Source organism: uncultured Gilvimarinus sp. (genome assembly GCF_963972205.1).
Classification (GTDB): Bacteria; Pseudomonadota; Gammaproteobacteria; order Pseudomonadales; family Cellvibrionaceae; genus Gilvimarinus; species Gilvimarinus japonicus.
In genome coordinates this window covers 1-57,671 of sequence record NZ_CAXAUC010000011.1, presented here as the reverse complement: position 1 = coordinate 57,671, position 57,671 = coordinate 1, and the positions used below count along the sequence as shown (strand labels likewise).

45 protein-coding genes (1 of these 45 running past the window's edge) are annotated in these 57,671 nt (G+C 51.6%); 35 read left to right on the top strand and 10 right to left on the bottom strand.

Features of this window, described 5'->3' with window-relative positions; all coding sequences use genetic code 11:
* The 13 genes from AACY82_RS14575 to AACY82_RS14515 form a co-directional block, all read left to right on the top strand.
* Positions 1-91 carry the 3' portion of an AAA family ATPase gene (locus AACY82_RS14575; RefSeq protein ID WP_339617578.1) on the top strand. The gene continues 818 nt to the left of window position 1, outside the view, so 91 of the gene's 909 nt are visible here — the last part of the coding sequence; its start codon lies off the left edge, out of view; it ends in the stop codon at positions 89-91.
* Positions 91-1,467 carry a tetratricopeptide repeat protein gene (locus AACY82_RS14570; RefSeq protein WP_339617577.1) on the top strand — a complete coding sequence of 459 codons (1,377 nt, stop codon included), beginning with the start codon at positions 91-93 and terminating at the stop codon, positions 1,465-1,467. The genes AACY82_RS14575 and AACY82_RS14570 overlap by 1 nt, the downstream gene beginning before the upstream one ends.
* 8 nt (positions 1,468-1,475) lie before the next feature.
* A complete protein-coding gene (locus tag AACY82_RS14565; protein WP_339617576.1) occupies positions 1,476-3,263 on the top strand; it encodes a GspE/PulE family protein in 1,788 nt (595 codons plus the stop codon).
* Positions 3,250-4,470: a type II secretion system F family protein gene (locus AACY82_RS14560; RefSeq protein WP_339617575.1), complete on the top strand. Its 1,221-nt coding sequence runs from the start codon at positions 3,250-3,252 to the stop codon at positions 4,468-4,470. Before AACY82_RS14565 ends, AACY82_RS14560 begins: the two co-directional genes overlap by 14 nt.
* Entirely contained in the window at positions 4,467-4,985 is a 519-nt protein-coding gene (locus AACY82_RS14555; protein WP_339617574.1) for a hypothetical protein, read from the top strand. Before AACY82_RS14560 ends, AACY82_RS14555 begins: the two co-directional genes overlap by 4 nt.
* A gap of 233 nt (positions 4,986-5,218) precedes the next feature.
* Positions 5,219-5,656, top strand: a complete 438-nt coding sequence (locus tag AACY82_RS14550) for a type II secretion system protein (RefSeq protein WP_339617573.1) — start codon at positions 5,219-5,221, stop codon at positions 5,654-5,656.
* Between the two features lie 5 nt (positions 5,657-5,661).
* Entirely contained in the window at positions 5,662-6,087 is a 426-nt protein-coding gene (locus AACY82_RS14545; protein ID WP_339617572.1) for a prepilin-type N-terminal cleavage/methylation domain-containing protein, read from the top strand.
* Positions 6,077-6,565 (top strand): prepilin-type N-terminal cleavage/methylation domain-containing protein, encoded by a 489-nt coding sequence (locus tag AACY82_RS14540; RefSeq protein ID WP_339617571.1) that lies wholly within the window; start codon positions 6,077-6,079, stop codon positions 6,563-6,565. The genes AACY82_RS14545 and AACY82_RS14540 overlap by 11 nt, the downstream gene beginning before the upstream one ends.
* Positions 6,565-7,353, top strand: a complete 789-nt coding sequence (locus AACY82_RS14535) for a prepilin-type N-terminal cleavage/methylation domain-containing protein (protein WP_339617570.1) — start codon at positions 6,565-6,567, stop codon at positions 7,351-7,353. Before AACY82_RS14540 ends, AACY82_RS14535 begins: the two co-directional genes overlap by 1 nt.
* Positions 7,354-7,797: 444 nt before the next feature.
* The gene (locus tag AACY82_RS14530) at positions 7,798-11,922 is read left to right on the top strand and encodes a DUF6701 domain-containing protein (protein ID WP_339617569.1); all 4,125 of its coding nucleotides are present in this window, start codon (positions 7,798-7,800) and stop codon (positions 11,920-11,922) included.
* Positions 11,923-12,201: 279 nt separating this feature from the next.
* Positions 12,202-13,470, top strand: a complete 1,269-nt coding sequence (locus AACY82_RS14525; protein ID WP_339617568.1) for an FAD-dependent oxidoreductase — start codon at positions 12,202-12,204, stop codon at positions 13,468-13,470.
* Positions 13,471-13,475: 5 nt separating this feature from the next.
* On the top strand, positions 13,476-16,160 hold the full coding sequence (locus AACY82_RS14520) for a nitrate reductase (protein ID WP_339617567.1): 2,685 nt from the start codon (positions 13,476-13,478) through the stop codon (positions 16,158-16,160).
* A gap of 40 nt (positions 16,161-16,200) precedes the next feature.
* Entirely contained in the window at positions 16,201-16,971 is a 771-nt protein-coding gene (locus tag AACY82_RS14515) for a VIT1/CCC1 transporter family protein (RefSeq protein ID WP_339617566.1), read from the top strand.
* Positions 16,972-17,007: 36 nt separating this feature from the next.
* Here AACY82_RS14515 and AACY82_RS14510 read toward each other — a convergent pair whose 3' ends face one another.
* Positions 17,008-17,547 carry an ACT domain-containing protein gene (locus AACY82_RS14510; RefSeq protein ID WP_339617565.1) on the bottom strand — a complete coding sequence of 180 codons (540 nt, stop codon included), beginning with the start codon at positions 17,545-17,547 and terminating at the stop codon, positions 17,008-17,010.
* Positions 17,548-17,647: 100 nt separating this feature from the next.
* On the opposite strand from AACY82_RS14510, the gene AACY82_RS14505 reads away from it, so the two are divergent.
* From AACY82_RS14505 to rlmM, 3 genes are read left to right on the top strand one after another with little or no spacing between them, the layout of a single operon-like run.
* Positions 17,648-17,872, top strand: coding sequence for a YheU family protein (locus tag AACY82_RS14505; RefSeq protein WP_339617564.1), 225 nt, complete (start codon positions 17,648-17,650; stop codon positions 17,870-17,872).
* 3 nt (positions 17,873-17,875) lie between these two features.
* Positions 17,876-18,514, top strand: coding sequence for an alpha/beta family hydrolase (locus AACY82_RS14500; protein WP_339617563.1), 639 nt, complete (start codon positions 17,876-17,878; stop codon positions 18,512-18,514).
* The gene (rlmM, locus tag AACY82_RS14495; RefSeq protein ID WP_339617562.1) at positions 18,511-19,569 is read left to right on the top strand and encodes a 23S rRNA (cytidine(2498)-2'-O)-methyltransferase RlmM; all 1,059 of its coding nucleotides are present in this window, start codon (positions 18,511-18,513) and stop codon (positions 19,567-19,569) included. The genes AACY82_RS14500 and rlmM overlap by 4 nt, the downstream gene beginning before the upstream one ends.
* Here rlmM and AACY82_RS14490 read toward each other — a convergent pair.
* On the bottom strand, positions 19,566-19,847 hold the full coding sequence (locus tag AACY82_RS14490; RefSeq protein WP_339617561.1) for an antibiotic biosynthesis monooxygenase: 282 nt from the start codon (positions 19,845-19,847) through the stop codon (positions 19,566-19,568). The two genes, rlmM and AACY82_RS14490, sit on opposite strands and share 4 nt — an antisense overlap.
* Positions 19,848-19,926: 79 nt before the next feature.
* Positions 19,927-20,358 carry a hypothetical protein gene (locus tag AACY82_RS14485; RefSeq protein ID WP_339617560.1) on the bottom strand — a complete coding sequence of 144 codons (432 nt, stop codon included), beginning with the start codon at positions 20,356-20,358 and terminating at the stop codon, positions 19,927-19,929.
* A gap of 187 nt (positions 20,359-20,545) precedes the next feature.
* On the opposite strand from AACY82_RS14485, the gene tusA reads away from it, so the two are divergent.
* The gene (gene tusA / locus AACY82_RS14480) at positions 20,546-20,785 is read left to right on the top strand and encodes a sulfurtransferase TusA (RefSeq protein WP_339617559.1); all 240 of its coding nucleotides are present in this window, start codon (positions 20,546-20,548) and stop codon (positions 20,783-20,785) included.
* 16 nt (positions 20,786-20,801) lie between these two features.
* Here the strand turns inward: tusA and AACY82_RS14475 are convergent, their stop codons facing one another.
* Positions 20,802-21,503, bottom strand: a complete 702-nt coding sequence (locus AACY82_RS14475; protein ID WP_339617558.1) for a hypothetical protein — start codon at positions 21,501-21,503, stop codon at positions 20,802-20,804.
* 444 nt (positions 21,504-21,947) lie between these two features.
* Here AACY82_RS14475 and AACY82_RS14470 point away from each other — a divergent pair, with 444 nt between their 5' ends.
* Both AACY82_RS14470 and AACY82_RS14465 read left to right on the top strand, forming a co-directional pair.
* A complete protein-coding gene (locus AACY82_RS14470; RefSeq protein WP_339617557.1) occupies positions 21,948-22,448 on the top strand; it encodes an elongation factor P hydroxylase in 501 nt (166 codons plus the stop codon).
* A 976-nt stretch (positions 22,449-23,424) separates the two neighbouring features.
* Positions 23,425-24,336: an NAD(P)-dependent oxidoreductase gene (locus AACY82_RS14465; RefSeq protein WP_339617556.1), complete on the top strand. Its 912-nt coding sequence runs from the start codon at positions 23,425-23,427 to the stop codon at positions 24,334-24,336.
* 459 nt (positions 24,337-24,795) lie between these two features.
* Here the strand turns inward: AACY82_RS14465 and AACY82_RS14460 are convergent, their stop codons facing one another.
* Complete coding sequence (locus tag AACY82_RS14460) at positions 24,796-26,106, bottom strand: MFS transporter (protein ID WP_339617555.1); 1,311 nt, start codon at positions 26,104-26,106, stop codon at positions 24,796-24,798.
* 60 nt (positions 26,107-26,166) lie between these two features.
* A complete protein-coding gene (locus AACY82_RS14455) occupies positions 26,167-26,946 on the bottom strand; it encodes a FadR/GntR family transcriptional regulator (RefSeq protein ID WP_339617554.1) in 780 nt (259 codons plus the stop codon).
* A 604-nt stretch (positions 26,947-27,550) separates the two neighbouring features.
* Here AACY82_RS14455 and AACY82_RS14450 point away from each other — a divergent pair.
* From AACY82_RS14450 to AACY82_RS14400, 11 genes are all read left to right on the top strand, one after another.
* A complete protein-coding gene (locus AACY82_RS14450; RefSeq protein ID WP_339617553.1) occupies positions 27,551-29,761 on the top strand; it encodes a polysaccharide lyase 6 family protein in 2,211 nt (736 codons plus the stop codon).
* A gap of 6 nt (positions 29,762-29,767) precedes the next feature.
* On the top strand, positions 29,768-31,924 hold the full coding sequence (locus AACY82_RS14445; protein WP_339617552.1) for an alginate lyase family protein: 2,157 nt from the start codon (positions 29,768-29,770) through the stop codon (positions 31,922-31,924).
* A gap of 72 nt (positions 31,925-31,996) precedes the next feature.
* The gene (locus AACY82_RS14440) at positions 31,997-32,344 is read left to right on the top strand and encodes a cupin domain-containing protein (RefSeq protein ID WP_253966361.1); all 348 of its coding nucleotides are present in this window, start codon (positions 31,997-31,999) and stop codon (positions 32,342-32,344) included.
* 142 nt (positions 32,345-32,486) lie between these two features.
* A complete protein-coding gene (locus AACY82_RS14435; protein WP_339617551.1) occupies positions 32,487-33,239 on the top strand; it encodes a 3-oxoacyl-ACP reductase family protein in 753 nt (250 codons plus the stop codon).
* Between the two features lie 57 nt (positions 33,240-33,296).
* Positions 33,297-34,232, top strand: a complete 936-nt coding sequence (locus AACY82_RS14430; RefSeq protein ID WP_339617550.1) for a sugar kinase — start codon at positions 33,297-33,299, stop codon at positions 34,230-34,232.
* Positions 34,233-34,266: 34 nt separating this feature from the next.
* The gene (fbaA, locus tag AACY82_RS14425; protein ID WP_339617549.1) at positions 34,267-35,340 is read left to right on the top strand and encodes a class II fructose-bisphosphate aldolase; all 1,074 of its coding nucleotides are present in this window, start codon (positions 34,267-34,269) and stop codon (positions 35,338-35,340) included.
* A 36-nt stretch (positions 35,341-35,376) separates the two neighbouring features.
* Positions 35,377-37,032, top strand: a complete 1,656-nt coding sequence (locus tag AACY82_RS14420) for a fructose-bisphosphatase class III (RefSeq protein ID WP_339617548.1) — start codon at positions 35,377-35,379, stop codon at positions 37,030-37,032.
* Between the two features lie 38 nt (positions 37,033-37,070).
* The gene (locus tag AACY82_RS14415; protein ID WP_339617547.1) at positions 37,071-38,162 is read left to right on the top strand and encodes a polysaccharide lyase family 7 protein; all 1,092 of its coding nucleotides are present in this window, start codon (positions 37,071-37,073) and stop codon (positions 38,160-38,162) included.
* Positions 38,163-38,954: 792 nt separating this feature from the next.
* The gene (locus AACY82_RS14410) at positions 38,955-40,763 is read left to right on the top strand and encodes a VCBS domain-containing protein (RefSeq protein ID WP_339617546.1); all 1,809 of its coding nucleotides are present in this window, start codon (positions 38,955-38,957) and stop codon (positions 40,761-40,763) included.
* Between the two features lie 480 nt (positions 40,764-41,243).
* Entirely contained in the window at positions 41,244-44,171 is a 2,928-nt protein-coding gene (locus AACY82_RS14405; protein ID WP_339617545.1) for a TonB-dependent receptor, read from the top strand.
* A gap of 202 nt (positions 44,172-44,373) precedes the next feature.
* Positions 44,374-45,801 (top strand): polysaccharide lyase family 7 protein, encoded by a 1,428-nt coding sequence (locus AACY82_RS14400; RefSeq protein ID WP_339617544.1) that lies wholly within the window; start codon positions 44,374-44,376, stop codon positions 45,799-45,801.
* Positions 45,802-46,310: 509 nt separating this feature from the next.
* Here the strand turns inward: AACY82_RS14400 and AACY82_RS14395 are convergent.
* The gene (locus tag AACY82_RS14395) at positions 46,311-49,358 is read right to left on the bottom strand and encodes a TonB-dependent receptor (protein WP_339617543.1); all 3,048 of its coding nucleotides are present in this window, start codon (positions 49,356-49,358) and stop codon (positions 46,311-46,313) included.
* A gap of 697 nt (positions 49,359-50,055) precedes the next feature.
* Here AACY82_RS14395 and AACY82_RS14390 point away from each other — a divergent pair.
* From AACY82_RS14390 to AACY82_RS14375, 4 genes are all read left to right on the top strand, one after another.
* A complete protein-coding gene (locus tag AACY82_RS14390; protein WP_339617542.1) occupies positions 50,056-50,949 on the top strand; it encodes a 5'-3' exonuclease H3TH domain-containing protein in 894 nt (297 codons plus the stop codon).
* Between the two features lie 17 nt (positions 50,950-50,966).
* On the top strand, positions 50,967-52,103 hold the full coding sequence (locus AACY82_RS14385) for a 4-phosphoerythronate dehydrogenase (RefSeq protein WP_339617541.1): 1,137 nt from the start codon (positions 50,967-50,969) through the stop codon (positions 52,101-52,103).
* 104 nt (positions 52,104-52,207) lie between these two features.
* Positions 52,208-53,353: an NAD(+)/NADH kinase gene (locus AACY82_RS14380; RefSeq protein ID WP_339617540.1), complete on the top strand. Its 1,146-nt coding sequence runs from the start codon at positions 52,208-52,210 to the stop codon at positions 53,351-53,353.
* Positions 53,350-54,312 (top strand): class I SAM-dependent methyltransferase, encoded by a 963-nt coding sequence (locus tag AACY82_RS14375; RefSeq protein WP_339617539.1) that lies wholly within the window; start codon positions 53,350-53,352, stop codon positions 54,310-54,312. Before AACY82_RS14380 ends, AACY82_RS14375 begins: the two co-directional genes overlap by 4 nt.
* Before the next feature lie 8 nt (positions 54,313-54,320).
* On the opposite strand, the gene AACY82_RS14370 is transcribed toward AACY82_RS14375, so the two are convergent.
* Both AACY82_RS14370 and AACY82_RS14365 read right to left on the bottom strand, forming a co-directional pair.
* Entirely contained in the window at positions 54,321-54,785 is a 465-nt protein-coding gene (locus tag AACY82_RS14370) for a hypothetical protein (protein ID WP_339617538.1), read from the bottom strand.
* Positions 54,786-54,798: 13 nt separating this feature from the next.
* Positions 54,799-56,013 carry a pyridoxal phosphate-dependent aminotransferase gene (locus AACY82_RS14365; RefSeq protein ID WP_339617537.1) on the bottom strand — a complete coding sequence of 405 codons (1,215 nt, stop codon included), beginning with the start codon at positions 56,011-56,013 and terminating at the stop codon, positions 54,799-54,801.
* A 154-nt stretch (positions 56,014-56,167) separates the two neighbouring features.
* Between AACY82_RS14365 and msrB the strand changes: the two genes are divergently transcribed.
* Entirely contained in the window at positions 56,168-56,560 is a 393-nt protein-coding gene (gene msrB / locus AACY82_RS14360; RefSeq protein WP_339617536.1) for a peptide-methionine (R)-S-oxide reductase MsrB, read from the top strand.
* Positions 56,561-56,619: 59 nt separating this feature from the next.
* Here msrB and AACY82_RS14355 read toward each other — a convergent pair whose 3' ends face one another.
* Positions 56,620-57,381, bottom strand: a complete 762-nt coding sequence (locus AACY82_RS14355; protein WP_339617535.1) for a hypothetical protein — start codon at positions 57,379-57,381, stop codon at positions 56,620-56,622.
* Positions 57,382-57,671: the final 290 nt, after the last annotated feature.

Genomic DNA, 57,671 nt, shown 5'->3' with positions numbered 1-57,671 from the left:
CCGCGCCGCACGCCGTGTATGGTTGTGGCTAACGGTGGGCGCGGGAGCCGCCTTATTGCTGACTGGCGTTGTTTACTGGGGTTTGCAGTAGTGAGCTTGGTTAACGATATGCTGCGCGATTTGGATGCGCGACAGCCTCAACCGTCGCACAACAGCGATCATTTGCCCAGTGGGCTAAACCGCCGGCCGTCGCGAGGGGCGTGGCGACTTGTGTTACTCGGGTTTTTTGCTGTGTCGCTACTGGCGGTTTTGGGCTATTGGTATTTGTCCGCCAAGTCGTTATTGGCCGAGCGCGCGCCCGAAAAAACGGTCTTAGCCGCGCAGCCTGAGCCAGCCCTTGATACGAGCCTTGTCGCTACGCCCTCGCTGGGCCGCGAGGAGCACGCGGCAACAGCGCGAACAGCGCCGTCGAGTGTGGCCTCGGAGCAGCTTACAGAGCTGAGCCAAAGCTTGCGTTTGGCACAAGCTGCATTGGTGGCAGGACAACTCACGACACCAATTGACGCCAGTGCTTATTGGTACTATCAAAAAGCACTACAGCTCGATCCCGATAACCGCAAAGCGCGCGCGGGCATCGAACAAATTGCCGCGCGTTACTTAGAGCGTGCCCGGCGCGCGCAGAACCGTGGCGATTACGCCCAGGCACTCGAGCTGTTGGATCGAGCGCTGGCGGTAAGTCCCGATAATGCGACAGCACAGGCACTGCTTGGCGAGCTCCAAGTCGCAGGCGCCGCAAGTGCCCCTGTGGTTGCTAACAATGCGCCCGCCAAGCCGGCGAAGTCAGTTGCCCCGCCAGTGCGGCCGGCCAGTGAAAATAACCCAGTGCATGATAGCGTTGCCGCTGAGTCTACCGATACAGAAATGGCGGGGCAGGACACCGGGGTGAGCACGAGCTGGGCGACCCGCGACCGACAAACTCAGCGCGATGCTGAGCGGTTAGTGAGTCGCTCGCAGCCGGGACGCGCGCAGCAATTACTTAACGCGTTTATCGCCGAGGCGAGCACAGAGAGCTTTAGTGCACCGCAATCACGGCGCTATTTACAGTCTTTGCTGTTGCGCGCTTCAGAATTTACCGCCGCTGAAAATTTAATAGTGCCCACGCTTAGCGCGCGCGATAAGCATTACCTGCAAGCGCGCTTGTACGAGCACCGTGGTGAGTTAACAAAAGCACTGCAAATACTCGAGCAAGGTTACGCCAGCGCTGAGAGCGATGAAGCGTACCGTGCGCTTACCGCGTCACTGTATCAAAATACCGGCAACTATAGTGCGGCCGAAAGTCATTACCGTCGCTTGCTAGAGGTGTTTGGCCCGCGGGCGCGCTATTGGTTGGGATTGGCGTTAGCACTCGATCAGCAGCAGCGTTACCAACCCGCCAGTGTCGCTTATCGTCGCGCCCGGGAGGCGAGCGACGCCACCGCCGTGATCGTTAAGTTTGCCGATCAACGCCTGATTCAAATTGCTATGTGAGAGCTGTTATGAGCCCAACTGCCCCTAAAAAAATTCGCTTAGGTGATCTGCTGGTCAGTCAACAAATGATCAGCCAAGCCCAGCTTGAGCATGCGCTACAAGAGCAAAAATTAACAGGCCGAAAATTGGGCCACACACTTATTGAGCTAGGCTTTGTCGATGAGACCGAGCTGCTAACGCTGCTCTCCGATCAGCTGGAAATTCCGTTTATCGATTTAAAGCAGTTTCGATTTGATCCCGAGTTGGTTCGGCGTCTGCCCGAAATGACGGCGCGGCGCTACCGGGTAATGTTGCTGCGCGAAGACGCCGACGGCCTGCTACTGGGGATGGCTGACCCAACCGATATATTTGGTTTAGACGATATTCAGGCGCAAGTCGACAAGCCGTTAAAACCCGCGGTGCTGCGCGAGGCTGATTTACTGGATGTGTTAGATTTAGTCTACACCCGAGCTAGCGAGATCGCCTCCCTGGCGGGTGAGCTGGACGATGAGCTGCAAGAGAGCGCGATGGACTTGGCCGATGTCGCCGATGCGGTGGGCGACTCGGATGCGCCAGTGGTTAAGCTCCTGCAAAAGATCTTTGAAGAGGCCATTAATGCGCGCGCATCGGACGTGCACATCGAACCGGATGAAACCGTGTTGCGTATTCGCAACCGAATTGACGGCGTGCTACTAGAGCAGGTAATGAACGAAAAACGCATCGCCTCGGCGCTGGTGGTGCGTTTAAAGTTGATGTCGGGTTTGGATATATCGGAAAAACGTATTCCGCAAGACGGCCGTTTTAACCTGAAAGTATCCGGGCGCAACATCGACGTGCGTTTGTCGACCATGCCGGTGCAGTTTGGCGAATCGGTGGTAATGCGCTTGCTTGACCATACCGACGGTGTACTGCCTCTCGATAAAGTAGGGATGCCGCCGGAGATGATGGCGCGCTTTCGCCATATTATTACCCGCCCGCACGGTTTGGTGTTGGTCACCGGGCCGACCGGCTCTGGTAAAACCACTACGCTTTACGGCGCTTTGTCCGAGCTTAATCAACCCGAGAGTAAAATTATCACCGTAGAAGATCCGGTGGAGTACCGCCTGCCGCGCATCAACCAAGTGCAATTACACGAGCGTATAGGTTTAACCTTTAATAGCGTACTGCGCGCGGCATTGCGGCAAGACCCGGACATTTTGCTGGTGGGCGAGATTCGCGATGCCGAGTCGGCCGAGATCGCTTTGCGCGCCTCTATGACGGGCCACATGGTGCTGTCGACGCTGCACACCAATGATGCAATCACCTCGGCTATGCGGTTAATTGATATAGGCGCCGATGGTTATTTGGTCGCGACGGCGCTAAAAGCCATTGTTGCACAACGCTTGGTGCGCAAAATTTGCAGCAGCTGCACACAGGACTACCAGCCCGACGCTAACGAGCGACAACTGATTGCCTCGCTGAGTGCGCGGTGCGATGCGACGGGAGTACAGTTTAAAGTGGGCACCGGCTGTCCGCATTGCCACAACACCGGTTACCGTGGTCGCATAGGGGTGTTTGAGATGCTCGAGATTAACTCGGCGATGGCCGAGGCACTGCGCATCAATGATATTAGCGCGTTTGGCCGGGCCGCCAGCAACAGTGCGCGGTTTGCGCCCCTAAGCGAGGCCGCGTTTGGCTATGCCATAAAAGGCGTGACCACCCTTGAAGAGGTTATGCGCATCAGCGCGCAAGTGGATGACGAGGCCCCGGGAAGCGCCCTGGCCGGTGTAGCGGCGGGTGCTGCCGACGCAAGCGAGCAAGATCATGCCGGTATTTGAATACAATGGCCGAGACGGTAAAGGCCGGGCGGTAAGCGGCCAGCTGGAAGCGGGTTCGCCCGAGTTGGCGGCGGGTACGCTCGCAGGGCGGGGCGTAACGCCAACGCATATTGCCGAGTACCACGCCAAAAAAGATCCGCTGCAATGGCTCGGGGTACTCAATCAACAGAGCAAAGTAAAGCTGCCCGATTTAATTGTGTTTTGCCGGCAAATGTACACCATTACCAAAGCTGGTATTCCATTAGTTAAGGGCATTCGCTCGCTGGCGGCATCGCTTAAGCACTACACATTGCAAGCCACCCTTAATGACATTGCCGATCGGTTAGAAACCGGCCTGGAGCTTTCCGTGGCAATGCGCGCTCACCCTAAAGTGTTTAGTCCGCTGTTTATCTCGCTGGTATCCGTGGGCGAGAACAGTGGTCGGCTCGATCTAACCTTTATGCAGTTGGCCGAGTACATGGAGCGTGACTTGCTCACCTCGCGAAATATTCGTCAGGCTTTGCGCTACCCGACATTCGTTATTATCGCGTTGGTGCTGGCTATGGCGATTATCAACATTAAAGTGATTCCCGCTTTTGCCGGAATGTTTAGTAAATTTGGTGCGCAGCTGCCGTTGCCCACACGCATACTCATTGGCGTCTCGGATTTTTTTGTCGCCTATTGGCCACTTATGTTAGTAGCAATTATCGCTGTATCTATCGCTGTATGGCGCTATGTTAAAACCCCGGCCGGGGCCAAGTTATGGGGCAGAAAAAAGCTAAGCTTGCCTATTATTGGCGACGTGATCGAGCGAGCGTCTATGGCGCGTTACTCTCGCTCGTTTGCGCTAATGTTGGATGCCGGTATGCCGTTAACCACGGCGCTGGACTTGTGTGCCAAAGTCATCGATAACGCTTATTTGGCTGAAAAAATTAATGGTATTCGCAGTGGTGTTGAGCGCGGAGAGAGCTTGTATCAAACTCATTTAATGAGCGGCATGTTCACACCTTTGGTATTGCAGATGATCGCCGTAGGTGAAGAGAGTGGTCAAGTTGACACTTTATTGGCGGAGGTGGCGGGTTTCTATGAGCGTGAAGTCGATTACGATGTGAAAAAACTGTCAGATAAAATTGAGCCATTACTGATTGTGATTATGGCCGGTTTTGTTTTGGTACTGGCGCTCGGCATCTTCCTCCCCATGTGGGAGATGTACAACATCCAAAAATGATGATGTATGGAGGCCGTAACCGGCAGCAAGGCCTAACCCGCTATGAGTTTTTGTGGGTTAGCATCGTGTTTGGCGTACTGCTAGCGCTGGCCCTTGGCTATTATCAGCGCCTAGCGGCGGAGTCCCAGCGCTTTACACTACAGTTGCAGGCGCGTAATTTTGCCCAAGCCGCCACAGTGGTCCGAGCCTTTTGGCAGCTAAAAGCAAAGCCTGCCGATACGGTTGAGCTAGATGGCTTTGTCTACCGGGTTAATAAACGCGGCTGGCCCCTAGACGCCCACCCAGTAGCCCCTGGCGCAGGGGCGCTCGGTGGTCCTAAGCGCTGCGAAAGGTTGCTATTTTCGTTGATTATTGCGCCAGAGTCTGCCACAGTAAATTCAGGGAGCGGCACTAACATTAGTGCCAAGCCCGATACCGAAGGGGGTTGTCGCTTCTACGGCGCAGGCGCCAGTAAGGCTCTATACTATGAGTATAGCGCTCGTGATGGGGGCGTGACTCAGGTGTTTGCAAATTAGCCGACACCGTCTAAGGTTTGGCTGCTACCGCTCGGCAAATCAAGCGGTTAAAGTGATTGGCGTGAAACTTGTATGCTGTTATAAGTAAGTGGCTGTATCGCCAAGATATTGGCGGCCCACAACCGTTACAGGGACGACTCAAATACTTTTGGTGCGCTTGGCGTGGGAAGCGGCGAAGCGAACTAACTTTAAACAACCGGCGCAAAGCCGGTTAGCATAACTGGAGAGACACTATGAAAAACCAACAAAGTGGTTTTACCCTGATCGAGCTGATTGCGGTTATTGTTATTTTGGGCATTTTGGCGGCTGTCGCGGTGCCACGTTTTGTGGATTTGTCGACTGCCGCCGAACAAGCCGCTGCACAGGGGGTCGCCGGCGGTCTTGCTAGTGCGTCTGCCTTGAATCATGCGAATAATATCGCTAACGATGCAGGGTTAACGACTACAACCACCATTACTACGATTGCTACTTGTCCCGCAGTTGCTAATTTACTCGATGGCGGTTTACCAGCTAATTACACCATTACTGCAGGCACTGGTACAGCGCTTGATGGCGGTGGTGTGGGTACTGAAGGCGGATCTTCAACGTGTACTCTTACTTTAGATACTAATGCTGATGGAACTGCTGAAGCAACACAGACTTTCACAGCTTACGGTGTTACCGCACCATAATTGGCATGAGTCAGTGCTCGAAGGGCTTTACGTTAATCGAGCTGATCGCCATTATCGTTATCCTTGGCGTGATCGGGATAACGGTTAGCTCGCATTTTACCGATAGCGACACTGCCTCTGTACAAACAAGCCGCGACGATCTCGTCGCGGCTTTATTTTTCGCCCAACAAAAAGCTATGGCGCAGTCGGATATTACGTTGGCGGTAAGCGCCGGTGGGGTTGATGTGCAACAGGCTGGCAGTTCAATAAGGCTACACAAAGATGCCTACCCATTAATGTTTGTTAATGGTGTCAGCGTGTCCCCAAGCCAAAGCTACACTTACAATAAGCTCGGTCAAATCACCAACTTAGCCGCAACTGCTCAGTTAACGGTACAAAAGGGAGGCACTTCGGTGGAGGTTACCGTTGAGCCCAGTGGTTATGCGTACTAATCCCTTGCCATTCGTTTTACATAGCCGGCGCGCTAATCGCGGCGTTACTTTGGTGGAGTTGATTGTTTTTATCGTTGTCATCTCCGTCGCCCTTGGCGGTTTACTTGGGGTGTATCAGTTTTCGGTAGTTAACAGCGCGGACCCAGTTAAACGCTTAAAAATGTTGCAGTACGCTCAGGCACGTTTGGATGCGGTTATGGCGCTGCGATACGACGAGAACACCCCAGCCGGTGGAGTGCCTGCCTGTGATTCAGCGGGTGCATTACCTTGCAACAATACCACCGAAACCGATTATGACGATGTGGACGATTACCATGACGTTACAGATTGGCCAGACTCAAGCTCAACATTTTATAGCCGTACTGTAGCGGTAGAGTTGACCAGCTTAAATGGCTTGCCGGCTAAATTAATACAGGTAACCGTTACCACCACCGATGGCGAATCACTAACGTTAGCCGGTTACCGGGTGAACTTTTAATGCGACACTCACGGGTGGCAAAAGGTTTTACCCTTATCGAGCTGATCACCGTTATTGTGATTGTGGGGGTACTGGCGGTAATTGGTACACAGTTTATTGTCAGTAGCGCCGAATCTTACGACGCCACACAAAAGCGTGCGCTGTTAGTAAACACTGGTCGCCAAGCGTTAGAGCGAGTGACACGCGAGCTGCGTGGTGCCCTGCCATACAGTGCAGTGCATTTAACCAGTGGCGCGGGTGAGTGTATTAAATTTATGCCGATAGCGGGTGATGGTCACTACCAAAACCCTATAGTTGCGGGCGTTTCTACAACAGAAGTTAATACCAGCTTTTATCGCGTTGATGCAAATCAGGCGCGTTATGTCTCGATCGCGGCGTTAAGTAGCGCAGAGTTAACGTTAAGTGCATCGTCGTCTCTCGCGGCATTAGCGGTCACTATGGCACCATCGGCTACTAGCGATAGCGGTGATTTAGCTTTGGCCGGCACTCATATGTGGCTTAGAAACTCTGCCAGCCAACGTTTTTATTTGCTCGATGCACCGCGAGCTTTTTGCCTGCTTGCTGGCGAGCTTAGGTACTTTAGTAGCGTGGTTGTCGATGAACAAACGGTGCCGCCAGCAGGCGGTTCTACGTTAATTGCACATAACGTTACCGGTGAGGGCACGGGGTTTACGATTGGCTTAGACACCGTGACCAATCGTTCAGTAGTAACATTAAGCTTGCGCTTCTCTCGCCGTGGTGAATCGGTTGCGTTGCAGCAGGAGGTTGCGCTTCGTAATGTCCCCTAATGTGAATCATACTCTTTCTAACTCCCAGCGTGGTTTTTTGTTGCCGGTAGCAGTTTTTATTTTGGTGGTCATGAGTGTTGCCGCCATTGCCCTGTGGCGTTCTAGCATCCAGTCAAGTAACTCCACTGTCCAAGAGCTGATTAGCACTCAAGCACTATACGCAGCCGAAAGTGGCGCCCAAGCGGGAGTGGGTCAAATATTTACGGGTGCCGATCGCGATGCTGTAAATGCCCAATGCGATGCCTTAAATCTGACGTTAAACTATTCCGTATTAGGCTTACGGCAGTGTTCGGCTCGGGTGAGTTGCAGTTTCATTTTGAGCCCGCCGAGTCCTAATGATACTGGTAGCGTGTACGTAATTGATAGTGTAGGTACTTGTGGGACTAGCATAACGGCTGAGCGCACGGTGCGGGTTGATGCCTACTTGGGCGAGGAGGAATAAGCATGGCTGCCTCTCGTCGTTCAGTTTATGTGTTTTTGTGTACCTTGTTTTTGTTCGCATTGTCGTCACCGGCGTGGAGCGTGTCTTGCGCTGCTGTATTTACCAATGGTTGGCAAACTAACACCAGTGGCGGACAAATTGGGGCGGGTTATCAAGCGCTGGTTACCGGTGGTAGTAACATTATCGACTCTCCTAATTTAAGTGTGCAAAATCCGCCGGGCCAGCCAAGTTGTGGCGGTGGGACGTGCACGATAAGTGGTAATCCCGCAGCGCCAGCGCCAGTAACCTTTATAACAGGCACCGCTAGTAATGGCGCTATATCTGTGGGCTATCAAGGGAGTGCATCACGAGCTGAAGGCGACTATGGCAATGTCACCTTAGAGAACCAATCGCAATTTACTTTTACTACCAACAACGGTACTTACTACACAAAGACTTTTGTGGCTAGGGACAGAGCTACCCTTAACTTAGCGCCGGGTAGTTACTGGGTTGATGGAAATTTATCGCTGGCTAACGATGTTGTTGTCAGAAGGCAAGGTGGCTCGGGCACTGTTCGGTTGTTTGTTAAAGGCAATGTTACGATTAATTTTGCAGCGAGCTTTGCAAATTTTTCAGCGGGTGATTTGTTGATATACGCCACGGGAAACGTGAGCCTGCAAACTCGTTTAAATATTCCCGCATTTGTTTATGCCGTTGGTAGTGTGCAAACTAATAATTATCAGGGGCAATTAACGGGTGCTATGTCGGGGGCGCAGTTAACGATTGGCCAAGAGCATCGCGTTAACTTTGCCGGTGGTGTGTTAAATAGTGTTGACTTTGCGCCTTTCTGCGGACAAACAAATCCGCCCGCCGTACTTCAGGCAAACTGGCGTTTTGATGAGTTTAGTTGGCAAGGCAATGCCGGTGAGGTATTAGATTCTAGTGTTAATAATCGTCACGGAACGGCCTCTGGCGATGCCAGCACATTACAGGATAACCCTGCTATTGCCGGTGACCCGGGCACTTGTCGCTACGGCACTTTAGATGGCAATGGTGACTACGTCACCGTGGCGGGTTTATCTAACACGCTAAACGATAGCGCAAGTTTGGCGTTTTGGATTAAAACCACCCAGACAGGGGATGACGTCGGCTGGCGTGCGCCCGGTATTACTGGCGTTGAAGTGGCGGGCGGTTCTGATGATATCTTTTGGGGCTGGTTAGATAGCTCGGGGCGAATTGGCCTATCAGTTGGTAACACTTATAACACGAAGTCCAACTTATCGATTAATAATGGCACTTGGCGACATGTAGCGCTAACGCGTAACGCCGCGTCTGGTGATTACAAAATTTATATCGACGGCGCATTGGATTCAAGTGGTGCAGGCCCGACCGGAATCATTGGCACCGCTTACAATCGGTTGGGGCGCATCGAAGATACCGGTGGCACGCCAGTGGATTTTGCCGGCCAGCTTGATGAGGTGTACTTGTATAGCGGTGTGCTCACTGATACCGAGGTAAGTGAGTTAAGAAATAGGACTCATCCGTGCCCCGGTGAAGTTTGCCCGACTGATGATGGTGAGCCTCGGGGGGGGCTGTTGGGGGACTATTACAATACTCGCGATTTTTCTGGCGCATTGGCCGGGCGCCGTGTTGATGCCCCTATCGACTTTAATTGGACGGATGGCCCGCCAGGCGTTAACGGTGTTACACAAGATCAATTCTCGGTGAGGTGGAATGGCTCTATTCGAGCCACAGAGACGGGCGCTTATCGATTTCAGACTGCATCGGATGATGGGGTTAGATTGTGGGTCGACAACCAATTGGTGATTAATCGTTGGAATGATCATGCCGTAACCACTGACACCAGTAATGCGGTTAATCTCGAGGCCGGCGGTGTCTATCCGGTGCGAATGGAGTTTTACGAAAATGGCGGTTTGGCCGAAATTCGCCTGCGTTGGCGTACCCCGTCATCTAGCAATTATGTGCCTATTCCCGCGGGTGCTGACGCTCCCAGTTTAACCTCGGGCCTTTATTACTGTGGCACCGATCAGGTCGCTTATTATGAAATTGCTCATGCTGGGCGCGGCCTGACTTGTGAGGCTGAGCCTATTACAATCACAGCGTTTGATAGCACAGGTACGCCGGTTGCACCACAAGCCGGTACGAACTTAAGTTTAGGCACCTCTCCGGCAACCGGCGTTTGGCCGGAGGGAGAAGTTTATATTTTTAACGGCACTGAATCGCAAATTATACGTTATTTACGACAAGATCAGCCGGCCACTTTGAACATTAATGTTTACGATGGATTAGCCAGCGAATCGGCCGCGGCAGACCCTGATATCGAATTTTCTGATGTCGGTTTAAAGTTTTACCAAAGCCAAGGGCTGGAGCCTGTTGCCAACCAAGTTGCTGGCACTGCCGACCCGAACCCAGTGTTGCGAGTGGTGCAAACGGATGATGATTCCGGCGCTTGTGTTACGCGGGTACAAAATCGCTCCCTTGATGTCGCTTTGGGTTTTGAGTGTGTAAACCCCAGCAATTGCGTTGCTGGGCAAGCGCTTACTCTTGCTGGAGTGAGCGTTGGTGCTAACGCACAGGGCGCAAGTGGCAATTTGACGGCCGTTAACCTAGGTTTTGCTGCAGACGGGTTTGCCGCTATCCCCCTTATGTACACGGATGTTGGGGAAGTGCGTTTGCATGGCACGCTAACGTTGCCGGAGGATGGTAATAACCCTGCGATTACGGTGACAGGCGCGAGTAATTCTTTTGTGGTTAAGCCGTACACCTTGGCAGTTAGCGACGTAAGCCGAGCAGATGCAACCGCAAACCCCAAAACGCAATCGACAGGCGAGGGTTTTGTGGCGGCCGGCGAGGCTTTTTCTGTGACGGTAGAAGCACGCAATAGCTTGGGCAATGTCACCCCAAACTTTGGTAATGAATCTACGCCGCAGAAGCCGGTGCTAGACGAGGCAGATTTAACGCTGCAATACCCTTCAGGCGGTTCGAAAGGTACTTTAAGTGGCACGGGTGCCTTCACCAAAGTGAGCGGCAATAGTGGCCAGTTTAACAATATCTCACTGCGCTGGAGTGAGGTGGGTAGCTTTACCATTGAGCCGCGACTCAATGGTAATAAATACTTAAGCGCGGGCGATATTGTCGCGCCAACCTCCAGTGAAACGGTTGGACGCTTTTACCCCTACGAATACGTGCTTAATTCTGCGACCTCGACCAATGCCTGCGAGGCTGGGGGGCTGTCCTTCAGTTATATGAGTGATCCGACTATAGGTTTGGACTATCAGTTGCAGGCTAACAACCTTGGCGGAATTATTGTCACCAATTACGATCAGCCTTTAGGTTATTCCGGAACTGCAAGCGTTGAATATGTTTACGAAAACAATGGCGAGTGCTTAAGCAGCTCTGGAAGTTGTAGTTATAATCGGTTAATCGCTGGTGTAGAGCCGTGGAAAGCGGGGCAAGTGGAAGTCTCATTAACTAATGTGAGTTTTCTGCGTGACTCCGCCCCCGAGGCGCCGTTGATGAACTTACAATTGGCGCTCAATGTAAATGATAGTTTGGATGGCAGGTCGCTCACCGGAAAGAACGTGAATCCTGAGGCGAGCGGAAACTGCGCCGCCGATGACAGTTGTTCGGCCGTGGCATTAGGTGAGCCGCTCAACTTGTTGTATGGTCGCCTTTTTTTGGGCAGTGCTTATGGCCCGGAAATTCTCGATTTACCCGTAAAGTTTGTCACCGAGTATTACACCGGAGCGCGTTGGCAGCGCAATGACGATGACAGCTGTACACGTATTGCTCTTAGTGATGTGACATACCCCAGTGGCTCGATTGAAGTCGATGCCAACCGAAACGTTACTTTAGGTGCCGGTGCCACTCGCGGTGAGTATGCCGACGGAGGTATTGAAGCCGGTGAGCTTACTTTCGCTGAGGGGCAACGGGAGCATTATTTCTCGGCTCCAGGCGGGGGTAATACCGGCACCTTTGAGGTTAATATCGCTATGACTCCCTATCCTTGGTTGGACTTCGACTGGAATAACGATGATTCGGATGATGGGGCGATCACAGGTGAGTATCAATTTGGCTCTTACCGCGGCCACGATCGCATTATCTACTGGCGCGAAGTTTTAGAATAACTCCATCAAGGCCCCCTCCGGGGCTTTTCAGTCAGCGGTACAGCCCTGCACCGCGATAGAACCTGTGGCGGTGCGCCGCTTATTGTTCCCCCGATACTCGTTGGCCTGCCTTTTGCTCTTTACCTAGTTAACCAGAAAATTCCTTTAAATAGAGAGGGTTGTTGCGTCATGCGGGTGCATGGTTACGCAGCTTTGCACTCAAATGGTGTTTGGTGGTGTGCAGGCAGGTGAGCTTTAGTGGTGCGCCTGTTGCGGCAACCTCACAGGGTTAGGTAAACGATGCAGACAGGCGATAAACCCAGATTAGTGATTGTTGGTAATGGCATGGCCACGGGCCGTTTTTTGGACGATGTGCATAAGCGTGCACCGGGCCAGTTCTCGATTACTGTGATCGGCGACGAGCCCGAGGGCAGTTACAACCGCATTATGTTATCGCCGGTGCTGGCCGGAGAGACGAGTGCATCCGATATTATCGGTAAGCCCGCGCACTGGTATCGCGAACAGGGTATTGAGTTTTTAGGTGGGGTGCGCATTGCCCGCATCGATAGGCAAGCGCAGTGCGTTGTGACCAGCACCGGCAAGAGCTATCGCTACGATCACTTAGTGTTGGCGGTGGGTTCGCGTCCGGCGCGTATTCCGGCCAAAAATCAGGATGTAGACAATATTTATGCGTTTCGCACCTTGCAAGACGTTGACCGTATTATGGCATCTGCTCATAGCGCGCTTGAGTGCGGCAAATCCGCTGATACCGATGCCCTAGTGATCGGCGGTGGTCTACTGGGGTTGGAGGCTGCCTATGGCTTGGCGCTAAAGGGGTTGCGGGTAATGCTGCTGCACCGCTCGGGCTGGTTGCTTAATCGTCAGTTAGACCCAGCCGCCGCGCTTTTATTGCAGCAGGTGATGGAAAGTAAAAACATTAACTTTATTTTGTCGGACGAGGTGGTGTGTTTTACCGGTACGGATCAAGTTGAAGGTGCTCAGTTAAAAAGCGGTAAATCACTAAGCTGTAAACTTGCCGTGATTGCCACCGGTATTACCCCGAACGTCGAACTAGGGTTAGAGGCGGGCTTGGTTGGTAAGCGTGGCATCGAGGTTGACGCGTGCATGGCAACCTCTGACTCACATATTAGCGCTATTGGCGAATGCACTGAGTTTGAGGGAGCCACCTTTGGTTTGGTTGAGCCTATTTGGCAGCACTGCGCGGCGCTGGCCGATCGTTTGTGTTTTGCTAAGACAACACGGTTTGTAAACTCGCCAGTACCCACCAAGCTAAAAGTTTCCGGTGTGCAGTTGTTCTCGGCCGGTGATTTTATCACTACCGGTGCGCACCGTGAGTTGCTCTATGAAGATGCGGCAAACGGCGTCTACAGAAAAATCCTACTAAAAGATAACCGGATCGTCGGTGTGGTTTTGTTTGGCGATACCCGCGATGGACCCGATTATTTTGCCATGTTACAGGATCAACGCGATGTTTCTGACATTGCGCCGTTTTTACTAATGGGTCGCGCGTTTTATGCCGCCGCGCCTAACCAACCGGTAGCAGCCTAAACCTTATGACTTCTACAGCACACATTATTACGACCGATAGCACTATTGCGCCGAGCGCGACGGTAAACACCACATGCTGTTACTGCGGTGTTGGCTGCGGTGTTAGCGCTGAGGTGAAAGACAATCGAGTCGTGGCGGTTAAAGGCAACCAAGAGCACCCGGCAAATCTGGGACGCTTGTGTGTCAAAGGCTCGTCTTTGCATGAAACGCAGGCATCGCCTGACCGTTTGCTAACACCGATGCTACACGGCAAACCCGCCGATTGGGATACTGCGCTGGGTTTTGCTGCCGAAAAATTTCAAGATATTATCGCCGAGCACGGCCCAGATTCGGTGGCGTTTTATTTGTCGGGCCAACTGTTAACCGAAGACTATTATATTGCCAATAAGTTAATGAAAGGCTTTATCGGTACTGCCAATATCGATACTAATTCGCGCCTATGTATGGCCTCGGCGGTGGTGGCCCATAAGCGAGCCTTTGGCTCCGATGCGGTGCCGGGCTGCTATGAAGATTTAGAGCAAACTGATGTGCTGATCTTGGTGGGTTCGAATACCGCTTACGCGCACCCGGTGGTGTACCAACGTATTGCTCGGGCCAAAGAGCTGCGCCCCGAGATGCGAATCGTGGTGCTTGACCCGCGCCGCACGGCCACGTGCGAAATTGCCGATGTGCATCTGCCGATTAAACCCGGCTCCGACGCGTTCTTTTTTAATGGGTTATTACAGTACCTGCAGCAGCATAACCATGTCGATCACGCCTATGTTGCCGCGCACTGTAACGGTTTTGACGAAACCTTAGCTGCGGCCAACCAGCAAGTGCCAACCCCTACGGCAGCCGCCGATTTTTGCGAAGTGGACCCCAAAGATGTCGAGCGGGTTTACCGTTTGTTTGCCGAGCACGACAAAGTTGTGACGGTATTTTCGCAAGGGGTTAATCAGTCTTCCTCGGGTGTCGATAAAGGCAACGCACTTATTAATTGCCATTTGGCTACTGGTAAAATCGGCAAGCCGGGCGCCACGCCGTTCTCGATTACCGGCCAGCCCAACGCTATGGGCGGCCGTGAAGTGGGCGGTTTGGCCAATCAGCTTGCCGCGCACATGGGCTACGACAACCCTGAAAGTATCGAGCGGGTAGAGCGCTTTTGGCAGGCGCCGAATATGGCTCGCCGCGAGGGGCTAAAAGCGGTGGATATGTTTGATGCTATCCATGACGGCAAGATTAAAGCCGTGTGGGTTATGGCCACTAACCCTGCAGTGACTATGCCCGATGCCGGCAAAGTGCGCGAAGCGCTGAAAAAATGCGATTTAGTGATGGTGAGCGATTGTATCGGTAATACCGACACGGCCAAGTTGGCCGATGTGGTGCTGCCTGCCTCTACCTGGAGTGAAAAGCATGGTACCGTGACTAACTCGGAGCGCTGTATCTCGTTGCAACAAGGCTTTTTGCAGCCTCCCGGTGAGGCACTACACGACTGGCAAATTATTGCCCGTTTTGCCGCCACATTAGGTTTTTCCAAGCATTTTAATTATCGGCATCCGGTCGAGATCTTTCGCGAGCACGCGGCGTTATCGGCGTTGGATAATACTGATTCAGTGGCCCGGCGCGGGTTTAATATCGCCGCGTTGGCGAATATTAGCGAGCAAGATTATCAAAACCTATCGCCCATTCAATGGCCGGTTACCGCCGACGCCCCCGAGGGTACCAAGCGACTATTTGCCGACGGGCAGTTTTTTACAGCCGATCGCCGCGCGCGATTAGTGCCGGTAACCGCCCGGTTACCGGAAAAAACGGCGCTGCCCAATCAGGTGATTATGAACACCGGCCGTATTCGTGATCAGTGGCATACCATGTCGCGCACCGGTACTGCCGCTAAGTTACTGGGCCATGTGGATGAACCTTATATTGATGTTCACCCCGATGATATTGCGCGCTTTGGTTTGTGCGCGGGTGATTTGGCTGTACTTAAAAATCGCGGCAGCGTGTATTACGGTCGCGTTAAACCGTCCGAGTCGCAGCGCGTGGGCGAGGTATTTGTGCCTATGCATTGGAATGGCAAATACGCCTCGTCTAGCTGTGCTGATGCTTTGGTAAACCCAATCGTCGATCCGCTGTGTGGCCAGCCAGAATTTAAACACTCGCCGGTAATGATTAAACCCTTTCGTCAGGCGTGGAATGGCTTTTTGATTTGCGCTGATGATATTAGCCCTGACTGTGAATACTGGGCCAAAATCACTCTAGATGACGGTTACAAGTTTCGCGTGGCCGATGGCAAGCGGCTGCCCTCTTGGCGGGATTGGGCGCACTCACAGTTTTTGGCGATTACCGATTGGGTCACAGTGGAAGACTCCGACCATCAGTTTTTTCGTACGGCGGGCTTTATAAATGGCAAGCTCGCGGCGGTATTTAGCGCCGCAACCGATAAAAAAAGCGCGCCTGAAATGCGCTGGCTGGAGCAACAGCTAGGGCAAACCATCGATGCCGCGGGGCGCTTTGCTATACTGGCAGGGATACCCGGTGCGGGCGTTGAAGACGAGGGCACGATTGTCTGCTCGTGTTTTCAGGTCGGCGAGAATACGATCCGCAAATCCATTAGCAATGGATGCGGTAGCGTCGAGGCGCTGGGTGAAGCCATCAAATGCGGTACTAACTGTGGCTCGTGTATCCCCGAGCTGAAGGCGATGCTGCGTTAAGTTCACAGCCATAGCTGCTTTGGCTGCAAGGTTTTTGCTTATGTCGTCACCCATTACCCCCGCCGAGCGCGAGCAGTTAATGGCTCGCCACGCCCCGGCGCGAATCGCTAAGAGGCTGGCCCAAGGGCCCTCACAAAACTACCTGCGCGATTTTATTTACGGCGCCATCGATGGCGCTATTACTACCTTTGCGATTGTGGCCGGCGTTGCCGGCGCTGGCTTGTCGGCGACGGTGGTGATTGTACTTGGGCTTGCCAATCTGTTGGCCGATGGTTTTAGTATGGCGGTGAGCAATTATTTGGGTGTGCGCGCCGAAAACCAACTCCGTGACAAAACCCGGCGACAAGAGATGCGGGAAATTGCGCTTTACCCTGAAGGTGAGCGTGAGGAAGTTCGGCAGATCTTTTTAACAAAAGGTTTCGAGGGAGCGGCACTTGAGTCTATTGTCGATACCATAACCGGCGATGAACGGCTGTGGGTGGACACTATGCTGCAAGACGAGCACGGTTTAACACTGGAGTCGCCAAGTGCCTATAAAGCTGCCGCAGTGACTTTTGTGGCATTTATTAGTTTGGGTGCATTGCCGCTGTTGCCGTTTTTGGTTAACGCAATGAGCGCTGGTGTTATTGCCCAGCCCTACCTATACAGCTGTTTGCTAACGGGTGTCAGTTTTGTCTTGGTTGGCGCCGCCAAAGGCGCTCAGGTAGGCAGTTCGCGTTGGGTGGCAGCGCTCGAGACGCTGCTAATGGGCGGCGCCGCCGCGCTACTGGCCTACGGCGTTGGCTACGGGTTGAATGGTTTGATCGCGTAGCCTGCAGGGCGGAGGTATGTAAAGCGTAAGTCAGAGTTAATGCTTAAGTTCGGGCGCCTCCGGTTGCTCAATACGAACATCCACCGCAAGCTCGTCGGCGATTACATCAAGCTGATCGTATAAATCATCCATGTCCACATCGGCGGGTACGCGGATAAACCCCGTAGCCTCAAACATCGGGTCGCCCGACCAAGGCATACTGGAGCAATCGGTTTCTAGCTCCTCCACACTGATGCCGCGCTCGGCAAAGGCCTCGGCAATTTCGACCACAATGCCGGTGCGATCTGGGCCTACCACGCTAAACGCAAAGTGATGATCGCTACTGTCGGTTTCTTTGTCGGCGAGCTCGGCCACGATGTGCAGCCCATCGTTTGACAGTGCTTTTAAGCTGGCAAGCAATGCAGAGTGATTTTCATCGGGCACCGCGACCTGTAGAATGCCGGCAAACTTACCGGCCAAGTGGGCCATCCGGCTCTCTAGCCAGCTGCCTTGATGGGCGTGAATGGTTTTGGCCAACAATTGCACAACCCCGGGGCGGTCTGCGCTGATAACAGTGAGTACAAGATGCTGGTTCACGTGATGTCCTTTTATTGTCATGACTCGATTATGATATACGGCGCCGCTAGGCGTAAGCCGCCACTGAGCAAAACGCACCCCTAAGATAACACAGGCAAACATGATTATTCCCCATCAGCAGCTAGCGCCCGAAACCCTCGATGCGCTGATCGAAGAATTTGTCACCCGCGAGGGTACTGAATACGGCGAGCAAGACGTGCCGCTTACCACTAAAGTGAGTCAGGTGCGTGGCCAGCTAGAGCGCGGTACCGTGGTGATTGTGTTTGACCCTGCAATCGAAACCACCTCGCTGGTGTCGGCCGATCAACTGCCTCCAGGAATCTAGTCGGTGGCGTTATTGATTGATCGGGCGCGAGACGATGCGCCAGCCCTTGTTTTGGCGCACGGCGCTGGCGCGCCGATGGATAGTGGCTTTTTACAGCGCTTAAGTGAGCTGCTGTGTGAGCTGGGTATTAATGTCGGCCGCTTTGAGTTTCCCTATATGGTCGAGCGGCGCCTGAACGGTAAAAAGCGCCCACCCAACCGTCAATCCGAGCTTATCCAAGCCTGGCATGCGGCATTAGCTATGGCTAAGCAGGAGTTTAACGGGCCGGTGTTTATTGGCGGTAAATCACTGGGAGGAAGGATGGCGGCGGTGTTAGCAGCAGATATCAGTGTGCCTGGCGTGATTTGTTTTGGTTATCCTTTTCATCCTCCTGCTAAGCCCGATAAATTGCGGGTTGATACCTTGCAACAACTACCTTGTGAGACGTTGATCATCCAGGGCACGCGAGACAAACTTGGCGACCGCCAAGAAGTGACGGGTTATGCGTTGCCCGAGAATATCGCGCTGCAATGGTTGGAAGACGGTGATCACGATTTTAAACCCCGGGTTCGCTCGGGTTACTCGCAGGAGCAGCACATAGCCACGGCCGCACGAGCGGCGGCGGATTTTATTGTGAGTACAACCGTTAGGAGCCTAACGTGAATCACCTTTATTTGCACTGTCGCAGCGGCTTTGAGAAAGAATGTGTGGCCGAAATAAATGATTTGGCCGCAGCCTACGGCATTTATGGTTTTAGCAAAACGGAGCCTGCAAGTGCATTGGTAATCTACGTCACCCACGAGCCCGATGGCGCGGAGCAGCTAGTTAAGTGGCTCGAATTTAAACGCTTAATATTTGCGCGCCAGTGGTTTGTCGGGGAAGGGATCTTGCAAGAGCTGCCAGTCAATGACCGGTTAACACCGCTGCTGGCGCAGGCGCAAGCATTGCCGGTGGCCTGCGATCTATGGCCCGAAACCACCGACACTAACGATGGCAAGTCGCTCACGGCGTTGGCGCGTAAGTTTAGTAAGCCGTTTATTCAGGCGCTTAAACGCCATCAGCGCTTAGCGCCTTCGGCAAAGTGGCGTTTACACGTGTTGTTTTTATCGGGCACCAGCGCCGTTGTGGGCGTGGCGCCCGTTAACAACAGTGCTAGCGTGGCCATGGGCATCCGACGGTTGCGCCAGCCCTCGGCCGCACCGAGTCGGGCGACCTTAAAGTTAGAGGAAGCCTGGCACCATTTTATCCCTGCGAATGAATGGGATGAACGCCTGGCCGGTGGTATGCGTGGGGTTGATCTTGGTGCCGCGCCGGGTGGCTGGACGTGGCAATTGGTGAATCGAGGTATGTTTGTCGATGCAGTCGATAATGGGCCAATGGCGCAGTCGCTGATGGAGACCGGGCAGGTGATGCACCATGAAATGGACGGTTTTGTCTACGAGCCGAAAAAAGCGGTGGATTGGCTGGTGTGCGATATAGCCGATAAACCGGCACGTACGGCCAGCTTAATAGGTCGCTGGGCCGAGCGGCGCCTGTTTCGCGAGGCGGTGTTCAACTTAAAGCTACCGATGAAGCAGCGTTACGCAGAGGTAACGAAACTGACCGAGCGGCTAGCCGATACGATGGCGGCCGCTGGGATTAACGCGGATATTGCGTTTAAGCAGTTGTACCACGACCGTGAAGAGGTTACCGGGCACATCCGCTTGCTAAAACGCTAGCGCTCTAGCAGGGTAATTTTTTCAAAGTCTGATAAAGTTGGGTTGAGCTGGTTCATGGCCTCGTGCCGCTCATCGCTGTAATACCACTGTTTCCAGTCGTGTAACGAGCGCCACTTCGAGAGCAAATAGCGGTGGTTGCCGCGTTGCATATCGCTCAATGTTTCGCCAGAAATAAACCCAGGTGCACGGTGGGCTGCCTCGAGTGCCATCTGGGCGGCCACATCGTAAGTGCTTTCCATTGTGTCGGCGATGTGTCTTTCGACTAAAACGTAAATCATGGTTTACCTTTTTTGCGCGGCTTTTCAGCTCTTGGTTGGCGCCTCCGTTTGGCGCCTTTATTTTATTGTAACGCAAAAATTAATGGACTGCTGCCGTGTGAACCAACCAATCGCCAAGCGCTATCCATTCGTCCAGTAGCTGTTTAAGCGGTCTGGCGCTGTGACGCTGGGGCGGTGATTGCTCCAGCCACAGCGTACCCATTGCGGTAAGGTTGGCAATAATACGGGTAATCGATTGGGCGCCCAGCTCGTTGATTAGGGGGTAGAAACCTATCTGACGACGATCAATACTTTGGTGGTAACTGCCGTGTTGGTTTGTTTGCTGCAGTAGTTTACAAACTTGCTGGGCCAGCGCGGGCTCGGTATCGCGCAGTAAGTCCTGTGTAAGCAGTAAGTTTTGGCAGCTAAACATTTGCTGTGAGGCGGGCGTGAAACCGTTGGAACCTGGCTCGCAGCCGTACAAATGTGCCATAACAACAAGCTCCCGCGCCATCTGACGCTTAGGAATCATAGGCTAAGCCTGCGTGGCAGGCTTTTCCGGGGTGGCATCTGATACTATATAAAAAAGTCACTGGTAAAAGCACGGTTTTGCATGCCTTGGTGCGATGACAAAAGCGATGCCGCCGCCGCACGTGACTAACATTAAGTTTAGCAACCGCTCAGGCCGTTGCTTGGCGGTTTTAAGATGATATGACGCTATGAATGAGAAAGTTGATAATATTTTGGACACCAAAGGCTTGCTGTGTCCAGAGCCCGTCATGATGCTGCATCAGGCGGTAAAAAAAATGGCGGTGGGTGATGTTATTGAGGTGCAGGCGACAGATCCATCGACGACGCGTGACATTCCTAAGTTCTGTTTGTTTTTAGGTCACGAGTTAGTCGCAGATAAAGAAACGGACGGTGTTTATTATTACACCATCCGTTTGGCCGAGCGATAGATTACAAAAGTTTGGTTTATGGGGTTTCTTCGACGAGCATCGAGATGGCCGCGAGTGCTTCTGGGTCTTCGGCTTTGATCTTGTTGGCAATTTGGTGCTGAAAAAAGTAGCGAAACTCATCGTGCTGTTGCGCTGAGTATAAGCATTCATCACCGGGGAGCACCGGGGTGCTACTAACCTTGTCGGCATCGGTAAGCATGCCGTAGATACTGCCGTCGTGCAGTAGCCGCCAGCTTACTACCTCCACCAGTGTTAGCTGATGATTAGCAGGGTTGGCCAATACCGCGTGCGTGCCGATGGTGTCGGGCAGCTCTTGGACCACATCGTCGTCGTTTTCGCACTCTAGCTCGTAGTACTCAGCCGCTGTTTCCAGTTCGATGATTTTGTGCATCGGGGCATCAAAAAAGACTTCGTCGATACCGGCATCGTAATAGCCTTCCCACTGACCGTTTAACGGGTCAAAGACGTCGGTACACGCGACAATGTCATTCAGCCAGGGGACTAGCCCCACGACATCACCGTTGGCCCTAAGGCCCCAACATAAAATCTTTAAACTAAAGAGCTTGTCTGGGTTACTTTCGTTGGAGTAGAGCATTTCCAGTCCGTCGAGCTCGGCCGACAGGCGTATAAAACGCTGATCGTGGAGTTCGCTGAAGGATTTGCCAGAAAAGAAATCAACAACGTTATCTGAGTTGTCGTTTTTGACGGGGGTCTTCATAATACACACCTCCTAGATGAGGCCGGGGACCGGACGAGGCTCTGATTGAGAAATACATAAGGGTACGATTACACGCTATTGCGAACCGATACCCGCAATAACAGGGCCATCACTACATAAGGTATATGCTTATCTGCTTTAGCACAATACCTGCCTGACAAAAATTAATGCCCTGGCGGTTGAGGCCGCCGCGTTGAACTAAATTCGTCCCACCACACAGTGACGATTTTGACCGCGAGTTGACGAAATTAACGACATTTGGCCTGAATGTTTGACTGGGTAAAGTGCCGCAGGAGTGCCGGCTGTTGAGGGTTATTTCGTGCGTTGGGGCAGTACTGGGAGCATTTCCGTCACCATAAGCGCCGCAGCTGATACGCCGTATATCGTTAACCTGCGACCTGAGCCAGCCGCGCCCGGTGGGGCGAGGGCAATAGAGACATTGAAATGAGTTTGTTTGCAAGTGACGATGACGCCTGTAGAGCTCTGATTGGGGTGTTGAAAGAAATACTCCCGGAGGTGAGCTTTATTGGCGGGGCAGAGGAGCCTGTTTATGTGGCCCCTAAGGGTGGGGCTCCGGCAGAAGTTCACTTTAGGAGCAACTACCCAAGAAGCTTGCTGCACGAGCTATCACATTATTGCCTAGCGGGAGATCGTCGCCGGGGTTTGGACGACTTCGGCTTTTGGTACACGCCTTGTGGTCGGTCAGAGCAAGAACAATACGAGTTCGAGATGGTTGAGGCTAGGCCACAGGGCCTAGAAAAAGCGATGTGTGAGATCGTCGGACTGCCGTTTACTCCCAGCTTAGATGACTTTTCCGGCCGTCCGCCATCCGATAGTTTTGTGGCGGGCATGCACGAGGCCTATTTAGAGATGACAAGCAACCCGCCGCCAACCGCTAAAAAAATACTACTAGGCCTTAATGGCTTGATAGCGAAAGCCAAATAAGGGCCCGTCGCCTAGTGTTATAAATGTGTCTGCTGATTAGGGTTGCGGGCGCGGCAATATGCTTACAGGTTATGTCCTGCATAAACGGCTGCCGATAGCCTCTTATCGGTTCACTCTTATAAGTCCCGCTTGCGGAGCGCGCTTATCAACGGCTCTTGAAGCTCTGCATCTCATGGCGCGCGTCACAACCTCTTCGAGCCGTTTAACTCGCAAGGCCAGATGCGGCCGCGCTGTGTTTGGGGGCGGCGTTGAAGGTGGCGCCGGGTTGGCTGGTTACCGGTATCGTTGGCGCCCTGTGGTCGCATTCTCGCCTTTTTATTGGTAATACACTCTGGTTGCTATGGCTCAGCTTGCACTCTTTGCGATGTCTAGGAGTGCCAATGGCTATGGGCTCGATAGGGTTTGCCGTTGCTCGCGTCGGCGCGTGATCAAAAGCCCAGTGGCTGCAAGCTGCGGCCCAAGTAGCGACCCATTTTGTTGTTGTCTTGCCGAGTCGGCATTACCGTGGGCTAATGAAAAACAATCCGGTAATAATAATTGGTTGACATATTGGGTGCGCTGTTGGTAGTCTAAGCGTGCGGTCGAAGATGATGGCTGAATTTAGCTTAGGACACCGGTTGGTGTTGACGCTGTTAAGCGTCGTTAGGTTCGGCGGGTCATTTCACGCTGATCAAAGCTAGAGGTCGACGTGTTAGTTGTTCTCTAGTGTGTGGCTCTCCTTGGGTCGAGCCTTTCTTGCGAGTAAGGCTCGGCCTGTTTTTTTGAGCGCAACAGTGGTGTGGGCGATATGAATAATAAGAACTTGGCTTTCTCGGTCATGATTTTCTTTTCCTTTGCTTCGAGCAGTGACAACAACGAATCACTTTGTGACGGATTTTTTCGAAAGACGCCAAATAGTTAAAGGCCGGAATTCGTTAGCAATGGCTGCTCACAGTCACCTTAATTTCTGTGAGAGCTAAGTGTTCTACCTATTACATTGAGTTTGAAAAATACATTTAAGGAGTCAGACATGGCTAAACCTGTCGTTGGATTTATTGGCTTGGGCCTTATGGGCGGTAACATGGTTGAAAACCTGCAAAAGAAAGGTTTTGAGCCAATTGTAATGGACTTAAACAAAGACGCCGTAGATGCTGTTCTGGCTCGAGGTGCGAAAGAGGCTAAGTCAGCTAAAGAGTTGGCGCAAGCCAGTGACGTCATCATGCTTTGTCTTACCACCTCTGACGTGGTTGAGAAGCTGATGTATGCCGATGACGGCATTCTAGCCGGCATTAAAGAGGGCGCTGTGGTGGTTGATTTTGGCACCTCGATCCCGGCGTCCACTCGTAAAATTGGCGCAGATTTGGCCAAAAAGGGTGCGGGTATGGTCGATGCACCCTTGGGTCGCACACCGGCGCATGCAAAAGATGGCTTGCTTAATATTATGGCCTCTGGCGACAAAGCAACCTTCGAGAAGGTCAAGCCTGTGCTAGAGATGCAGGGAGAGAATGTGTTCTACCTGGGTGCGCTTGGTGCAGGTCATACCACTAAGTTGATCAATAACTTTATGGGTATGACGACGGTGTGTGCCATGTCGCAAGCGTTTGCGGTTGCCGACCGGGCAGGGGTTGATCGCCAGCAATTATTCGACATTATGTCGACCGGGCCGTCGAGCTCTCCTTTTATGCAGTTTTGCAAAAAGTACGCCGTAGACGGTGTAAGCGACTTGGGTTTTTCAATCGCTAATGCTAATAAAGATCTGGGGTATTTTCTGGAGATGGTCAAAGATCTGAATACTAAAGCCCCGATCGCCGAGGGCACCTCATCGCACTTGCAGGCTGCATTTGATTCGGGAATGGGGGATGGCAATGTTCCCGAGATCTTCGATTACTTTGTCAAGTTAGAAAAGTAATTTGACGATACGTTAAAAAACCGCGCTTTGGTGCAACAGCCAAAGCGCGGTTTTTTTGTTTGTAGCTTTTCTCGCTTCAAATTGGCAAAGACTTGCGTTTTTTACGGCACCTTCCTGCTCATCTACCCCGCTAGCATTTACTTTTTGTTCGCATCTGTTGCGGGTATTAACCTTTATCATCTGCGCTGACTCGTGCGGTGGGCGACAAAATAAGCGAGCGCCCATGTAGCCTATTGCTCACCTGAGGGGGCAGTTTTGTGGCTGGGCGCATGGGGTAGGTCGTCTCGGTGCGCTACTGAGTGACGGTCAGGGGTGGGGGTAAAGGTTGTTAATGGGCCGAGCATTTAGGAGTGCTATCAGGTTTTTTCGAAGGCGTAAAAAAGCCGCCCGAGCCAATACCAGTGATTGATTCGAGCGGCTTAGGGAGGTGCGAGCCGCCTGATCAGCTCGCGGAACGTCCTAAGACTTACTTTTAGCCTTTAGCGGCTCAACGTTTGGAATTAGAATCCAAACAGCGGCCAGAGCAATCAGCGCTAGAGAGGCGCCAATAACAAACGCAGGGGTATAGTTGCCGCCTTGAGTTAACCAGGGAACAAAAACAGTAAGCCCCCACGCTGAAAACTTCGCCGCCATACCGGCAAAACCCGACAATGACCCCACAGACTTTTGGCTCAGCATATCAGCTGGCAGTGTTTGTACGCTGCTGATGGTGGTTTGGAAGCCGAAGAGAATAATCCCCATAAGCAATACCGCATTAACCGGACCGCCGGGGTTGGCCATTGCCAGTAGGCACGGCAGCATGAGTAAGCAGCCAAGGGTAATAACGAACTTGCGGGTTTTGTTGATTGTCCAGCCGGCATTGATTCGGTTTTGCGAGAGCAAACCGCCAAACCAAGCGCCGAACATCGCGCCGACATAGGGAACCCAGCCGTATAAGGCAATACCTTTAACGTCCATGTTGTACACTTCGGCAAGATACGTGGGTATCCAAAAAACAAACAGCCACCAAATTGGATCAATAGCGGCAGAGGCAATGATAACCCCCCAGCTTTGTTTGCGTGACAGCATTTCTTTGGTGTTGGGGGCGTATTCAGTTTCGACGTTATTATCGTCGGTTGCAGGCGTGGTTTTTTGCCCTGTCAGAATGTATTCGCGCTCGGCCTCGGTAATCCATGGATGGCTTTTGGGTGGTGCTTTCACCAGAACCAGCCAAGGAATTAACCATAGCAGGCCGAGACCGCCGACGATGACAAAGATCGCTTGCCAGCTGAAGTGGATCGCCAAGTAAGCGATAATCGGGATCGAAACCAAGCCGCCGATGGCCGCGCCCGAGTTAAAAATACCCTGAGCCAGGGCGCGCTCTTTGGCTGGAAACCATTCGGCATTGCCTTTGGCTGCACCGGGCCAGTTACCGGCCTCCGCTATCCCGAGTAGGCTGCGGAAAATGCTTAGGGAGACAACGCCTTGACCAAAAGCGTGCAGCGCGGTGGCAATGGACCAGGCCCCGATCGAAAGTGCAAAGCCGATGCGGGTGCCCACCCAGTCAAAAATTTTACCGAATATGGCCTGACCCAAAGCGTAAGCCAAAATGAAGAAGCCAGAGATTGTGCCGTAGATCGCTTTACGGCCATCGGCATCTAAGTCTGGGTATAGCTCTTCGCCCATGCTGGTGGCCCAGAGCACGTTCATCGTTTGGCGGTCAATATAGTTAATAATGGTGGCTAGCGCGATCAGGGCAATCACCCACCATCGTAAATTTTTAACTTTCATTATTGTACTCCCTAAGAAGTTGTTTAACTGTGAGTTCGGTATTTATGGATAAAGGTTTAGTTATTGCTCGGGTGAATATTTAATTCTGCTTAGCGAGAATCTTTCTCGCCGTTCGGTTAGCTGCCGCTGGACTTCTTCGACGGCGCGCTGCTCTGTGGTTTCGAGCAGTGCATCAAGTGAGCGCGAAAAATGATTACGCATAGCGATACGGGCCGCGTGACAATCGCGGGCTCGCAAAGTGTTAAGTATGTCGCGGTGTTCCTCTACACGCTTGGAGCCATCGGTTCGGCAAACCGATTGGTGCGCTCTTTTTATGTCGGGTAGGTTGGCCTGGATATCCCAAAGGTGTTGAATAATGCTAATAAGCGGCCGGTTCTGGGTCGCGTCGGCAATAACCGAGTGAAATTTCTTGTCGGCAACTTCAGAGGTTAAGTTGCCGTTTTTGTTTTCCAGTACCATCTCCTCTAAAGCGGCTGCTAATTCGTCCAGTTCATCTTCGGTCATGGTAGAGGCTGCCAGGGCAGCAACTTCTGCTTCCACCAGCACCCGGGCTTCAGTAATCTCAAATGGGCTGTATTCGCGCGGGTTGAGGCTTTTTGTTTGCGACGACTTTAGTGCGTACACCCCAGAGCCGGTTCGCACTTCTACCAGGCCCATTACCTCTAAGGCGATTATAGCTTCGCGGATGGTTGGGCGGCTTACGCCGTACCGTTCTGATAGCTCTCGTTCTGGGGGCAGGCGAGCGCCGGCCGGGAATTCACCAGAATTCAGCGCCTGCAGAATTTTTTGTGCAACCTTGCGGTATGTGCGCTGGTTTTTTGTACCACTGGTTTTGCTCATTGGCCGTCTCCCGCCTTCCAGCTTGATTATGTTATAGCTATGTAACCAATCCTAACACGACTAAAGCTAATTGGTAATGAGTTTTGGTAGACGATTTTGTTATTGTTGTGTCGTAAACCATCCTTTGTGAGCTTTACATTTCCGGGCTAAAAGCTTTTATAGGCGGCTAAGCCGTTGTTATTGCCGCTAAAAACCTTACTGCCAACCACTAACCGCTGGGGGTGGCAGCAATTATTTGTTGTTCTGAGACACCCTTAATCCTGTGGGTTTTAGGTATAAGCTAGTTTGAACTCAATGTAAACCATTTCTGTAATAATAATTGGTTGACACTATTGTTGTACCGCTGATAACCTGTGGTCAGAGTGGTCGAGAGGGGTGAATGTGGCAGTTTTGCGGTTTGTGATGCCGCCCGATATGCGTCTGTTTGCCTTTGTAGGGCCGTTAATGAGTCCTAGTGTCGACCAAAATAAGTGGATATGAGCACCGGTCCCAAGCTAGAGGTCAGCGTTGCCGCTGGTTCCGATATGTGGCTCTACCATGGCCGGGCCTCCTTAATGATAGGAGGCCGGGTCGTTTTTTTGAGCGAAATTGTGGTGTGATTGCTATGAATAATAAAATTTCGATCTTTTCTAGTGTGTTTTTACTGTCTTTAGTCCCCGCGCTGTGTGCGGCAAAAGATTACCCTGTTGCTGATTTTTCTGAGTATCAGCAAGTGGTGGGTGACCTGGCGCCTGGCGATCGGATTTTGCTGCAGGACGGTGTTTGGCGTGATGTCGAATTTGTATTTACCGGTCGCGGAACGAAAGCGAAGCCTATTACATTGGCCGCCGCAAATCCCGGTAAGGCGATTATCAGTGGGCGCTCCAACCTGAAATTGGCGGGCGAATACTTGGTGGTTCGCGGATTGGTTTTTAAAGACGGTTATACACCCTCCGATGCGGTCATATCCTTTCGCACCGATAAACCAGAAAATCCGTCGGATTACTCAACGATTGCCGTTAATACTCGTTTAACCGAAGTGGTAATCGACGACTTTAGCAACCCTGATCGTTATGAGACCGATTACTGGCTGAGTGTCTACGGCAAAAATAACCGTATCGATCACAACCATTTTAGCTTTAAGCGCAATAAAGGTGTGACCATGGCGGTGCGGCTCGATACCGAGCACAGCCGGGAAAATCGCCATGTCATTGAGTACAACTATTTTGGTCCGCGACCGGTGTTGGGTTCCAATGGTGGCGAGACACTGCGGATCGGCACTAGTCACTATTCCTTAAGTGATTCTTTGACGACTGTGGCTCATAACTACTTTGACCATTGCGACGGTGAAGTCGAAATTGTATCCAATAAATCTGGCAAAAATACCATTAAGAATAATGTGTTTTTCGAGTCCAGAGGCACACTTACCTTACGTCACGGTAACGGTAACTTAGTCGAAGGCAACGCCTTTATCGGTAATGGCGTCGATCATACCGGTGGTATTCGCGTCATTAATGCCGATCAAGTGATTAAAAATAATTATCTATCAGGGCTGACCGGTTCGCGCTTTGGTGGCGGTTTAGTGGTGATGAACGGTGTGCCTAACTCGCCTATTAATCGCTATCACCAGGTAGATAATGCGCTAATCACTGGCAACACACTCGTCAATGTCGAACGTATTATCTTTGGCGCCGGGAGCGATGAAGAGCGCAGTGCTGCGCCGTCAAACAGCCGTTTTGTTAATAACACCATTGTTAATGACTCTAAAGAGTCACCTTTTGAGTTGCACGACAGTGTAAAAGGCATCGATTTTAGCGGCAATAAAGTTAACTTTGCGGTGGGCGACGAGTTGGCAGGTGGCTTTGAAAAGTCCAACAGCTTAAATGTGGCGGCGCCTCCATTACCGGTGACTAAAGAGCAAGTAGGTGTTTCTTGGTATCCAAAGTATCAGAAGTCGGATCGCTTTGCTGTTGCTAAAACGGTTAAGGTGAAGCCAGGTACAGACACTCTTACCGCAGCCTACAGTGAATTAGAGGGTGCGGCTGAGCTGGTGCTTGCCGAAGGTGACTACCATGTGGCAAAAACCATTTTGTTGGATAAACCTTTGATTATACGCGGGGCTGGTCAGGGGAAAACCCGACTGACCTTTGGCCGTAAGTCACTTATTGATTTGATGAATGGTAGCTCTGTTCGCCTGCAGGATCTGTCGATCAGTGGTGCGCGCGCCCCTGACGATAAGGCTAACGCTGTGATTCGCTCCGATAGCGCCCCAATGAACAAAAATTTTGCACTTGAGCTGTTGGGCGTCGAGGTCTCGGATTTAAATATCAACAAAGATTTTGACGTTATCAAATTGCGCAAGAGCACGTTTGCCGATTATGTCTTAGTGAGTGACTCCAGCTTTAGCAATATAACAGGCTCAGTGTTAAAACTAGATTCCGAAAAAGACGATTATGGCATGTACAACGCTGAGTACATTACCGTGAAAAACAGCCAAGTAAGTAATGTTAATGGGGGTTTGATGACGGTGTATCGAGGTGGTACCGATGAAAGTACTTTTGGTCCGCATGTAAATGTCGACCAGGTCACCGTAACCAAGTCTCCGGCTGCTGGCGCCAAAGGTAACAGCATTTTGCTCCACGGTGTGCAGCGCGCCATGATCCAGAATAGTCGCTTTGATAACAGCGCCCCCGTTTTGGTTCAGCACACGGTGGGCGGTCCTGTAATTCGGGTTAAAGATAACGACTACAACCATAAGCCGCTGTATCGGGTAGAGAGTATCGTGCCGGGTATGGAGTCGACGTTCACCGCTGACAACAATAATTTTTCTGAGTAAATGGCTATGAAGATTCCTTCTTTTATCGTTAAAACCAGCGGCATAGTCTGCTTGCTACTTGGCGGGATGAACCTTGCCGCTGCCGAATCGCCGTCGCTGGTAATCAGTGAAAGTGATATCACTGCGCTGCGCCAGGCTTCTGGCGGCCTGCTGGAGCAATCCATGCAGGATAATAAACGTTTGGCTGATGCGGCGTTAACCGAGGGCATCGTGGTACCTTGGCCCAAAGACGCCGGCGGTGGATATACGCACGAGCAGCATAAGCGAAACTATAAAGCAATGTACGCGGCTGCCTTGCAGTTTCAGTTGAGCGGTGAAAGTCGCTACAGTAAATATGTTACCGACATGCTAAATGCTTACGCTAAAATGTATCCGACACTTGGGCTACACCCTGAGAAAAAAGAGCAGACACCGGGTAAGCTTTTCTGGCAGAGCCTGAACGAGGCCGTGTGGTTGGTTTATACCATTCAGGCATACGATATGGTGGCCGACGCCCTTACCGATGAGCAAAAAAGCCATATACAAAATAACCTGTTGTTTCCCGTAGCGGACTATTTGTCGAAGGGGCAGCCGCAGACTTTTGACAAGATTCACAACCATGGCACATGGGCGGTTGCAGCAGTTGGTATGGTGGGCTATGCAACGGGGCGTGAAGATTATGTCGCCCAAGCGCTTAAAGGCTTGGATTTAAGCGGTGAGTCGGGTTTTTATAAGCAGTTGGACAAGCTGTTTTCTCCCGACGGCTATTACACCGAAGGGCCTTACTATCAGCGTTATGCTCTGATGCCGTTTGTCTGGTTTGCTAAAGCCATTCAAACCAATGACCCGGACAAAGCTATTTTTGCATATCGCGACGGCATTTTGCTAAAAGCGATCTATACCGTCATTGAGTTGAGCTATAACGGCCTGTTTTTGCCCATTAATGACGCGATTAAAGACAAAGGCATTAAAACCGAAGAGTTAGTGCAGGCACTCGCTATTGCCTATGATATTACCTCCGACAAAAGTTTAAGTGATATTGCGAGGCAGCAGGAGCGCGTCAGCCTTAGCGCCGGAGGGGTTGCTCTTTCTAAAATTATTGCCAGCAACTCGGTGGCGCCATACCCGTACGAGTCAAAAATTTATCGCGATGGAGCTTCGGGTAAACAGGGCGCCTTAGCATTGATGCGCTCAGGTAATAACGAGACTGGCACCTTGGTGGTCTCCAAGAATACCAGCCAAGGCATGGGCCACGGCCATTACGATCGTCTCAGCTGGCAACTCTACGACAATGGTAAGGAGGTCGTCACAGATTATGGTGCCGCTCGCTACCTTAACGTCGAGGCGAAGTACGGCGGCCATTATTTGCAAGAGAATGATACTTGGGCGAAACAGAGTGTTGCGCACAATACTTTGGTGGTTGATCAAAAAAGCCAGTTCAACGCCGATTTGAAAGAAGCGAACAAAAAGCCAGCCGAGCAGGTCGATTTTGTGTCCGGTGAGTTAGCCGATATAAGTATCGGTCGCATTAATACCGCTTATGAGGGCGTCAATTTTTCCCGGGTGCAAGCTCTGATTAAGCCTGAGTCAGTGGAGCCTTTTGTTATTGATGTGGTTTCGATTCAGTCCGATGCCGCGCACCAGTATGATTTGCCGCTGCACTTTAATGGTCAGATAATTGATCACAATTTATCTGACTACCAGAGCTTCAATACCTGGAAGCCTATGGGCGAGGATAATGGTTATCAGCATATGCTGTTGCGTGGTCAGGGCAATAGTGCCTCGAGTAAAAATCGATTGACCTGGTTGCTCGTTGATCGCTTCTACTCATATACCTACGGGCATTACTCTGACAGCGACGATTCGGCGAAAACATTATTCTTCCAGCTTGGCGCTAACGACCCCAATCACAACCTCCGTCGTGATCAGGGCGCAATACGTCGCCTAACGGCGAGCAATGTTGTGATGTATTCCGTCATCGAGCCTCACGGTGAATACAATGGTACCGCCGAATATGTCACTAATGCTTATAGCCGTTTAAAGTCATTAGATTATAAAGTGACACAATCTGGTGCGGAGTTAACGGTAAATATGGGTGAAACGGGAACGTTTACTCTGGTTTTGGCTGGTGGTGATAAGAGCTCCGGTCCAACCGAGGCTAAGGTCGTTAAAGCAAAAAACTGATTTTTATCGCAGTGGATTTTAGTGGTGCGAACAAACGATATCCAATTTTTTTGATAGATGCAGGTGATGATGATGCTGATTGAATCTAGTAAATTTATTGAGATGGATACCATCGAGGAAGAGGATGTGGCGCCCGGTGTGAAACGTCGCATTATGGGTTACAACGAGCAGATTATGGTGGTTCGTGTGACATTCGAAGAGGGTAGTGAGGGCTATGTTCATAGCCACTTTCACTCACAAGTAGCCTATGTCGAGCGCGGTAAGTTTGAAGTCATGATTGATGGCGAGAAAAAGATTCTGAAAGGTGGCGACTGTTTTTATGTCCCACCCAATGAAGAGCACGGAGCGGTTTGTTTAGAGGCTGGTATCTTGATTGATATCTTCAGCCCCATTCGCGCGGATATGGTGGGTGGAAAGTAGTTGACCTTTGTTGATGGCTTGTGTCAGTAGGCGAAGTTGTTGTTTTGCTGACGTTTGCCTACCAGCTTGGTACCAAAAACAGTTTATCTTGGCGGCAAGGTTTCACCTCCGCGACAACAATTGATCCTTAGGTGGGTGTTATATGAAACTTAAAAATCGTGTTTGCGTTATTACCGGTGGCGGTCGTGACATTGGTAAATCTATTTCTTTGAAGCTAGCGAAAGAAGGCGCCAAGCTGGTGATCAACTACTTTGGCAGTCAAGATCAGGCTGAGAAAACCTTAGCCGAGGTTAAGGCGCTAGGTGCAGAGGCGATTTTGGTTCGCGGTGATATGGGAAACCCAGACGAGGTGCAAAACCTTGTGGCTAAAACCCAAGAAGCTTTCGGTGAGAAAATCGATATATTGGTCAATGTGGCGGGTGGCTTGGTTGCACGTAAGACTATTGATGAAATGGATTCCGAGTTCTTCGACTTTGTCGTTCGCTTAAATTTAACCAGTACTTTTTTATTGACTAAATTCGTGACCCCACACATGAGTGAGGGCGGCTCTATCATCAACTTCTCTTCGCAGGCAGGTCGCGATGGTGGTGGCCCTGGTGCGTCAGCTTATGCCACAGCAAAAGGTGCGGTGATGACGTTTACTCGCTCGATGGCCAAGGAGTTAGGTGGTCGTGGAATTAGAGTGAATTCGTTGTGCCCGGGTATGATTAGCACCACCTTCCATGACACTTTTACCAAAGACGAAGCTCGTAAGAATGTTGCCGGCGCAACGCCTCTGGGCCGTGAAGGCTCTCCCGATGAGGTGGCTGATGTGGTCGCCTATCTAGCGTCCGACGAGGCATCATTCCTTACTGGGTTAAATATGGATGTTAACGGCGGCTTGCTGTTTTCCTAATTGTTAGCTTATCTGGCCCGTAGAATGACCGGGCCTATTCTACGAAAGAGGTAGTGTGTGAAGATTGCAGCTATTGGGGAATGCATGCTGGAGATGTCCAGCGGTAGTTTGGCTCCGGATCTGGCTAAGGTGCCTGCGCTTATCGGCTACGGGGGCGATACCCTGAATACCGCAGTTTACTTGGCCAGACTTGGTAGTAAGTCTAGCTTTGTGACGGCGATGGGTAATGATAACGCAAGCGACTGGATGATAGCCCAGTGGGAAAAAAACGGTGTCGATACCAGTTTAGTGAAAATCGACTCGACTAAGCGGCCCGGTGTCTACCACATCAGCAACGATGAGTCTGGTGAGCGTCACTTTATCTACTGGCGTAACGATGCTGCGGCCAAATATATTTTAGATAGCGATGCGAAACAACAACGGCTTACCTCGCAGCTGTCTGATTTTGATTTTATTTATTTATCTGGAATCAGTCTGGCGGTTATTGATGCCGCGTCTCAGGACAGGCTCTTTGCTATGTTGCAGGAGCTGCAGATAAATGGAAAAAAAATAGTCTTTGATGGCAACTATCGTCCGGTTTTATGGGAAAGCACTGATCTTGCTCAAAAGGCGTTCAGTCGGGCTTACGCTATCAGCGACATAGCCCTACCCACCATAGACGACGAATCGATGCTCTATGGTGAAGCCGACAAAGATGCTGTGATTGACAGAATACGCCAGTGCGGTGCTCGGGAGATTGTGCTTAAGATGGGCGCAGAAGGTTGCTGTGTCGACGACGGTATAACTCGGGCGATGGTTATTGGCCGCCGGGTTGAGGTGGTAGATACCACATCGGCAGGGGACTCGTTTAACGCTGCTTTTTTACACTATCGCTCACAAGGTGAGAGTCAAGAAAGCGCAGCAAAAAAAGGCCATATCCTGGCCTCAACGGTGATACAGCATAAAGGCGCCATTATTGCTGAAAGTGACATGCCCAGCTTTCAGTCAATCTAGCCTGCGTATCCAGCAATCCACAAGAGAGTTGTCCATGATTAATAAGCTAACCTTACCTGAAAATGTCATTCTTGGTGACGCCGTTACTAAAACGTTTGCCTATGCCAAGGCCCAGCATATGGCGTTGCCAGCCGTGAATATTACCAGCTCGAGCACCGCTAATAGTGTTATGGCGGTAGCGGCCGAGCTAAGTGCTCCTATTATTATTCAGTTGTCTCACGGCGGCGCCGCGTTTTACGGCGGAAAATCAGTTGCCAACTCAAACCATCAGGGCTCTATTAAAGGTGCCGTCTCGGCGGCTTTGCACGTGCATTCAATGGCTCCAACCTATGGTGCTAACGTGATGCTGCATACAGACCATGCTGCACGCAAGCTGCTTCCCTGGCTCGATGGGTTGCTGGACGCTGGTGAGGAGTTTTACCAGCTGCATGGTAAACCGCTATTTTCTTCACATATGATTGATTTGTCCGAGGAGCCACTAGAGGAAAATATTGCCACCTGCTGTGAGTACTTAAAGCGGATGAGTGCGATAGGTATGACTTTGGAGATTGAGCTGGGTGTGACCGGTGGTGAAGAGGATGGTGTGGATAACACCGATATCGATTCGTCACGTTTGTATACTCAGCCTTCAGAGGTTGCGTATGCTTATGAAAAGCTTAGCCAAATCAGTGATAAATTTACCATCGCGGCTTCTTTTGGCAATGTTCACGGTGTCTACTCTCCGGGTAATGTTACGTTGCGTCCAGAAATATTGAGAAACTCTCAGGACCACCTCAGCCAACAGTTTGGCTTGAGTCATAACCCTGTAGACTTTGTTTTTCATGGTGGGTCCGGATCGTCAGCTGAGGATATCGCCTTAGGCATTGAGTATGGTGTTATTAAAGTAAATGTCGACACTGATCTGCAGTGGGCTTACTGGAATGGCGTTCGCACCTTTTATGAAGATCGTCAAGATTACCTTAAAGCGCAAATTGGCAACCCTGAAGGGGCGGATGTACCGAATAAAAAGTTTTACGATCCCCGCGTTTGGCTGCGTAAAGCTGAAGAAGGTTTCTCATCGAAGCTGACCGACATTTGCCGCGAGCTGAACTGCGAAAGCGTTTTCTAGCCTATTCTATTTCGTTATTTTGGTGGTGACAGATAGATGCAAACACAGCCTTACAGAGTTTTTATATCAGATCTACATGGTCAAGGGGATGTGTTTGCCTCTCTGGTCAGCGAGCGCTTTGGGGTGCTCGAGGCGTTAATCAGTGACTATTTGTCTTGCAACCCTGACGCACCCTTGGGGGCACTGCGGCATTATTTACTAGGTGAAGAGGTCTCATCCATTGAGGTGTCGGATCACTTCAGAAACCTGACGTCCATGATGGAGGTGCTGCTCACCTTCAAGCAGGATCGACGTTTTTGGCCGGTGGGAGTGGACGCTTTTGCCACCTGTAGCTGGTTCTTAAATATTCTGGATGAGTACGCTATAACCGGTGTGCTTGATGAGCAGCGCCGAGAGGCGATCGCGCTGCTGGACGATCAGGATCGTGAGCAGCTTTGTCGCTATATCGCCAATGCAGTTACGGCCTTACTGCGTTATCGCTTGCATGTGGTGGGCGACGTATACGATAGAGGGCCTGATGCGCCGCAGATACTTGAGCAATTAGAGAGCCTTCCCGCTGTGAGTATTCAGTGGGGCAATCATGATGTGCTCTGGATGGGGGCTGCATCTGGCTCGTTAGAGTGTATCGCAACTGTTGTGCGCCTTTGCTTGAAGTATGGCCATATTAACACCTTGACACAGGACTACGGCATTTGTCTGGAGCAACTGTCCGAGCTGGCCGACGACTGTTACAAAAGCGATCCCTGTGTAAACTTCGCTCCGAGCGAAAACACCGATAATTGTTCTGCAAAGTCTTGGTCGGCAATGCACAAAGCTATCGCCATTGTGCAGTTTAAACTGGAGCAGCAAATCATTGAGAGGAACCCACACTTCTCTCTCGAGCATCGGGCCATGCTGAAAAAAGTTGATTTTGCCTCAGGCGTCATTGAGCTGCAGGGAAGCCTGGTTAATTTGACAGACAAACTTTTTCCAACGCTGAATCCAGAGTCAACCGCCTCTCTTACCGATCAAGAGTGGCGCTTGATGGAAGATTTGAAATCGCAGTTTATTCGCTCTAAGCGTTTGCAGGCCCACATAAACTTTCTTTTTGCCAATGGCAGTCTGCTGCACACGGATGACGGCTACACCATGTATCATGGTTGTCTTCCGGTCGATGCCAATTTACAGCCGGTTGCGTTTTCGGTCAATGACCGCGCGTTAAAAGGGCGGGCTCTGTTTGATGCGTTAGAGCTTCAGCTTAGAAAATCTTACTCGCGCCGCGAGACAAAAAGCTGCCAGTATCTGTCGGATATTGCGTGGTACTTGTGGTGTGGCCCTTGCTCGCCCTTGTTTGGGCGAGAGAAAATGACGACCTTTGAACGTTACTTTGTTGCTGATCGGCAGTATCACAAAGAGGGGAAAAATCCATACTTTGATGCGCGGGATACCCCCGCGTTTGTTGCAACGGTAGCCAAAGAGCTCAGTGGTGATGAACACAGCATTCTTGTAAATGGCCACGTTCCGGTAAAACTTAAAGATGGCGAATCACCGCGGCACGCCAAAGGTCAGCTAATATGTATTGATGGTGGTTTTTCCAAGGCCTATCGATCGGTTACTGGTGCTGCGGGCATGGTGCTTATTGCAGATAAACAAAAAAACTATTTGTTTTCCGTTGAAGAGCACATCGGCGGTATGTGTTTTCATGAAATATAGCGAACTATTTTAACCCTAAACATTCGTGGGAGAAAAAGATGATAATAAACTTAAAAAAATCAATGCGCAGTGTGCCGGTTGTGGTTGTGGCCGTAGTGTCTTCATTTACGCTTTTGACTGCGTGTGAGGCTCCTCCTAAAAAAAGCGCCTATACCGCAGAAGATCTTGCCGGCAAGAGAATTCCAGGCTCGGTTATGGATCTATCCCGCTGGAAAATAACACTGCCCATGGACAGTAATCGCGACGGTAAAATTGATGAAGTAGAGCCTCCTAGCATTAGTCGGCTGTTAGAGCCTAGGTTTTTTTACGCTAATGAAAGTGGCGGAGTTGTTTTTACCGCACCCAATAAAGCAAAAACAACCTCCGGCTCTACCAATACCCGCAGCGAGCTGCGCCAGATGATAGACCCGCAAGGCTCAAAAACCAAAGCACCAGGCAATAACTTTGCATTGGCGGCGCACTCCAAGGCGTCTCGTTATGGCTCTATTGGCGGGCGCCTGTCGGCCACCCTGGCGGTTAATCACGTTGCCGTCGAGGCTAAAAACCCTGATAAAAAGCCTGCTTTCTCTGTGGTAGTAGGACAAATTCATGCAGGTAAAGATGACAGCATGGCCAGAGGTTTTGGTTACGGCAATGAGCCGCTGAAGATTTACTACAAAAAATGGCCTAATCACGACCGCGGCTCTGTTTTTTGGACCTACGAGCGAAACCTTGAGAAAGACGATGCCAACCGCACGGATATTGCGTACCCCGTGTGGGGTAACGTATGGGACTCTTCCCAAGACCCGGGCGGGCAGGGGTTGTCACTCGGCGAGACGTTTAGTTATACGGTTGACGTCGACGGCAATGTAATGAAGCTTACCTTCGAGGCGGCAGGCAAGCCGAAGGTTGAGTATGCGGTAGATCTATCAAACAACGTCAATCCTAACGGTAAAGTTGATGAGCTAGATAACCCCCGTGGTTACAGCGGTGACTGGTTTTACTTTAAGGCCGGTGCCTACAATCAGTGCAGTAGCAAAGATCAGGATGGAATGTGGTACGCGGGCTGTGCCGGGTCCGGGGTGTGGGAAGAGGATTCTCGAGCCGGTCACTATGCTCAGGTGACTTTCTCAAGCATTACCCTTGATTAGTACCTCTTACTATTTTTGACGGTTGAGCAGTCACTGCCCGCGCTAGTGGCTGCTCTCCTGTTTTTCCGTTCCCTCGGTCTATCCCGTCCTATTTTTTACGCAGATCCTCAGGTGCTATGTTTCGCGCGCTTTGTTATGCGCAGAATCAATGTATGCCTATTCTGGTCAATCGTGTTTTAACAAATTTTAAAAGTTTTTATGGTCAGATAACACACTGATTAATAAGCCAATTTACTTCCATAGCCTATCGTTTTCCATTTGGTTGAACTGTTTGTATTCCAAATGGGTTGACAATGATGTTACCAATTCGGTAATGTCTTGGTCAGATGAACGAGCTTTCCTGCTAATAAACATAATTTAGGGAGTATCAATATTGATCGGCCCAAGTAAAACCATCTTGTTTAAGTTTGTTGTCACAGTTGCCAGTAACACTCTGGCGGCACTTTTGGTGTGCGCATCTCGTATTCGAGTATTTAAATTCGCCTGGTAGGTTGATTCGACCTTTAGCCGGTTGTGCGGTTGGCCTCACAAAAGCAGAAACCCTGGCAATAACCTCGAGGGTAGGGCGAGCTAAGTGGCGATACTCGATAACGTACAGGTTGCTCTTGATGGCTTTGAAATAATCTATAACACGGCGAGCACGGCAGACACTGAAATAAGTGTAGAGCGTGTTAAAGAGGATCGTCGGGGCGCGAATAACGGTCATGTAACGTGCAAATAGCGATATCGCAAATGGGAGTAGCCACGGGCGCTGTCGTATAAAATCTCTAACTAAAATAAGGATACAGTCTTATGAAAATGAAACTTTTAACAGCCTCTGTGCTGGCCGCAACCTTGGTGGGTTGTGGTGGTGACGGCGATGATGTTTTTGATGTTCCCGACACCTCAGGTAACGGCAGTTCAAGTTCAAGCTCAAGTGCGGGGCCAGCCGAGAATACTCCGGCGACTTTTGGTAACTTGGCCGCCACTATGACCAACAGTACCGAAGATGATTTGGCGGGCACAGTATCGGTTACCGACGAAGATGACGGTGAAGATACCGTTCAGGCTCTGAGCGACGAAAGCACCATGTATGGTACTTTCTCTATTGATACCGAAGGGTCTTGGGTTTACTCGCTAGACACTTCAGATACTACGATCGCGTCACTGTCGGGGGTCGATGATTCCGTTGTCGACGCCATTGAAATCCAATCTGCCGATGGCACTACCGCTAATCTGGAGATCACTATTACCGGTGGCGATACCGTTGTGACCACCACCCAGGCGGCGCGAATTACGGATCATATGATCGATGATGCGGGCGAGCTAAGATATAAGTTTAGCGAGGCGATCTCTCAAGGTAAGTTGACTGTATCTTTCCTGAAAGATGCCGATGCGGTAGATGAAAGTGGATCAGCGAAAGACGCTTATATCGGGCTGTACGGCTCATCCACGAGCACAAGCCAGGCTCTTGTCGATTTGCGGATTCAATCGGATCAATATGTGATTCGCGGTCACGATGATATTGATGTGGCGATTCCATTTACGCCAGGTGAGTGGACGGATGTGGAGATGACCTGGGATGCCTCAGCAGCTAGCGCCTCTGAAACTCCGCTGGTGACCATTACCATTAATGGCACAAGTGTCACCACCGAACCTTTCTCTTCGGCGGCGGGCATTGCAAGTAATGTAATGGACGGTGTTGAGGCTGTGATCTTTAAGTTTGGTGATGATGGCGCTGTTATTCCTCATGCGGCCTATCACGTCGATGATGTGAAAGTTTATTCCGATCTAGAAGGCTCGGCGCTTGCATTTGAAGATGACTTTGAAAGCTATGAAGTCGGTGACTTGCTTGATCCAGATGACAATGAAAACTCTATCTATCACAGCAATAGCGCGGAAGTCACGGTAGCGAATGTTGCCTCTTCTGGCACTGGCGGCCCTACTGGCCCCGAATCCGGCCCTGGTGCGGCGGGCAATAAAATAGCGAAAATTTCCGATAATATGATTGATGACGCCGGCGAGCTACGCTACCGACATGATTCGACCATCCCAGCGGGTAAATTGTCGGTATCTTTTTTAAAAGACGATAATGCGGTTACCGAAGACGGTAGTGCTAAAGACGCGTACATTGGCCTGTACGGTACCAGCACCAGTACCAGCGATGCCATCGTCGACTTGCGGATTCAGGGTGATAAGTTTGCGATTCGCGATCAGGATGATATCGACGTAACGGTACCCTTTACCCCTGGTCAGTGGACCGAGGTGGAAATGACCTGGGACGCATCGGCCGCCTCCGATTCTGTGCCGCCAATGGTCACCATTACAATCAATGGCACAAGTGTCACTACGGAAGCGTTCGACTCGGCGTCTTCAAGTCTTGCCGATGTAATGAATGGTGTCGAGGCTGTGATATTCAAGCTGGGCGACAATGGCTCAACCATTCCGAATGCCGCTTACCATGTTGATGAGATAAAGCTTTTCTCTGATCTGGATGGAACCACCGTGGCCTTTGAAGATGACTTCGAAGGTTACAGCGTGGGTGACTCTTTAGATTTGGACGATAACCCCGACTTGCCTTACCACGGCAACACCGCTGAAGCGGTGGTTGCGCAAGAGTAACGGCGTATCTGTTCTGTGTAGTTGTTTTTTCTGCCCCCGTGTACACGGGGGCAGACTTTTTCCGCAAAATTGTGTGCCTTCCCCCCTTTAGCTTCTCTCCTAAACTGACGCTGTGTTTGCTATCTACGTTACCGCGAGCTTCATCGCGTCAATTGTTCTATTGCTTGGCGTTATTATTGGTATTCATATTGGACTACCATTTTTGGTGAATTATTTTACTTGATGGTAGTTTTGACCATATCTTTTTCTGAGTTGGCGCATAAATATTTACTTGTTTATCCGTGTAAAGCTCCGTCAGGAGCGCTGCAATATATCTTTAAGTCGTTGAAAAATAAGTGGTTTATTTGGTGGCCAGGTTATATTCATATTGGTTTCCACTATATGTATTCAAAGTGGTTGACAATCATGCAGAATATTGGGTAATGTCTCTATGGCGAGTGAGGTTGTTCTGCCAATAAACATAACTATGGAGAATGAGAAGTGAGCGACGATAATAAATTTAATCTATCCAAAGCCGTTGCGGCCATCAGTGGTGCAATGATGACGGCATCAACACTGGCTTTTGCCCAAGCCGCTGTTGCCCAAGAATCTGAGATGCTAGAAGAGGTGGTCGTAACTGGCATCCGCGCCTCTCTTGAAAGTGCTATTCAAGAAAAGCGCGCTGCGACTAACGTAATGGAAGTGATTCAAGCTGATGATATTGGTAAGCTTCCAGATCAAAACCTGGCGGAAGTACTCGAAAACATCACCGGTATTCAAATCACCCGCTCGGCAGGTGTAGGTACTGGGGTCCAAATTCGTGGTACCAATGCTAACCGCACCGAGATCAATGGTGTTTCTACTGTAGGCTCGGGCGCCGGTCGTAGCGGCATTAGCTTCGATGACGTCTCTGCCGCTATTATTTCTGAAGTTCAAGTTATTAAAGCCCCCGACGCAAAAACCGTTGAAGGTTCTGTGGGTGGCACTATTAACTTAAAAACCATCCGTCCTCTTGAGCTAAACGAGCCGCTGATTGCGGTGCGTGTGCAGGGCGAGCAAAGTAGCTTGTCGGACGATGGCGGTTGGAGCCCTCGTCTGTCTGGCTCTTTTGGTAATAACTGGAATACCGATGCAGGTGATTTTGGTGTAGTGCTCAGCGGGAGTTATACCGAGCAGGACGTATCGGCTTTCCGTCCGCGCGCGGACCGCGATAACCTGGATACCTTGGCTGATGGTACCAACTATTTGCCGATTCAGTTCTTTGTTCAGGATTACGATAACTACCAGTACGAAACGACGAACTTGGCCGGTACCTTTGAGTGGGCACCGAATGACGCCTTCACCTTTTACTTTGATGCGATTCTCAACGAGCAAGACCGCTTTCAGGAAAGTACCCGTGTTCAGGCTTCTGGGGTAAGTACTCTCATCGGTACGTCACTGCCCGACTCGTATGAGACCGTTGATTTTGGCTCAGTCGATGGTGAAAACGGCACGCAAAATTTAGGTTCGATCCAAGCTGCTCTGACCGGTGTGATTGATGCGCAAAATGATGGTCGTTACGATCCGAACTTGCGCCTGTCTACCGATACTGGTTCGCGTGAAACCTCGAGCGAGATCTTTAGTTTGGGTACCAACTTCGAGTTGGGTAAGTTTTCGGGTAAGGTTGAATTGGCCAGCTCGACCAATGATACGATTAACCCTGACTTCAGTACTACGCTGAACTTTATCAACCCCAATACCGCTGTGGGCACCGACAATGACAATGGTACGCCAATCGAGTACGACCTGTCTGGCGGCTCTTTGGCGTTTGGTATTGCCGATGTTGCTAACGCGCCTAGCACGGCAGATTTGCTTGATCCGGCGAATTACGTACTGCGCGACGTTAACCAATCTCACGATGTGGTTAAAAACAGTGAAGACGCCTTCCGTATCGACGTAAGCTATGATTTAGATATGTCGATTTTCACCACTATCGACTTCGGTTATCGCTTTAACAGCTCGCAAAGTGTGAACAACGATAACGCGTCGAACGTTGGTTTGCGGACGTTAGCAGAGTCACCGTCCGGTAACTTGTACGCCGAAATTCTGACCGCTGGCCCTGACAATTTTAATGATGCAGACGGCCGCGAGCTGTATGTACGCGACTTCCTGACCATTAATCCTACATTGTCAAACTCTAATCCTGATGGTGTGTTGGCAGCGTTGAACTCGGCGATGTCGGCTATTGGTCAAGACCCTATCAGTTCGCCAACCTCAAGCACTAACGCTTTCTTTGATATTACTGAAGAGACCAATGCTCTGTACGCCCAGGCGAACTTTGCCGCCGGTATCTTCCGCGGTAATTTTGGTTTGCGTTACTTAGAAACTGAAATTGACTCAGTGGGCAACCGTACGACTGACGGCGTGGTCGAGCAAACCTCAACAACTGGTAGTTACGACTTTATATTGCCTCGTATCAACTTGGTCGCTGATTTGACCGACGATATTATGCTGCGTGCGGCTTGGTCGAAAGACATTCGTCGTCCGGACTTTGATGACCTGTCTACCTCGTTCTCGTTCGAAACTAGTCCCAACCCAGCGGCTGCTATTGGCAACCCGGGTCTGGAGCCAGAAGAGGTTGAGTCTTTCGAAATATCTGCGGAGTGGTATTTTGCACCATCAAGCATGGTTAGCGCGGGTTACTTCCACAAAACACGTACTGGATTGTTCGTAGGTCAGCAGGAAGATCCGGCGGTCGATCCTGATACAGGATACCGTGACCTGACCGCTCCCTGTGAAGGCGGTGGTATCTACAACCCAATCGCTGATCCGAACGTGTTTGGTCCAGCAGGCTCGTCTCCGGGTGTTTGTGTGCCAACATCGATTACCGTTAACGGTGATGGCGAAACCACGCAGCAAGGTATTGAGCTGGCGTTCCAATACGACCTCGCAGGTTTTGAGGATGTCTTGGGCTGGGCTTCTGGCTTCGGTATCGTGACTAACTACACATGGCAGGAGTTTGACGGTGGTGACTCGTACTATAACGCGACTAGCCGTGCGGCTACTGTGTTCTCTTCGCTGGGTGCCGATGATGTAACCATGCGTGCAGCGTTACTCGATAACTCTGAAAATGCGTACAACTTTACTTTGTACTATGAGAAGTATGGTCTGTCAGCTCGCGCGCGTTACACCTGGCGCGATGCCTTCCGCTCGGATGACTTTGGTAGTACCTCAAGCTACCCATGGGGCTTCCCAGTGGTGCAGGAAGCACGTGGTCAGCTGAATGCGAGTGTCAATTACGACATCACCGATCAGTTCAGCGTGGGACTTGAAGCTGTCAACCTCACTGAATCTGAAATTGAGCAATCTTGTGTGAACGAAGGCGCACTGTTGTGCTTCCAAGGTCTCACAGATCGTCGCGTTACTCTTGGCGCAAGCTATAAGTTCTAATTTGACGATTAGACGTAGTGAACAGAGTCGGGAATTCGCTCCTGGCTCTGGCGGACACCAAACCCCGTTTTCGGGGTTTGGTGTCCTTTTTATGAAAACGTAAAAATAACAATAACGGCTGCGCTACGGTTGTACAGCAGCTGCGGTTTTTCAGGGCGGAGCCCTCTCTATCTGCTGGGTCCGATCCTTTAGGAGTAAACCTATGTCTCAACTGAACCCTTTTTTTGTAATGTTGCCGTTGGTCGTTGCGGTGTGCTCAGCCTGCTCTGGCTCATCAAGCTCCACTGGCTCATCGGCGTCTACGTCATCAAGTTCATCGGTGGCGAGCACCGATGAGTGTACCGGCACAGGGGCTCTGGTAATTAATGCCGCCAGTGATGATGGCAGCCACGACGGCCACAGCCCGGCCAACACAATTGACGGCAGTCTTGAGGGCGAGTCCCGCTGGTCTTCTCAGGGTGACGGCAAAACATTGCTATTGGATTTGGGCGCCGAGGCAACCATTGCCGAGGTTAAAACCGCTTGGTTTAATGCCGACGAGCGCACCTCGTTTTATGATATCGAGGCATCCACTGATAACAACACCTGGAGCACTTTGGTGGCCAATGGGCAATCTCAGGGCTCTGAAGAATTTACAACCGATTCTTTTGATCGGCTCGATGCTCGCTATGTGCGCATTATTGGCCATGGCAACTCGGAAAATTTATGGAACAGTCTGCTCGAGGTCGAAGTGCATGGTTGCGGCGGGCTGGATGCGCCTACGGCGCAGCCCAGCGGACCTCTCGCTATTGCTGAATTGGACCCCGCCAAGCCACCCTCGGATAATTTCGACTTATCGCGGTGGTATGTGAGCGTCCCAATTGATGATGACGGTAATGGCCGCGCGGACAACATTAAAGAAAATGATTTGAATGACGGCTATGAGCTGCCAGATTACTTCTTTACCGGTTCTGATGGCGGTATGGTGTTTCGGGTTTATCCGTCAGGTTTTAAAACCTCGACTAATACCAGCTACACTCGTGTTGAGTTGCGGGAGATGCTGCGAGCGGGCAATACCCGTATTGATACTCAGGGCGTTAATGGCAATAACTGGGTGTTCGGTAGTGCGCCAGCCTCCGATCGCGCTGCCGCCGGTGGTGTGGATGGCAATATGCGGGCGACGCTCGCGGTTAATCGTGTGTCCACCACTGGGGAGGCATACCAAGTTGGCCGGGTGATTGTTGGTCAGATTCACGCAAATGATGATGAGCCTATTCGACTGTACTATCGAAAATTGCCTGACAACAATAAAGGTTCTTTGTATTTTGCGCACGAGATTAATGGCGGCGACGATATCGGTTATGAGTTGCTTGGTGGCAGCGCTAACAGCGCATCAAACCCTGCCGATGGCATTGCTCTTGATGAAACCTTCGGTTACGAAATTGATGTCAAAGGCAATGCATTAACGGTGTTTATCTATCGCGATGGCAAGCCTACCGTCAGTAAAACCGTGGATATGAGCGGCAGTGGTTACGACGAAGGTGGCCAATATATGTATTTTAAAGCCGGTGCCTACAACCAAAACAACAGTGGCGATGACAACGATTATACCCAGGTCACGTTTTACGCTCTGGAACATTCGCACAACTAGTCGTAGCTTGCGGTGGGGCATTACTGCTCCATCGCTTTTTTAAACCCGTCACTTCCGCCTAAAAATATTTAACCTCTTCGCTGTTTTTCTGCGCGCCTAGATGGCGATCTCGTATTTAACTCCTCGTCCTCGTGCCCCGCGTGTGATTCTCGCGGTGCTATCCACTACCATCATTCTATCAGCCTGTCGGCGGCAGGGCGGTAGAGGCGCGGTTGTTTAACGAGGGCGGCCTTTAATTATCACGCTTGCGCCTTGGTTTATTGCTGATCAGTCCGCCGGCATGGGTATGCGGGGCAGCGTTGATTGGTGTCGGCTTATCCGTTGCGTGTTCTGTGAGAGCCGTAGAGCGAGAATGTTATTGTGTTGATCGCTATTGCTAGGTTGTTACGGTTTTTTTCGGAAAAGATTGTGGTGGTGGGCGTTCAAGTTGGGAAAATAGAGGTAAAAAAGGGCCCGCATAAGCGGGCCCGAATGGTTGCCGTCCGACATAAGACGGCAGGGATAGTAGGTTAGAGGAACTTAGCTTTTACACCAAAGAAGACACGGGGGCCGTAGCTGTTCACTTCACCCAAGTTGTCTGTGGTGTAGTGATACTGGCGCTTTGGCTCGTCAAATAGGTTGATGCCTTCTAGGCTAAGGCGCACATTGTCGGTGATGTAGTAAGACATACGAGCTTCCCAGACTCCGGTATCACCTACATAGCGCAAGCGGGTTCCGTTACTGGTGTAAGGCTGGAAGTATTCGCTGCGGTACTTGTAGATCAAGCTGCCGTCAAAATCGCCGGCCGAATAATACAGCTGACCCGAGAATACGTGATCCGAGAAGCCGGGTACGTTGCCTGGCTCGACAATCCCCTGCGATTGCGAAACGATATTTCCCTCGTCATCGCGAACCGTAATGTCGCCGTAGTTGCTGTCTTCAAACTCGAAGTCGGATTCGGCGTAGTTGTAGCTTGCTTTCGCACCAAAACCGCTCAAGAAACCTGGCAAATAAGAAAAATTGTGCGTTGCCGTAATTTCGATACCGGTCAGGTTGCTGGCGTCGTCGTTGGTTTCAGTCAGGTCAAAGTCGGCCGGAACCACTTGCCCGTCAATCAGAAACTCCTCGGTGGTTCGAGTGGTTTCAAAGCCGCCCTGAAAGCTTTTGTGGTAGAGCCCAAACGCCAGCATGGTGTCTTGGTTTGGGTACCACTCGATAGCGGTATCGAAGCTCCAAGAGGTCAGTGGTTGCAGGTTGGGGTTACCATCACCGCTCACATTCTGAATTAACTCATCCAGCGTGGTGATGTCCTCTTCGCTGCTGACGGTAAAGCCACGCTGATAGCTCATATCCGCCGGCTCTGGACGAGACAGACCACGATAAACCGCACCGCGCAACATCAGGTCATCGGTCAAGTCGACAATCAGGTTTACGCTTGGCAATACTTCTGTGTAATCGCCGCCGGCTTCAACGCGCTCAAGGTCCGCGCCTTCGATGGGCACCAACGATAAAATGCCGGTGTCCGACGTTTCAATCGTGTAGGGCGTGCGATAGCCAATAGACTCAACGTCAGTTTGTACCACGCGCAAGCCGAAATTACCGCGTATGGTTTTGTTCATAAACGCGCTATCGAAGTCGGCCATAATATAAGCGGCTTTCGTCGTTTCGGTGACGTCGGTGACGCTCGCTAGCGATTCTGGCATTTCTGGGAATTCGGTCGACTCCCCGGTAAAGTCCGCGAGCATTGAAACGGCGCAAGCGGTGTCGAACGTAGCCCAGCTGTTGACCTCTTTAGTGACGTTGCCCTGATCGTCAAGGATGGTGATTAAGGCGCCGTCGCGTTCAGACGACAAAAAGTCACTCTCAGGGAATTCGATAGCACAGGTTTCGTTGATGTTTGACAGTGTAGGGAAGTCGCCAATGGTCACTTCAAATTCATTGCGAACGGTTGGCCCCATGTCGAGGTATTCTAGCTCTGAGTAGCGCGCGCCGCCTTTAATAGCGGTAATCACGCCATCTAGGCGCCAGTCAAAGTCGGCCCGGAAGGCTTCAATGGTGTTGGTACGGTCGACATCACTGTCGATGCGTGCACGGTAGCGATCAGAGAAGAGTGAGTGATCGGTGACGTCGAATCCTGTTATCTCATACTGACGAATGCCGGAGTCCCGATCCCACTGCACCATCGGACGATATTGCGAGGTAAGCTCGCCGTAAACGTCGCGATCATCAGACTGAGTGCGAAGCAGCATCTGATTTTCGACGCGAGTGGTTTCAGAGAAAGAGTAGTCGGCTGAAATCGTTAAGTCGGTGGTGAGGTCGTAAGCGACGTTTATGCCGTACCCGGTGTAATCTTCATCGCGACGGTAAAGCTCGCTGTTAGACTCAATGGCCGTTTCACCTTTCCAGTTGGTGATGGCGCCAGAGTCGCTTACCACCAAGCTTTCTGGTGTAACCCCTGGTGTGGTGCGCTTCTGGTTGGCAAAGTTTAAGTCATGACGTTTCTCAGCCTGGATACGCTCTGAGGTTTGGTAATCGATATTAATATCGGTTTTGTTGTTCGGTTGAAACTGAATTGCCGCAAAAATAGCCTCGCGCTCGTCAGAGGTGTCGTTTTGACGGTAGCTGTTAGAGCTAGGTGCGAACGCAAAGTCTTTACCGGCATCGTAAGCTTCGCCGGTTTCGGGGTTAATCTCGGTGTTGTAATCCCCGGAGTTAGACGGGCCGCTAACCGGGTCCTCACAGTCGCCGGCTGTGGGCATGTAGTAACCCCGGTCGGTAACGCTCGGGTCGTTGATGCACGCAAACAGCGAGGTGCCGCTAGGGCTGGAAGCACGCATTTCAGACTCTGGTTGAGCGATATCGCTTTGCTCGTACCCCAAAGAAATACCTAGTGCCATGCCGCTATCAAATTCAAATTGGTCAACATAGCTGGCGCTACCGCGAAAACCGACATCGCCGGCCATTGAATCTTTAATGTTCTGCTGGTTGGGCTGAAAGCCCGCCTTGGCTTCAATTTGTAAGCGACGCTTGTTGTAGTCGAGCGGTTTAACCGTCTCTAGGGCGATCAAGCCGGCCACGCCGCCTTCTATCAGGCTGGCGTCCTGAGTTTTATAAATGGCCACTTTGTTTACCAGCTCGGACGGAAACTGAGAAAAGTTAACCGAGCGGTCACCGCTGCCGTTAGAGGCGTTACGGCCATTAAAAGTTGTGGCGCTTAGATAAGGGCCAAGGCCCCGAATAGAGATCTCGGTGGCGCCGCCGTTTTCACGGTGCGAAGACGCGCCGGTGATGGACTCGAGCGCCTCACCAATAGACAGTGCGGGCATATCGCCGATATCGTTGGCCGACATGCCGTCGACGATGGTGGTGGAGCTGCGCTTGATGTCGATAGTTGTTTGAATTGTGGCGCGAGTGCCTTGTACGACCACTTCTTCGAGCATCAGATCGTTGTTTGACTGCTCCTCTTGTGCCTGCGCCAGGCTTGCACATGAGGCCGCCGCTAAGGCGCTAGCCAGCATCGTTTTTTTAAAGTGGCGTCGGCTTGCCACGACTTTGGATTGCTTATTTTTATACAGCATGAATTCCTCCGGGGATGCCCATTATTGATTATATTAGCGTAAGCGCTCTTTGGCGCCCAATTTACTTGTATATGGCAGATACTATTGTTGACCAAAGTGACTGCACAATGCAAGACCTTTGGTTGAGAAAAAGGTTTTTAACGTTAAGAGCTTTGGCCGCTTGCTTTGCCTAATCCAGCTGGGTAGCCCACTGCCATTTTTGATGCGGCCAATTAAAAGCTTTAAATACAGTAGCTTGTGGCTTTTTTAGGGGGTCGCGCTAGCTGCGCCAGTATGTTTTCGGGTGATTGGTTAACCAGTTTTGTTTTTTTAAGCTTGCCTCAATGTCTATGCGCGGCGCTTAAGGGCGAGATGGTAGAATATAAATTGTAGCGGGTTGCGCGGCGATTGCCGCTTCAGTGCTGTGTCCTGCTTAATGTTGTATATTCCCCACGCTTAATATCGCCGTTTGAAGCGCTGCTAAAGTCGATAGGAAAGGTCGGCTCACGGTTTAAATCTGTACAAATAACGTGTAGCGCTGACGTTTTTGTAGGTTTTTGCGTTTTTATTCTCGGGTGCTTTTTGGGTGGCGTGTCTAATACGATGTGTTGGCTATGTGTGTATTTAAGGTTTTGGGTTTGCTAAAGGCTGTTTGCTGCCTGCGCGGTGGTTTCACTGCTGAGGCTCTGGTTAGTGGCCGCGTTGCGAGGTTTCAGCGTTGACGGCTTCTGCTGTATGTCTTATCGATGCTTCTATTTATATCTTCCGCTACTATTTTTCGCTGCCCGAGCGCCGCTTTAGTGAGCCAGAAGCCTATGGAACCGATGCCGTCTATGGTTTTACCGGGTTCGTACTCCAGCTTTTGGAGCGCCACCGGCCTCAGCGGCTGGCGGTGTGCTTCGATGAGAGTCTGGAAACGGGTTTTCGTCACCAGCTGTACCCACTGTATAAAAGCTCCCGGGCTTTACCCGATGCGGCCTTGGCATTTCAGCTAAAAGCCTGTGCGCAAGTAACGCAACTGTTGGGGTTGGCCACGTTTGCCAGCCAGCGCTATGAGGCCGACGATTTAATTGGCAGCTTATACGCTAGTTGCTGTGCCGAGCCTGCACCGATTGCGATATTGAGCCGTGATAAAGATTTGGCCCAACTGCTGACGCGCGAGCAAGATTGTTTGTGGGATTTTAGCGCCGATGTGCGTTACCAGCATGACGACATTAAAGCTAAGTATGGCGTGGCTCCGGGGCAAATCGTGGATTACCTCGCGCTGGTCGGCGATGCCGGGGACGACATTCCCGGTGTGCCCGGCGTTGGCGCTAAAACAGCCATAGGGCTGCTACGCTATTTTGGCTCGATCTCGGCGCTATTTCAGCGCCTGGACGAGGTGGCCCACGTGCCGGTGCGCGGCGCCCGCACTCTGGCGGCTAAGCTGCTTGCCGCGCGCGAGCAAATACAGCTGGCGCAGCAGTTGGCGACGATTATCTGCGATATTCCGCTGCTGCAAAAGCCTGCGCAATTGCAGCGCGCCCCGGTGGATATTGCCGCATTTACTGAGTTTAGTCGCGCCATGGGCTGGACTGACGCGCTTGCGAAGCGGGCGCGTAAACTGACCTGAACAGGATTTACCTAAGCATGAAAATAGTGATCGATGAAAATATTCCGCTGGCGGAGGACTTCTTTAGCGCCCATGGCGAGATCGTGCGCTTGCCGGGGCGACAGATGAGCGCCGCCGATGTCGCCGACGCCGATGCGCTTTTAGTGCGCTCAGTAACGCCAGTGAATGAGGCGTTACTGGCGGGTAGTCCCGTTAAGTTTGTTGGCACCTGCACCATCGGGATGGACCACCTCGATCAGCGCTGGCTCGACCACCAGAGTATTGCCTATACCAATGCGCCCGGTTGTAACGCCAATTCGGTGGTGGAGTATGTGTACGCCGCGTTGGCGCACTTAAATATCGACTGGCGCGATAAAACCGTTGGCATTATCGGTTGCGGCAACGTCGGTGGGGCTCTGCATCGGGCGCTTACGGCGCAGGGCGTCAGTTGCCGCTGTTATGACCCGCTCTTAAGTATTGAGCAAAACCCCGACCTGTGTGAGCTTGAGGATGTATTACAGTGCGATATCGTGAGCCTGCACACGCCGCTAACCACCGTCGGGCCGCACCCGAGTCGTCATTTGTTGGCCAAAGAGCAATTGCTGCAGTTGGCGCCAGGGGGCGTTTTGCTTAACTGTGGTCGTGGCGCGGTTATTGATAACAAAGCCCTGCTGCAAGTGATGCAAAATCGCAATGACCTGCAAGTGGTGTTGGATGTGTGGGAGTGGGAGCCCAATATTGATCTGCAGTTGTTTGAGCGGGTGGTGTTGGGCTCGCCGCATATTGCCGGTTACAGTTTTGATGGCAAGCTAAAAGGCACAGCCATGATCTATGAGGCATTTTGTCAGCAGTTTGAGTTTGCGCCTAGCACTAGGCTGGCCGATGTCGTCCCAGCCGTCGCTGACAATCAGGTGTCGGCCCCGGTTGGGGTTGACGACTGGCAGGCCCTGCGCGAGGTAATCGCCGCCATTTACGACATTGCCGCCGATGATCAGCGTTTGCGGCAGGTGGCGTCCGAGGCGGGCGCGCAGGGCGAGGCGTTGTCGCAAGGATTTGATCGGTTGCGTAAAAACTACCCGGTGCGGCGCGAGTTTGGTAACTACCAAGTGACTGGGCTAGATAAAAATACGCCGCTGGCAGAGACGCTAGCGGCGCTGGGCTTTACCGTTAAGTAAATCCGAATAAACCAAAAGGTTTGACTGACAAAGACACGGGCTGCGGCAGCCCAAAGATGTCTTGTGGCGCAGCCTAACAATGCAATATGACGATTTGGTGACAAGTGCTTAAGCTGGGAATCATTATTAACCCCTACGCTGGAATCGGCGGTAGCGTCGCTTTAAAGGGCAGTGATGGGCGGGACACCCGCACCCTCGCGCTAGCGCGTGGCGCACCCTTGCGGGCGGCTGAGCGTATGGCGCGGGCGCTGGCGGCTATTGCCCATGCGCAGGCGCCGGTACAGTTGTTTGGATTTGACGGCGCCATGGGAGGCGACACCGCGCGAGCGCTGGGTTTGCCATTTGCGTCGTTGGGTGCACCGGCGGCCGCGCAAAGCGACGACTCAGATACTCAGCAAGCGGCCGTGCGATTACTGAGTGCCGGTGTTGATGTTATCGCCTTTGCCGGTGGCGATGGCACGGCGCGTAATATTGCCGATGCCATTGGGCTTGCGGTGCCGGTGGTGGGTGTGCCCGCAGGGGTCAAAATCCACTCGGGCGTTTACGCCAATACCCCCGAGGCGGCCGGGCATATCCTGCAACGTTTAGCTCAGCGTCAGTGGGCGCCCTTGGTGGAGCGCGAGGTGCGTGACATTGACGAGCAAGCTTTTCGCGCAGGGATGGTGCGGGCCAAACATTATAGTGAGCTGCTGGTGCCAGAAGAGCCTCAGTGGCTGCAAGAGGTAAAAAATGCCGGGGCAGCGGTGGATGAGTTGCAGCAGCTTGATGTGGCGGCGAGCGTTATCGAGCAGCTGGACGACGACGTTTTGTACTTGGTGGGCCCAGGCTCTACCACTAAGGTGTTACTGGAGCAGCTAGGTTTAGTGGGCACCTTGCTGGGGGTAGATGTACTGCGCGGCGGGGAGTTAATTGCCAGCGATGTAACCGCCGACACTATTCGTCGCATTATGGGGGCGCACCAGGGCCCGGTGCGTATTGTCGTTACCTCCATCGGAGGGCAGGGGCATATCTTTGGGCGAGGCAATCAACAGCTTGCGCCAGACATTATTGCCCAGGTGGGTCGAGACGGCATTATGCTGATCGCTACCACCGAAAAGCTACAGATGCTTAACGGCCGGCCGTTGCAACTTGATACCAATGACCCGGCGCTAGATCGACAATTGGCGGGCTTTTTTCCGGTCATTACCGGCTACCAACAACAAATTTTATACCCCGTGGGCGATACCGCGATTAATGAGACTGCACTGTGACTACCTCAACCGCTTTAACCATTGATTTACAATCGCTGCGCACACTGGCTGACGAGGCTCGCTGCGCGCCTGAGCAAACACTCGATAGTCGTCGGTTATTCCACGGCCGTGGCCAGTGTTATCCGGGGTTGGAGTTTGTCTGTATCGATTTTTTTCAGCCAGTTGTGCTGGTCACTTTGTTTGCCGAGCCACCAGAGGGTTGGCTGGCAGAGTGCATCCCCGAGATAACCGCAATAGCGGTTGCCGCCAATTGGGCTGTGGTAGTGCAGCGGCGTTATTGGCAAGGGGCGCCCTCGGAGGTTGTGGTGGGCGAGGTGCCCGAGCGCTGGTTGGCCGCCCGTGGCCCGCTGCGCTTTTGGCTCAACCCGCTCACCCAGCAAAACGTTGGTTATTTTTTGGATATGGAGCCCGGCCGGCAATGGTTAGAATCTAAGGCGTCAGGCAAGCGGGTGTTGAACCTGTTTGCCTATACCTGCGCTTTTTCGGTGGTGGCGGTAGCCGCTGGTGCCGAGCGGGTGGTGAATGTGGATATGAGTAAAAAAGCGCTGGGGCAGGGGCGGGCGAATCACCACTTAAACGGTCTTGATAAGCAGCGCAGCGCGTTTTTGCCGGAGCAAATTTTAAAATCCTGGAGCCGCATTCGTCGGCAGGGTCCCTACGATATTGTGATTTTTGATCCGCCGAGTTTTCAGCGCGGCAGTTTTGTCGCCAGCAAAGATTACGTTAAGTTGGGTCGACGTTTGCCAGAGTTGATGCCTGATGGTGGCGATGTGCTGGCCTGTTTAAATGCACCGGAGCTGGCGAGCGATTTTTTGCATCAGTGTTTTGCCGAAAACTGTCCCGCAGCGAGATTTATCGAGCGGCTCCCCAGTGCGCCGGAGTTTCCGGATATTAATCCAGAGCAGCGGCTTAAGCTGTTGCACTTTGAGTTTGCCGGGGCGAGTGCCGCGGCGCCATAGCGATCCGCTTAACGATTAAGTAAAATTTGCATGATGGTATCGACGGCGCTAGAGGCGCGGGTTGTTAACGCGGCGCGCAGTAAATCAATGGCAGGGCTAAAGTCCCCCACCGGGGCGCTAGCTTGCTCTTCGCCGTCGAGCTGTTTACTAATATGGGTTAGCTTTTTATCCGGGGCCGAGCGGCAACTCAGTTGCGCGCTGAGCAGGGTAAAGCCCTTGTGAGTAAGCGTTACTTGGTCTATTGCCTCTTGGCGAATAGTGTCTTGGTAGCGGATGTAGCCCTCGGCGGCGAGCCATAAAAGCGTGGCAAAACAGGCTTGGTGCCGGGGGCTGTGCAGGCCAAATTCATCGGGGGTGTCTGGCCCCGAGATATCTTCAACAAACACTGTCACTAAGCGCGGAAAGCTATTGTAAATTTGGTTCAGGGCTTTCGCGGCATCGCGATAAAAGTCGGTAATGTGGATGTCAGCCATAAGCGCGCTATAGCTACTGGCGGTAGCGTTGAATAAAGTGGCCAAAGCGCTCTATGGCACGGGTGAGTTCGTCCTCGCGGGGTAAAAATACAATCCGCAGATGGTCGCGCTCGGGCCAATTAAACGCGGTACCTTGAACCAGCAACACCTTTTCCTGAATCAAAAAGTCCAACACCATTTGCTGATCGTCTTTGATTTTGTGCAGGTCGAGATCAATTTTAGGAAACAGGTAGAGCGCGCCTTTGGGTTTGACACAGCTGATGCCGGGAATGTCATTAAGGGCGGTTAACGCCGCGTCGCGCTGATCGTGCAGTCGGCCGCCGGGCAAGATAAGCTCGTTAATGCTCTGGTAGCCGCCCAGCGCTGTCTGCACCGCAAACATTGCGGGCACGTTGGCACAAAGGCGCATCGATGCGAGCATCTCGATGCCTTCTAGATAATTTTTAGCTTTGTGTTTGGCGCCACTGACGATCATCCAGCCAGAGCGAAAGCCGGCTAGGCGGTAGGATTTAGACAGGCCGTTAAAGCTAATGCAAAGGGTATCTGTAACTAACCGGCCTAAAGGGACAAAGTCGGTGTCATCGTAAAGAATTTTGCTGTAGATCTCATCGGCAAAAATAATCAGGCCTTTTTCTTCGGCTAGCGCCACAATCTGCTCGAGCAGAGCTTGGCTGTATACCGCGCCCGTTGGGTTGTTGGGGTTGATCACCACAATGCCGCGGGTTTTGTCGGTAATTTTTGCTTTAATATCCTCGATATCCGGGTACCAATCGGACTGTTCGTCACACATATAGTGCACGGCTTTGCCGCCGGCGAGGTTGACCGCCGCGGTCCAAAGCGGGTAATCGGGCGCGGGTATTAGCATTTCGTCGCCATTGTTCAGCAGCGCCTGCATGGACATAACGATTAGCTCGCTGACGCCGTTACCAAGATAAATATCATCAATGTCGACGTTAGGCACACGCAGTTTTTGGCACTCTTGCATAATGGCTTTGCGGGCGGCAAACAGACCGCGCGAGGCAACGTAGCCTTCGGCGTTAGGTAGGTTGTAAATCACATCCTGAATAATCTCATCGGGTGCGGCAAAGCCAAACGACGCCGGGTTGCCGATGTTGAGTTTCATGATGCGATGGCCTTCTTCCTCGAGGCGGTAAGCGTGTTCGAGTACCGGGCCGCGAATATCGTAGCAAACGCCATTGAGTTTGGCAGATTTTTGAATCGTATCCATTTGCGTTAAGATGCCTTAAGTCTTTCTGTGTGCCGATCATCAATGATCCGGTCTGGCGGCCCTGCCTGTCAAGGGCGCCGCAGAATAATAGGTTAATGTTTTGCAAGGTTCGCCTGTGAGGTGGTTTTGCTCAGAGGTCTCTAAGGAGTTTACTGTGTCTGAAGATTCTAAATTTACCGAGCAATACTGGCGTGAAACCTTAACGCCCGAGCAATATCATGTGTGTCGCGAAAAGGGCACAGAGGCGCCTTTTAGCGGTGAATATTGGGATGTATTTGCCGACGGGACTTATCACTGCCGAGGTTGTGGCGCGCTGCTGTTTGAGTCGGAGACTAAGTTTGATGCCGGTTGTGGCTGGCCGAGCTTTTCTGCCCCAGCCGATAAAGGCGCCATTGACGAGGAGTTTGACAGTAGCCATGGCATGCGCCGCACCGAGGTGGTGTGTCATAACTGCGGTAGCCATTTAGGGCATGTGTTTCCCGATGGGCCGGCACCAACCGGGCTGCGTTATTGCATTAACTCGGCGTCTATTAAATTGGATAAATAAAGTAGGGCGAGCAGGAGTTGTCGCGGGTGATTATTCCCCGCGATTAAAACGAGCGTATTTTAGTCGTATACCTGTTTCTTTTTCCAATCGCCTTCATCTTCAAGCTCTTCCCACTCTTTGCTTGCTGCCGCCTCATCACTTGCCGTCGCTGTGGGTCCGCTTTGCGCGGCGTTTTCTTGCTCTAACTTAGCAATAACGGCACTGAGCTGTGCGACTTGTTTGGTGACATCTTGTTGTCCCGCCTCTTTTAGCAGCAGCTTGCGAGCGGTGGTGTAGTGGTGGATGGCAAGGCGTAGCTTATTTTCGCTGCGCGCCTGCTTAGCTTGGTGCACGTAGCCCTCAATGGTGGTTTGCAGGAGCAGCCGGCGGCACAAGCCCAGTAGTCGGTTGGACTGGGTTTTGGTTAGTCGGCCGCTTTCGGCTTGCGAGCCAACATAGCGAGCCAGCTCTTTTAATAACGGTTGCACCTGTGCGGTTTGCTCGGCCTTTAAACGTGTCTGATCGGCGCCTTCCTTGCTGGCCTTAAATTGTTTTTGGTATTCGGCGGCTTCGGCGCTGTAGTTATCTTTAGGGGCGAGCTTGGCTAGTTGCTCAAGGGTGTTAATAAGTACTTGATAAACCAGCGCATTAAGATCCGCCGGTAGGTATCCGGCGGGCATGCCGCTGGAAATCTGTTTGAATAATTCGAGGCGCTGCTTGAGAGCATTCATTAAGCGCAGACGCTGTTTACGCTTTTTTGCCAGCTGCTGGCTGATAAAGGCGTAACACACCAAAACCGTAAGCAGTGCAACAAGGGCGATTATTATATAAATGGACGACATAGGCTTACCTGTGTGTGGCTTGAGTCTCCTTGTTGCTAGATGCGCCCGGGCCATTTGGGCGATTGGCACACAGTATAGCATTTTCTGCTCTTTGGCTGCCTATTTGATCGCTTTATGCTCAGCTTTTTGGCTGCTCTAAGTTGTTGTTTCGCCTCATTAAAAAAAAGCCGCTCTAAACAGTTGACAGCGACCCAAGCTCTACATAGAATGCGCCCCTCTTTTAGCGAAGACGCATGTCCCCATCGTCTAGAGGCCTAGGACACCGCCCTTTCACGGCGGTAACAGGGGTT

What these genes read in the sequence shown, in the direction of transcription:
- AACY82_RS14565 (WP_339617576.1), top strand. Translation starts at nt 1,476, where the DNA reads ATGAGCCCAACTGCCCCTAAAAAAATTCGCTTAGGTGATCTGCTGGTC.
- AACY82_RS14560 (WP_339617575.1), top strand. Translation starts at nt 3,250, where the DNA reads ATGCCGGTATTTGAATACAATGGCCGAGACGGTAAAGGCCGGGCGGTA.
- AACY82_RS14555 (WP_339617574.1), top strand. Translation starts at nt 4,467, where the DNA reads ATGATGATGTATGGAGGCCGTAACCGGCAGCAAGGCCTAACCCGCTAT.
- AACY82_RS14550 (WP_339617573.1), top strand. Translation starts at nt 5,219, where the DNA reads ATGAAAAACCAACAAAGTGGTTTTACCCTGATCGAGCTGATTGCGGTT.
- AACY82_RS14545 (WP_339617572.1), top strand. Translation starts at nt 5,662, where the DNA reads ATGAGTCAGTGCTCGAAGGGCTTTACGTTAATCGAGCTGATCGCCATT.
- AACY82_RS14540 (WP_339617571.1), top strand. Translation starts at nt 6,077, where the DNA reads ATGCGTACTAATCCCTTGCCATTCGTTTTACATAGCCGGCGCGCTAAT.
- AACY82_RS14535 (WP_339617570.1), top strand. Translation starts at nt 6,565, where the DNA reads ATGCGACACTCACGGGTGGCAAAAGGTTTTACCCTTATCGAGCTGATC.
- AACY82_RS14530 (WP_339617569.1), top strand. Translation starts at nt 7,798, where the DNA reads ATGGCTGCCTCTCGTCGTTCAGTTTATGTGTTTTTGTGTACCTTGTTT.
- AACY82_RS14525 (WP_339617568.1), top strand. Translation starts at nt 12,202, where the DNA reads ATGCAGACAGGCGATAAACCCAGATTAGTGATTGTTGGTAATGGCATG.
- AACY82_RS14520 (WP_339617567.1), top strand. Translation starts at nt 13,476, where the DNA reads ATGACTTCTACAGCACACATTATTACGACCGATAGCACTATTGCGCCG.
- AACY82_RS14515 (WP_339617566.1), top strand. Translation starts at nt 16,201, where the DNA reads ATGTCGTCACCCATTACCCCCGCCGAGCGCGAGCAGTTAATGGCTCGC.
- AACY82_RS14505 (WP_339617564.1), top strand. Translation starts at nt 17,648, where the DNA reads ATGATTATTCCCCATCAGCAGCTAGCGCCCGAAACCCTCGATGCGCTG.
- AACY82_RS14490 (WP_339617561.1), bottom strand. Translation starts at nt 19,847, where the DNA reads ATGATTTACGTTTTAGTCGAAAGACACATCGCCGACACAATGGAAAGC.
- AACY82_RS14485 (WP_339617560.1), bottom strand. Translation starts at nt 20,358, where the DNA reads ATGATTCCTAAGCGTCAGATGGCGCGGGAGCTTGTTGTTATGGCACAT.
- tusA (WP_339617559.1), top strand. Translation starts at nt 20,546, where the DNA reads ATGAATGAGAAAGTTGATAATATTTTGGACACCAAAGGCTTGCTGTGT.
- AACY82_RS14475 (WP_339617558.1), bottom strand. Translation starts at nt 21,503, where the DNA reads ATGAAGACCCCCGTCAAAAACGACAACTCAGATAACGTTGTTGATTTC.
- AACY82_RS14470 (WP_339617557.1), top strand. Translation starts at nt 21,948, where the DNA reads ATGAGTTTGTTTGCAAGTGACGATGACGCCTGTAGAGCTCTGATTGGG.
- AACY82_RS14460 (WP_339617555.1), bottom strand. Translation starts at nt 26,106, where the DNA reads ATGAAAGTTAAAAATTTACGATGGTGGGTGATTGCCCTGATCGCGCTA.
- AACY82_RS14455 (WP_339617554.1), bottom strand. Translation starts at nt 26,946, where the DNA reads ATGAGCAAAACCAGTGGTACAAAAAACCAGCGCACATACCGCAAGGTT.
- AACY82_RS14450 (WP_339617553.1), top strand. Translation starts at nt 27,551, where the DNA reads ATGAATAATAAAATTTCGATCTTTTCTAGTGTGTTTTTACTGTCTTTA.
- AACY82_RS14445 (WP_339617552.1), top strand. Translation starts at nt 29,768, where the DNA reads ATGAAGATTCCTTCTTTTATCGTTAAAACCAGCGGCATAGTCTGCTTG.
- AACY82_RS14440 (WP_253966361.1), top strand. Translation starts at nt 31,997, where the DNA reads ATGCTGATTGAATCTAGTAAATTTATTGAGATGGATACCATCGAGGAA.
- AACY82_RS14435 (WP_339617551.1), top strand. Translation starts at nt 32,487, where the DNA reads ATGAAACTTAAAAATCGTGTTTGCGTTATTACCGGTGGCGGTCGTGAC.
- fbaA (WP_339617549.1), top strand. Translation starts at nt 34,267, where the DNA reads ATGATTAATAAGCTAACCTTACCTGAAAATGTCATTCTTGGTGACGCC.
- AACY82_RS14420 (WP_339617548.1), top strand. Translation starts at nt 35,377, where the DNA reads ATGCAAACACAGCCTTACAGAGTTTTTATATCAGATCTACATGGTCAA.
- AACY82_RS14415 (WP_339617547.1), top strand. Translation starts at nt 37,071, where the DNA reads ATGATAATAAACTTAAAAAAATCAATGCGCAGTGTGCCGGTTGTGGTT.
- AACY82_RS14410 (WP_339617546.1), top strand. Translation starts at nt 38,955, where the DNA reads ATGAAAATGAAACTTTTAACAGCCTCTGTGCTGGCCGCAACCTTGGTG.
- AACY82_RS14400 (WP_339617544.1), top strand. Translation starts at nt 44,374, where the DNA reads ATGTCTCAACTGAACCCTTTTTTTGTAATGTTGCCGTTGGTCGTTGCG.
- AACY82_RS14395 (WP_339617543.1), bottom strand. Translation starts at nt 49,358, where the DNA reads ATGCTGTATAAAAATAAGCAATCCAAAGTCGTGGCAAGCCGACGCCAC.
- AACY82_RS14385 (WP_339617541.1), top strand. Translation starts at nt 50,967, where the DNA reads ATGAAAATAGTGATCGATGAAAATATTCCGCTGGCGGAGGACTTCTTT.
- AACY82_RS14370 (WP_339617538.1), bottom strand. Translation starts at nt 54,785, where the DNA reads ATGGCTGACATCCACATTACCGACTTTTATCGCGATGCCGCGAAAGCC.
- AACY82_RS14365 (WP_339617537.1), bottom strand. Translation starts at nt 56,013, where the DNA reads ATGGATACGATTCAAAAATCTGCCAAACTCAATGGCGTTTGCTACGAT.
- AACY82_RS14355 (WP_339617535.1), bottom strand. Translation starts at nt 57,381, where the DNA reads ATGTCGTCCATTTATATAATAATCGCCCTTGTTGCACTGCTTACGGTT.